Below are 57671 nucleotides of genomic sequence, written 5' to 3' on the forward strand. Positions count from 1 at the left end.
CGGGCAGAAAAGAAAGGCGATCATTGGGTCATGAATGGAACGAAACATTTCATTACGAATGGACCGATTGCAGATGTATTTACCGTATTTGCCCTGACAGACAAGGAAAAAGGAGCAAAAGGGGGAATCACAGCATTCCTTCTGGAGAAAGATTTCCCAGGGCTGATTATTGGCAAAAAAGATAAAAAGATGGGATTGAGAGGCTCTTACACTTCACAGCTGATTTTTGAGGATTGCATTATCCCTGACGAAAATGTCATCGGACAAGTGGGCATGGGGTATATGTCTGCATTGAAAATTTTGGGAGAAGGCCGCGTGGGACTTGCTGCAAGGGCAGTTGGCTCCTGTGATAAGCTGATTGAACTCTCTGCTCAATATGCCAAAGAAAGAATTCAGTTTGGCAAGCCGATTGCTGATAATCAAGCGATTCAGTGGATGCTTGCCGATATGGCAACAGAAACAGAAGCAGCACGAACGTTAACAATGATGGCGGCCGAAAAAATCGATGAGGGCAAAAAGGTAATTAAAGAAGCTTCAATGGCCAAGCTTTTTGCTTCTGACGTCTTTAACCGTGTGGCAGATAAAGCTGTTCAAATTCATGGAGGGATGGGATATGTTTCAGATTATCCTGTGGAACGTTTCTACCGTGATGCACGGATCACAAAAATTTATGAAGGGACCAATGAAATTCAACGGTTAATCATCGCGAGAAATGTTCTGCAGGAAGCCTAAGGGTGGGTATTAGCCATGCAAGAATAAAGGAGGTGAATACGTTTTGCATCATGTATCCAATCGGCCGTGGAGTAAGTATTACGATCTAAACCAGTCTAATTGCATACCTGACGTCTCCGTTTACTCCATTCTTGAAACCGCTGCCAAAAAGTACGGAGACCGGACAGCCATTTTATTTGAACATCAGAGAATCAGTTTTTTAGAACTAAAAAACCAAACAGATCGTCTTGCTGCTGCCTGGTGTGAACTTGGACTGCAAAAAGGCCAGCGTATCGGTCTGATGCTTTCCAATCATCCTGATTATATTATTTCGTACTATGCCGCCCAGGCACTTGGCTTGATTGTTGTTCAGATCAACCCTTTTTATACATCCAGGGAACTTTTACAAATTGTTTTCGATGCGGAGATTTCATACATAGTGGCAGACCCAAATGCTTTTTCTGTTATTCAGGAAATAAAGGAACAGTATACCTTTCATTTCATCTTCAGTTCTCAAATCACGGATAAGGATATGAACCCTTTGGTGATTAAGCTCGAAGACTTAAAAAAGTATTCCGATACTCTTTCTGGAAACACTCCTATGGATTCCAGAGAAGAGGTGGCTGTTCTTCAGTATACAGGAGGAACGACCGGAAAAATGAAAGGCGTTATGCTCACCCATCATAATCTTCTGGCTAATGTCATCCAAAGCTACACGATGTACGGAGAAAAAATGATTCCCGGGCAGGAAACCGTGCTTGCCGCTACCCCTTTGTATCATGTATACGGCATGACCAGCGCCATGAATCTGGGCATCTACATCGGTGCTACCTTGTTGTTGTTCAAAAAGTTTGATGCAGACTATATTTTGCCCTTCATCAAGGAATACCGGCCGACTTTTTTTCCTGGAGTCCCCAAAATGTACAATGCATTCGTGAATCAACCAAGCGTTGAGAACTATGGGCTGAATTGCTTGAAATTATGTTCTTGCGGGTCTGCACCGCTGCCGGTAGAAGTTATTAAACGGTTTGAAACGTTAACAGGTGCCACGATCGGAGAAGGGTTTGGACTTTCAGAGGCATCTCCTTCCACCCATCGCAATCCCTCCTCTGGAGTAAGAAAGTTGGGAAGTATCGGGATCCCAATGCCTGGTACCGATTGCTTGATAGTAGATGAGAGAAGACAGGAATTGCCGCCTCATTCGGTTGGGGAGCTTGCGATTAAAGGGCCGCAGATCATGAAAGGATATTGGAAAAACAATAAGGAAACGAAGGACTCATTACAAAACGGCTGGCTTTTTACCGGCGATTTGGCAACCATGGATGAGGATGGATACTTTTACATTGTTGGCCGAAAAAAGGAAATGGTGATCGTCGGAGGGTTTAATATTTACCCGCAGGAAGTAGAAGGAGTCCTATATGAACACCCGGATGTACAGGAAGCTGCTGTTGTCGGAATTCCCCATAAGGAAGAAGGTGAGGTCGTAAAGGCATACCTTGTTCCAAAGAATGGATGTGTCATCGACTTAGCGGAAATCAGGGGACATTGTTATCACAAATTAGCTCGTTATAAAGTTCCAAAAGAATTTGAAATCAGAGATTCGCTTCCGAGAAATACGGTAGGCAAACTATTAAAGAGAATGCTGGTTCAAGAGGAAAAGGAGAAAGGAGCAATAAAACATGCAAAGTCATGAAATTCAGGAAATCGCGGTGATTGGTTCAGGTACGATGGGTTCCCAGATTGCCATGGTCTGTGCGCTTGGCGGATACAATGTCATTTTACATGATATTGAAAAAGAACGTTTGCACATGGCAGAGGCTGCTTTAATGAAACAGATGAAACGGAGAATTGAAAAGGGACGTTTATCAGAGCACCAAGTCACCGATGCATTCGCAAAGATAAAATACTCATCTGACCTTAAGGATCTTTCACAAACGGATTTTGTGATTGAAGCCATCGTAGAAAAACTGGAACCGAAACGTGACCTTTTTAGAAGACTCGATGAAATAACGCCGGAACACTCCATTCTCGCCACGAACAGCTCGACAATTACGAGCTCCAAACTGGCGGATGCCACAAGAAGGCCAGAAAAGGTTTGTAATGTTCACTTCTTTAATCCGGCGCTTGTCATGGAACTGGTTGAAGTGGTAAAAGGCCCGCACACAGCGCAAGAAACAGCTGAGGCAGCCATGGAAGTAGTGAGGAACATTAAGAAAACACCCGTCCTTCTTCAAAAAGAAATCTCGGGTTTTATTGCCAATCGCATTCTCGGAAAACTTATGGACGAGGCAGTATATTTACTTGAAAACGGCTATGCCACCCATGAAGAAATAGATTTGGTTTGTAAAAAGGCGCTCAATCACCCGATTGGCCCCTTTGCGCTAATGGACCTTACTGGCATTGATGTGAACTATTTTGTCCGGCAGCAGCGTTTCCAGGAAACCGGCGACGAAAGGGACCGGCCGGCCAAAATTGTTCAGGAAAAAGTGGAGCGGGGAGAATTGGGACGCAAGTCTGGAAAAGGATTCTACACCTACAGCGAGCCTGCTGTTAAAGCATAGACTCTATGATTGCAGAAGGAGGAGAGCTGTATGGATTTCCAGCTCAGTGAAGACATTCAATTTCTAAAGAGAAATGTTCGTGATTTTGTGCAGACTGAAGTAGAATCCGTGGCTGCACAAATTGAACAAGAAGATAGAATACCGGAAAAAATTATTAACATGTCCAAAGAAATGGGGCTATTTGGTTTAAGCATTCCCGAGGAATATGAGGGACTCGGAATTGGCATGGTTGGAAAATGTGCGCTTTATGAAGAGATAGGGGCCACGCACAACGGCTATACCACCTTAATCGGCGCCCATACGGGAATAGGTACGGTCGGAATTGTTGAAATGGGAAATGAACAGCAAAAACGAAAGTATCTCCCGGCTATGGCCAGAGGTGAGAAGATCGGTGCTTTTGCATTAACAGAACCAAGTGCGGGTTCGAATGCTACTAATCTTAAAACCACAGCGGTTAAACAAGGAGATAAATACATTTTAAACGGAACTAAGCATTATATTACGAATGCAACAGAGGCAGATGTATTTACAGTAATGGCTGTGACCGATCCAGGCAAGGGAGCAAAGGGAATTACTTCTTTTATCGTAGAAAAGAGCTTTAAGGGATTCCAGGTAGGAGCAACCGAACCAAAAATGGGATTGCGAGGTTCTCATTCTGCAGAAATTATAATGGAAGATTGCGAGGTTCCCATTGAAAACGTCTTAGGTGCGGAAGGACAAGGATATGTTAATGCACTGAAAATTTTAGCCAATGGCCGTGCAGGTTTAGCGGCTCGTAACTTGGGTTCGTGCCAGAAGCTGTTGGATTTGTCTGTGAAATATGCGCAGGAACGAATCCAATTTGATGTTCCGATCATTGAACATCAGGCAGTGGCTCATATGATTGCCGAGATGGCGGTTGACGTGGAAAGCTTACGGTCTTTTACCTACAGGGTGGCCTGGATGGTCGAACAAGGAATGAAGGTTATTAAAGAAGCGGCCATGCTGAAGCTGTTTGGCTCGGAAGCGTATAACCGGGTCGCGGACAAAGCGGTACAGGTACATGGTGGAATCGGTTATATTTCTGATTATCCCATCGAACGTTTTTTCCGGGACGCAAGGATTACTCGTATTTATGAAGGAACCTCCGAAATTCAAAAAAATATTATAGCCGGTCAGCTTAAGAAAGAATATTGCTAAAGGGAGGGAGGATGTAATGAAACGACCAGTGATTGTTTCAGCCGTACGGTCAGCTATTGCCAAACAAGGAGGGGCGCTGGCTAAAATAGATCCCTATATATATGGAGCGGAAGTTATGAAAGCAGCTGTTAAGAAAGCCGCTCTTATGCCGGAAGAAATTGATGATGTGATTATGGGGAACTGCCTTTTTGGCGGAGGCAATATTTCCAGACTCGCATCTCTTCAAGCCGATTTTCCAATACGTATTCCGGGAATGACCATTGACCGTCAATGCGGATCAGGAATTAACAGCATCGGACTGGCAGCCAGTCTGATTGCTGCAGGGCAAGGAGAGGTTTATGTAGCCGGAGGTATGGAGAGCATGTCCCGCTCCCCGTATTTGATGCGCCCGCCTTCTCGTCCCTATGACCGTCAACCCCCAACGTTTATGAAACGAAGGCTTTCACCAGACAAAATCGGTGATCCTCCAATGGGAGAAACGGCTGAGAATCTTGCTGAGAGGTATGAAATCTCAAGAGAAGAACAGGATGAATTTGCTCTTCAAAGCCAGCAGAGGATGGCAGCTGCAATGGAAAAAAAGTTATTTAAGGAGCAGATTGTACCAATTGAAGTCACTGACCAAAAAGGTAATGTCGCCCTCTTTGAGCAAGATGAACATCCGAGAGCAGACTCAAGCAAGGAGAAGCTTTCCCGCCTTTCACCTGCATTCAGAGAAGGAGGCAGTGTAACCGCCGGGAATTCTTCGGGTGTAAATGACGGTGCCTCTGCAGTTGTGGTTATGTCCGAGGACCGTGCCAAAGAAAAAGGAATGGACATTTTAGCCGGCATCATAGGCTGGGAAGTGGCTGGAGTTGACCCGAACTATATGGGAATTGGACCTGTCCCTGCCATACAGCAGCTGCTGAAAAAAACAGGACATACCCTGAAGGATATCGATCTTGTTGAATTCAACGAAGCATTTGCATCACAAGTTCTCGCCTGCAACCGGGAACTGGGAATGGATCTCGGAAAGGTAAATGTAAATGGCGGTGCGATTGCTCATGGGCATCCGATTGCTGCGACAGGCGCGATGCTCATTACAAAATTGGTTCACGAAATGAAACGCCGTGATGTTCAGCTTGGTTTGGCGGCCGCCTGTATTGGCGGAGGACAAGGAATTGCACTATTGCTCGAGCGATAGAAACAAAGGAGGCATGATTATATGTCAGAATTCAGAAACATTGAAGTGATACAAAAGGATCAGCTGGGCTATATCATTATTAACCGGCCGGAGCTCAGGAATGCGCTCGACAAGGAAACGCTGAATGAGATGACAAAAGTACTGGAGGAACTGAGGCAGGATCCATCCGTAGGTTGCGTGATTTTTACAGGGAAAGGAGAAAAATCGTTTGCTGCTGGAGCCGATATCGCACAGCTGAAAGAAAAGACCATGCTCGATGCACTTGATTCAGGAGGAATGCAGTCTGTTTATAATCAGATTGAAGCTTATGAGAAGCCAACCATTGCCATGATCAATGGCTATGCACTTGGCGGTGGTTTTGAATTGGCAATGGCGTGCGATATTCGGATTGCCTCTTCCAACGGAAAAATCGGTCTACCTGAACTCAACCTTTCGATTATACCAGGTGCCGGGGGAACTCAAAGACTTGCCCGGCTGGTGGGTAAAGGGAAGGCGCTTGAAATGATTTTGCTCGGAAAAATCATTGATGCAGAAGAAGCCAAACAAATCGGATTGGTTTCTGAAGTGACAAGTACTGAGAATTTGGAACGAAAAGCAGAGGAAATGGGAATGCAAATCCTCTCTAAAGGTCCTTTAGCCGTTAAGCTGGCGAAGATTGTGGTTCACAGCGGGACAGAGGTTGACATGAAAACGGGATTGTTAATTGAAAAACTGGCACAGGCTATCTTGTTTTCTTCAGAAGATAAAGGCGAAGGAACCAATGCATTCCTGGAAAAACGGCAACCGCAATTTTCAGGAAGATAGGAAAGGAGGTCGGCGTGTGCCCGTCACTATAGAAGAAATACACCAAAAGTTTCAGCAGAATCCCTTTTTTTCACACATTGGTTTCGAGATCGTTCAATTTGATGAACACAAGATTAGAATTAAATTGGACGTACGGGAATACCTGCATAACATTAACGGAACATTGCATGGAGGAGTTTATGCCACCATGCTCGACAATATTATGGGTATGGTGACTCGTTCTGCGGCAAAAGCAAAGGTAGTAACCCTTCATCTCAGCATTCAATTTCTTGCGAGCATATCCTCAGGAGAGATATTTGCTGAAGCAACAATACAGGAACAGGGGTACAAGCTTGCCTTTACCGAGGGTGAAATTAAAGATGAAAACGGAAAAGTTTTGGCAAAAGGGATGGGTACCTTTAAATTAATACGCAATGGATAAGGAGCACTGCGATGAAAAGGTTAAACGGAAGATCTGCGTTTATAACTGGCGGCAGCCGTGGAATTGGCAAAGCGATTGCAAAAGCTTTTGCTTCAGAGGGAGCGAAAGTGTGTGTGGCAGATCTTCAGCAACAGGCGCTGCTGGAGCTAGAACAAGAATTCACCCAGGAAGGCTGGGACCTGTTTACCTTTCAGATGGATGTTACCGACAAACACCAGGTGGAACAAGGTTTTTACAAAGCCGTGGAGGAAATGGGAAGCCTTGATATTTTGGTTAACAACGCCGGGATCACAAGAGATAATCTTTTATTTAAGATGGAAGATGACGATTGGGATAAGGTAATGGATGTTCACTTAAAAGGAACGTTTTATTGCAGCCGGGCGGCACAAGCCTATATGGTTAAACAGCGATTTGGAAGGATTATCAACATCTCCTCTGTATCTGCATTGGGAAACAGGGGCCAAGCTAATTATTCCACCGCAAAAGCCGGCTTGCAAGGACTAACCAAAACGCTGGCGATTGAACTGGGTCCTTATGGTATTACGGTCAATGCCATTGGACCGGGTTTTATTGAGACTGCTATGACCCAAGCGACCGCTGATCGTTTAGGGATGTCGTTTGAAGAACTTATTGCGTATAAGACAAAAGAAATTCCCGTTGGGAGAACAGGAAAGCCTGAAGATATCGCCCAAGCCGCTCTTTTCTTTGCCGACAATGCTTCTTCATTTGTCAACGGCCAAGTTTTATATGTAACCGGCGGACCAGCAGTATAGTTTTTGTAAGCGTTTTCAAAAAAGATAGAGAGCAATGTGGATGCGTGGTGTGGAAAAACTGCTGACCAAGCAGTTGAAATCATCGTGAAAGAGCTGAAAAGTACCAACTGAAAGGTCGATTTCAGACATCTTAGTTCATCACTCAAATATGAAAAACATATTGGAAAAGAGGGATTGATATGCGATGGTTTATACTTTTTATGTTATTTTTGGGAGCCATTATAAACTTTGCCGATAAGTCAATTATCGGATTGGCAGCGATTCAAATTAAAGATGAATTTCAACTGTCTTATGCACAATGGGGACTCGTCGGGAGCAGTTATTACTGGCTTTACCCGGTAACTGGAATCTTTGGCGCCGCGTGGGCTGATCGTATTGGAGCAAAAAAAGTTATGGGGTTTCTGATGCTCACCTGGGCCGTCCTTCAAGTGGGGGTTCTGGCGATAACGGCTCTTCCTCTTTTAATTCTTTACCGGCTGCTCCTCGGCGCATTTGAAGGACCATACAGCCCTATAGCCTACAATCATGCTGATAAATGGTTTCCTCCGAAGCTGAGAGGGTTCGCCAACTCCGTTGTTGTAGCAGGCGGAACGGTTGGGGCCATGATTGTTGCTCCTTTACTGGTGGCGCTGATCACTTTGCTGGGATGGAAAATGGCGTTTGCAACATTGGGTGCAGCAAGTGTTGTTTGGTTCTGTTTGTTCCAGTTCTTTACGAAGGAACGTCCGGAAGGGGAGGTTGTGCTTAAAAAGAAAACTGCAAGCAAAGCAGAACGATTGAAAATAAAAGATTTTCTGGTGCTCTTAACCAAACCTTCTGCGTTATTTACGACCCTGGCTTATTTTTCTGCTTATATCCTGGTTGTTTGGTTCTCGGTCTGGCTGCCGATTTATCTGGTAGAGTCGGTGAAAATGTCGTCCGCCCAAATGGGATATAGTGTGGCAGTTATCGGAATCGTTTCTGTATTGATATATGTGGGAATTTCCATGTTATCGGACTTTATGTTTAAAAAAAGCCAAAATTGGCGGGTGTCTCGAATTTATATTATTGCTGCATCCATGGTCCTGGGAGCCGTTCTTTTACTCTCATTAACCATTTTCCAACAGCCTATGTGGGTCGTTGTTGCCATGTGTCTGGCAAAAGGCCTCACCTATACAATTTTGCCGATCGGACCAACCATCATGATCAATGAATGGCCTGAACGGGGAGCATTAATGACGAGCATTTTAACATCCTTTGGCAACCTGGCAGGGATAGTGGCCCCTGTGATCACTGGCTGGATCATTGGACTTGCCGGAGCTAATAAGATTGCCGGTTACAATTTATCCATTGTTTTTATGGGGGGAATCGTCCTGGTCTTTGGCATTCTGTTTGCACTTTTTGTGAAACCTTCATCAGAAAAGAACATGAAACCGCAGGTTAACGATGTGGACAACCGCAAACGTCCTGATGTGAAATATTCTTAATTAACATTGAAAGGGCATGCCAACTGGCATGTTTTTTCAATAAAGAAAGGGTGTGCTTCAAGATGAGGAAGATATGGGAAGATCATTACCCTGAGGGTGTAGACTACAGCATGAAAATTCCGTCACTGTCCTTGTACGAAATCCTGGAACAGACCGCAGAGTGTTACCCGCACCGGCTTGCTGTCATTGATGGAATTCAAGAGGTAACATATGTGGAATTAAAAGAGAGTGTGGATTTCCTGGCGGGATCGCTGCATGCAAGCGGTTTCACGAAAGGAGAGAGGGCGGCTCTTATGCTGCCAAACTGCCTCGAATATATCATTGCCTTTTATGCGATCCAACGGCTCGGAGGGATTGTTGTTCAGGTGAATCCTTTATATAAAGATGCAGAGCTGGAATATATAGTAAGAGATTCAAACACGTCATGGTTTATAGGACAAAGTTTTCAGAGAGAGAAATTAAAAAGAATGGGTTTGGTTGAATCGCTCTCCATTATCAATACGGATTCTGCACATGAAGATGGACTTTATTACCGAATAGGGGAAAAGAAAAAACATGTGCCTCAGTTATCCATTGATACAGCAGATGATGTCTCTGTTCTCCAGTACACAGGAGGAACAACTGGAAGATCAAAAGGAGTTATGCTAACGCATGATAATGTATTTGCGAATGTGTATCAGGATTTGCAGTTTACTTCAAATGTACTCGATCTTAAACGTTCCAGTGAAGTCATGCTGGGTTTAATTCCCCTGTACCATGTTTATGGAATGGGAAGGATGAACGGGGCGATCTATTTTGCTTCAACTTATATTGCGGTTCCTGAATTTCAAATAGAAACCATCATTTCTATTCTCAGAAGATACCGGCCAACCATTTTTCCCGCTGTGCCCACCATGTATATCGCATTATTAAATGATCCCCGTTTGAAAAAGGAGGATGTGAGCAGTTTTAAGTACTGCAGTTCAGGTTCAGCTTCCCTGCCGGTAGAAGTCATCCAGCAATTTGAACAAAAGTTAGGGATACATATTTATGAAGGCTATGGAATGACCGAAACATCGCCAACTACTCATCGAAACCCCGGCACATGGAAACGAAAGCCGGGGAGTGTAGGCATTCCTTATCCATTGACAGATGCCAAAATTGTGGATGCCGAAACAGGTACAAAAGAGATGCCATTAGGAGAGGCAGGAGAACTAATCGTAAAAGGTCCGCAGGTTATGAAAGGCTATTGGAAGCGTCAGGAGGAAACCGCAAAAGCGCTTCGCAAGGGTTGGCTTTATACTGGTGACCTCGCAATAATGGATGAAGAAGGCTATTTTTATATCGTAGGAAGGAAAAAAGATTTAATCATAGCAAGCGGGTTTAATATTTACCCGGTAGAGGTGGAGGACGTATTGTATCAGCATCCTTCGGTGGCAGAAGTGTGCGTTTTTGGTATTCCTGATCCTTATCGGGGCGAATCAGTGAAAGCCGTTATTGTTTTAAAAAAAGAGGAGAGTGCGACAGAGCAAGAAATGCGCGAGTGGTGCAGTGAGCGGCTGACTCCTTATAAGGTGCCGCGTTCTTTTGGCTTTCGGAAGCAGCTTCCTAAAACCTCTGTAGGCAAAGTACTGCGAAGAGTGTTGGTGGAACAGGAAAGATTGAAGATGAATGCAAACGTGTAGTCTGGATGAATCTCTAATAGATAGCAAACGAAACAATAAATGATCAAGAAAGGCGGGAAAAGGCATGTATGATTTTTGCGTCATAGGCGGCGGGATTGTGGGATTATCCACAGCAATGACCTTGTTAAATCAGCATCCGAAAAGTAAGGTTCTAATTGTTGAAAAAGAAAAAGAATGGGCCAGCCACCAGACAGGTCATAATAGTGGGGTTATTCATTCGGGCATCTATTATAAACCAGGAAGCTATAAAGCCCGTTTTGCCCGAGAAGGCAGTAAAGCGATGGTAGAATTTTGCCAGAAGCATGATATCCAGCATGAAATTTGCGGAAAAGTAATCGTCGCAACTTCTCCAGAAGAATTGCCGCTCCTGGAGAATTTGTATGATCGCGGTTTGCAAAATGGCATCAATGTTCAAAAAATCAATGATTCATCTCAGTTAAAAGTATTTGAACCTCATGTAGAGGGTTTGGCCGCCATACGGGTTTTAGAAGCTGGAATTGTTAATTATAAGCAGGTGGCAGAAACCTTTGCCAAAATTATTGCGAATCATGGAGGGGATCTCCGTCTTCAAACGAAAGTGATGAACATCAATCATGGAGCAAATGGCATTGAAATTGAGACATCGAAAGGAACGTTTCACACCCGCTTTCTTATTAATTGTGCAGGCCTGCAAAGTGATCGGATGGCGCGGCTTGAACAGGTGAAAACCGGGATAAAAATCGTTCCGTTCCGCGGGGAGTACTATGAACTGAAACCAGAGAAAAGATCCCTTGTGAAAAACCTGATTTATCCGGTTCCCAACCCCAACTTTCCTTTTCTTGGGGTTCATTTTACAAGAATGATAGATGGAAGCGTAGAAGCTGGACCCAATGCTGTTTTGAGCTTAAAAAGAGAAGGCTATACCAAATCAGATATTGATTTGAAGGATCTTGCAGAAGTTCTAACCTATCCAGGTTTTTGGAAAATAGCATCAAAGTATTGGAAGAATGGATTAGAAGAAATGATCCGGTCTTTCAGTAAGAAAGCATTTGTAAAAGGGCTGCAGAAATTGGTTCCTGAAATAACAGAAAAAGATATAGAGCCGGCTCCAGCAGGAGTAAGAGCACAAGCCCTAAAAGCTGATGGGACACTTGTGGATGATTTCCATATTATTTATGGGCAAAACACTGTACATGTCTGTAATGCTCCCTCACCGGCAGCTACCGCTTCCTTGCAAATAGGAAAAGCCATTGTCAATGGGCTTCAGTTGGAACAAAATCGGAAAGCCAATTAACACTTGGAGAATGTAGAAATCACTACGATTAGAAGTCAGTATATCGCAAAAAATAGTACCTTTTAAAACGAAAGCCCCAGCCTTCACATATGAAGGCTGGGGCTTTTATTATTGACGAAGTGCGTTTTCAGCGTTGATCAGACCAAATCCTGAATAGCTGTCATTGCCTGGTTTAAAGACGTCATCTGCTGATTTTTGGATGATATGTTTTACCTGAGAAGGTGAGAGTGCATCTTTGCCATGCTGGGCAATGATAACTCCTGCTAAAGCTGCCGTTTTTGGTGATGCCATAGACGTTCCCTGCATCCAGGCATAGCCACCAGGTACAGTAGAAAGGCAACGCTTTGTTCCAATTCTTAATGCAGGATCTCTTGTTTCAAGCCAATCAAGTCCATAATCACCGCCGGGTGCCATGACATCAATCTTTCCAACTCCATAATTGGAGTAGTAAGCCAGGTTTTTCGCTTCCCCGTTTGAAGATACCCGAATCATGGTTTGGCTGCTTGGACTGCGGTGTGTCGATCCGTTATTATCACCAGAAAGTTGGCCTGGCTTGGAAATATCGGAAGCATTATTGCCTGCGGAGCCGACAACGGTAACTCCCTTTTTAATGGCGTATTGAATTGCGCGGTTAAACAAACGAACATCAGCAACAATATCCTTTGTAGCATAATCAGGATCCTGGAACCAGTCATATCCTCCAAGGCTCATGTTGACTACATCAACGTTATCATCAGCTGCCGTTGTAAGAGCATTGGCGATATCGGAAGTATAGGCAGACGCGCCGGGAGCAAATACCCGGTAAGCCGCCACTTTTAAATCCGGGCCAATTCCCAGCACTCTGCCTTTAGCTGCAATGGATCCGGCCACATGGGTTCCATGTCCTTCTTCATCTTTAGGGCTTGGATGACCGGCAACAAAGGATTTTCCATAGGCATAATTCTGCTTTATATCTGGATGATCATAGTCGATGCCAGTATCGATGATCCCGACAACTATATCTTTGCCATCAACTGATTTGCCTGTACCTCCAGGCAATTTCCATGAAGCGCCATCATGGGTTACCTGTTTAATATCCCATTGATATGTATGATACAAATCATTCGCTGCTCCCGCTTCAAAATCCGGAAGAAGATTCGATTCGACTGTTTCGGGGGTTACTTCATGCTCCTTGGCTGCATCTTGTATAAGCGACGACTTTTTCACCTGGGAAGCGAAATTAGGATTTGTGGTTTTGACTTCAACTGCTCCAAGTTTACCTAGAGATTTCACCACATTACCGCCAGCATTCTTAATAGTTTGTTCGTATCCTGAGGGCAGGTTGTCTGAATCTTTGAACAGAACAACAAATTTTTCCTCAGCGGAAGAAGCATGGACCTGTGGAGAAACAGTACCAAAGAAAGCGGCCGTACTTAATAGAAGTGTTGCTGCAAGTTTTTTCTTTTTCATTCAAATCCTCCTAATTAAAAAGTTTTAACAGTAAGGTGATTTCGACAGATTGGTTTACTTTTCCTCTTTTGTAAGAAAAAATAAATTAAATATTGTGATTTTTTGTCGAGTTATTAGTTATTTACCACTTTGTTTAACAAAAATAGAAAAACACTTACACATTGTCCAATGAATTTTTATACGTGAAAAGTTATAATTAAAATTAGTTTTAAAATTTAAAATTTTTAAACTAATAACCCAAAGAGGGAGGCGTTGGTATTTGAAATCTGTAAAGATACTTCTTTTTGTTCCTTTTATTGGTCTGTTGGGATTTATTCCAGCAGCAAATCGGATTGAGCCTTATATTTTTGGATTGCCATTTTTACTGTTCTATATCATTTTTTGGATGGTTTTGTCTTCCGTTTTATTAACTGTGATTTATAAATTGGATCCTGAGAATAGGAGGAGGGACAGCCAATGAACAGTGCATTGCTGATTATTCTTTTGTTCCTGCTGTTCTCTTTGTATTTAGGCATAAGGGCTAAGAGAGGCAAAGACATGAATATGGAACAATTTGCAGTTGGCGGCCGGGGATTTGGAACACTGTTTATATTTTTGTTAATCGCTGGAGAAGTTTATACCACATTTACATTTCTTGGCGGCAGCGGCTGGGCTTATTCCAAGGGTGCTGCAGCCTATTATGTTCCAGCATACATATTCTTGGCTTATGTTCTTTCCTACTGGCTCGCTCCAAAGGTTTGGCGTTACGCGAAAGATCATAACATCATTTCACAGCCCGACTTTTTCGCCTCCAAGTACAACAGCCGTGGTCTTGGAATAATTGTGGCCATTGTTGGCAGCATGGCTCTCGTACCGTATATTGTCATCCAGTTCAAAGGGTTGGGTATTATCGTAGGAGAAGCCTCCTATGGTGCCATACCACCATTGACAGCAAGTATCATTGGAGCCGCGGTGGTGACCATTTATGTTATGGTTTCCGGTATTCATGGGTCGGCATGGACGGCATTAATTAAAGATTTTATGATTCTTGCGATCGTTATTTTTCTTGGAATCTACATTCCTTTTCATTACTTTGGCGGTATTCAGCCGATGTTTGAAAATGTCCAGGCCGTAAAACCAGAGATGTTGACCTTGTCCGCAGAAGGACTTAGTCCGGCATGGTTTATATCTACTGTACTTTTGAATGCATTGGGATTTTATTTGCTGCCTAATTCATTTGTCGTCGTGTTATCTGCAAATGGTGAGAAATCCATTCGTAAAAATGCAATCACCTTGCCGTTGTATACTCTTCTGCTTTTGTTTGTATTTTTCATTGGATTTGCAGCTGTGCTCAAGATACCAGGCCTGCAAGGCGCAGATGGCGACTTGTCTCTATTGCGGCTTGCTATCCAAACCTTTGATCCTTGGATGATTGGCTTGATAGGAGCTGCCGGTTTGTTGACTGCGCTGGTCCCGGCATCAGTCATGCTTATGGCAGCCTCGGTCGGGCTCACAAAGAGTTTTTATAAGGTGCTCGTCCCGCATGCTACAGAAAAACAACAATTAAACGTTTCAAAACTTTTTATTCTTTTGATTTCCAGTGCTGCCCTGGTATTAACTGTAACAGGAGGAGAGGCACTGGCAATGTTGAACATCATGTCATACAGTCTGGTTACTCAATTGGCCCCTTCGCTATTCTTTAGTTTGTTTAATAAGAATACAGTTAACAAATACGGGGCCGGTGCGGGAATTATCGTCAGTGTTCTATTGGTTCTTTACGTAACAATCAAAGAAATCAAGATCAGTACTTTCCTTCCTGACGTTCCTCATGTGATCAATGATATTAGTCTTGGATTCATCGCATTAATCATTAATGTCATCGTCATGCTGGTCGTAAGCTTCATTACGAGAGCAATGGCGGTAAACTCTACATCGCTGGAAAATGTAGAAAACAGTAGTTTTCTAAAAAGAGAGGGTTGAGGATATGAAAGCAGATGTTGTATTTGTGAACGGGGAAGTGCTTAAAGTGGACGAGCACCACTCAATACAGGAAGCAGTGGCGGTCAAAGAAAATTTCATTGCAGCTGTCGGATCCAACGACGATATTAAATCGTATATTGGAGAAAAAACAGAAGTTATTGATCTGCAGGGAAAATCTTTGGTTCCAGGTTTTATTGATTCGCACGTGCACCTCACCATTTATGGGACAAACCTGTTGGGTGTTAGTTGTATTGAATCCCACATCGATTCCCTTGAGGATATATTTTATGATCTGCGAATGAAAGTGAAAGAAACACCAAAGGGAAAGTGGGTAAGAGCGTGGGGATTCGATCAGCATGAAATAGATGAAAAAAGGTTTCCCACAAGGGAGGAATTGGATGAGATTTCGAGGGAGCATCCCATTCTTGTGATTCGAACCTGTAATCATATGTGTGTAGCCAATAGCAAAGCTTTGGAGCTGGCTGATATCAATAACCACACTCCTGATCCTGAAGGGGGAATTATTGAAAGGGATGCCGACGGTCAACTTACAGGAAAATTAATTGAGAACGCTCATATGCAGATGTTTAAAGTTGCGGGTTATAGCAGTGAAGAACTGAGTAAATCCATGAAATTGGCTTCCGATGCATTTATTAAAGAGGGAATAACAAGCATTCACGATGCCGGAGCATATGGCAAAGGCTCTGAAACCCTTCGAATCATGCAACAAGCGGTCGGGAATAAAGATATCCGGGTCAGGGTCTATGCCATCATGGGTTCGTTAACAAATTCACATGATTTTGTTCAACAAATGGTACAAGAAGGAAAAGTTACTGGTTTAGGCAATGATAATTTTAAATTGGGACCGGTGAAGCTGTTTACAGATGGAAGCAGTACTGGCCCCACCATTGCTACACGCGAGCCGTATACAAGTGACGCCAATAACAGCGGAATTATTTATTACAGCCAGGAAGACCTTGACCATTATTTGGGAAATGCACATAAAGAAGGTTTTCAAATTACGGCCCATGCCCAGGGAGACCGTGCTATTGAGATGCTGCTCGATTGTATTGAAAAAGCTGTAAAAGAACACCCTCGAAGCAATCATCGTCATCGAATTGAGCATGCCGGGATTGCCTCGCCAGATCTGCAGCAAAGGATGAAAGAGCTTGAAATCATTCCGATTCCAAACCCTGTTTTCATATATGTAAATGGAGATGTATACAAGCAATACTATGGAGATCGTGTAAATGTCATGTATCCTGCTCGTGACTATCAGGAACTTGGAATTGTTGCAGCCTTTGGTTCTGATGCGCCAGTGACTTTTGTTAATCCATTACTCGGTATTCATGCTGCAGTTAACCGGAAATCAAAATCGGGTCAGAATGTGGGAGAACAACAAAGAGTGGATGTGTTGGAAGCTCTTCGGTGCTATACCGTCAATGGAGCGTTTGCTAGTTTTGATGAAAAAAGGAAAGGAAGCATCGAAGCTGGGAAACTGGCTGATCTAGTGGTGTTGAGTGACAGCCTGTTAACGATTGATCCTGCCAAAATTAAAGATTTAGGTGTTGAGATGACAATGATCGACGGAAAGGTTTTATTTAAAAATGAGCAGCTGGTATATACGGGCGGAGGTAGCCGATGAAAGAATTCCCCTATATCCGGGTGCACGGTTCTCCCCATGAACGGGGCAAAAGGATTGGTGAGAAAGCCAGCAATTATATCATCCATAACATTGAAACTTATAAAAAGATTTTTCTTGAAATGGGTAACGTCAGCTGGTCGGAGGCGCGAAAATTTGCGGAGCAATATATTCAAAGCATTGCAGAATACGATCAGGAAATTCTTGATGAAATTATTGGGATCAGCAAAGGTTCAGGACAACATCTGCTGGATATCATGGCGTTAAATACCCGCAGTGAAATTTTACTGAATTCTGATGGTTGTACAAGCATGGCGGTAGTGCCTAAGGGTGCTAAAAAGAGGGAAACATTGTTAGCACAAAACTGGGACTGGAATCCTGAAATAAATCCGGGCGTTATTCTGCTTGAAATTGACCAGGCTCCACGCCCAAACATTCTAATGGCAACCGAAGCAGGGATTGTAGGAAAAATCGGGCTAAATGGTGAAGGAGTAGGAGTATGTTTGAACCTCCTTGGCGCAAAGCACCATACTCGAGGTGTTCCAATTCATGTTATTCTCCGAGGAATATTAAACAGCCGCTCCGTTTCTCAAGCCATCGGTCAGATAGCAAGAGCAGAGAGAGGAACTGCAGCAAATTTCTTAATCGCAGACGGTGAAGGAAGCGCCTTTAATGTTGAATCCACAGGTGCAGATTTTGACGTTCTTTTTCCTGAAGAAGGTATTCTGTGTCATACCAATCATTTTACGAGCAACCGGATGAATGTTGTGGATACTGGGAGAGTAAAGTTTCCGGATACATATTTGAGGTTATGCCGGAGCAGAGAACTTTTGAATGATCGTACAGAAAAAGTAAATACAGAGGACATTAAACATATTTTAGCTGACCATCATGGCTATCCGGATTCCATTTGCCGTCATGGCAATACCGTTCCCACTGATCTGGGAAGAATAGCTGCCAGCAATACCGTTTTTTCAATCGTCATGAACTTATCCAGCAAGTCACTTGAAATTACATATGGAGAACCCTGTTCTGCAGAGTATGTTTCCTATTCATTGGATGAGCGTTGCGGAAATAAAGAAAAAACAATTTCCTAGTTGAGCAATTAAAAAGGAAACCGATGCATGTTTACCGGTTTCCTTTTCCTATGTCTTCGGAACTGCTTTGTAATAAAAATAGAAAGATACAAATGCGGCTACAGACCCCATGCCCAGAAGGATGAAGGCGGTAAACACATTAAAGCTAATATATAAAATCGCACTACAGCAAAGAGCAATGCATATGGTTTGTACCGGACGGCCGATGCCCAGCAAAAACGAATTTTTCAACAATGCCCAAAAAGCTAAATGAACATGTACGGTGTTGCTTAGAAAATGCAGCGTGATGACAAAAATGTAGGCGCCGATCGCAGCAAACAAATAGATAAAGGGCGAGTTTAATTTCATAAAATAGAAATAATCGATGATTAATATGGACCACAGTACGGTAAACAAAACTCCTCCGGTCATGCTTTTAACATAATTCTCTTTATAGGATCTAACATACAACATCAGAAGGGAGTTATCCGAGTTGCCCATAATCCATTTCCTCACCACGCCGAATAGAGCAGAGGTGGCTGGGAAAAAGCAAAAAGGTGCGAGCAGGGCAATAAGTATCAGATTGGCCAGAAGGTGGTCGGGCGACTTTGCCAGAAAAACGTTAAACGCTAGAAAAACAATAGGTAAGTTAAAGACCAGCCATAACACATTTGCGATAAAGAAACGGACCACCCATTCACAAATTCGGTAGAAAACAGCGATTAAGCCAGAGCCTTGCATTTTTATCCCCCTTTTCGTTATTCAACGTTATTGAAAATCATCAAAGTTTTTTGGGAATTTTCAAAAAACTGTTGCCAAACGTCTTTCTTGCGTATATTCTAAAGCTATTAAAACGTTTTTATGAAGGCGGTAGATTACTATAAATAAAGTTACCATAAAAGACGTAGCCAGGGAAGCGGGCGTTTCAATTTCTACGGTATCGAACGCCTTGAACAATGTTGATGTGCTTCTTCCAGAAACAAAAGATCATGTGCTGCGTGTAGCAAAGAAAATGAATTACATACCCAATTTAAACGGAAAAAATTTAAAATCAAGAGCTACAAAGGTGCTCGGCCTTTTCATCACGAGCATGCAAGGCCCATATTACGGAACATTAACCGATTCGATTTACAAAGAGTGTGAGAAATATGGTTATGAATTAAATGTATTTATTACGAAAAACGAGCAAAATGCCTTGAGCAACATTCTGGGCAGGCGGGTGGACGGAGCCATTATCTCCAATGAGTGGATTACAGAAAACCATATTGACACGTTTGAACAAACGGACACGCCCATCGTTTTTTTAGACCGGGAAAAAGCGAGCAAAACCATCTCAAGCGTTGTATTCGACTCTTACCGTGGCGGGCAAACCGTGGCTAAATACCTGATTAATCAAGGGCATAAACGGATTGCCTATATCCACGGGTACCCCAACCTTTATGATGATGTTGAGAGATTCAGAGGATTAAGCGATACACTGAAATCTGCAGGAATCGACTTTTCAGAAGAACATCGTTTGATGGGTTATTTTGAAGAGGCAGCGAGCTACAGTGCGGTGATCGCCTTTTTAAAAAGCGGAAAATCATTGCCGGATGCTTTTTTTGCTGCCAATGATTTAAGTGCGATCGGCTGTATCAAAGCGTTAAAAGCAGAAGGGTTGATCGTGCCAGATGATGTGAGTGTAATTGGATTTGACAATATAGATTTGAGTGAAGTTTTCTCACCTTCGCTGACGACGGTAAACAACCCAATCGCCAGGCAGGGGAAGCTGGCTGTTCAACGCTTGCTTTCAATCATACAGCAAGAAAGGGAGGGAAGAGTGGAAAAGCTGGAAGGGAACCTGATTATAAGAGATTCTTGCAACATCAATAAAAACGTTTTAATCTAAGGCGGGTTTTCCCGCTTGCCTGTAATAAAAACGTTTAACCAGAAATGTAAACGCTTTAATTTTAAAACTACATATCCAGAGAGGAGTAGAACATGACTAAAAAAACGTTTTGGCACAAACTAAAATCCCAAATCCCGCTGCAGCTCATGGTTATCCCCGGAATTATTTTTATGATCATATTTTGCTATATTCCAATCTATGGTTTGGTGATTGCCTTTAAGAGCCTTACCGTCACCGATACGATTGCAAGTGCTCCGTGGGTGGGGCTGGAAAATTTCAAGATAGCCTTCAGCGACAAATTCTTTTGGGAATCCGTAGTAAACACACTCGCCATCAGCTTTTTGAAATTAGGGATCGGTTTTATCGCTCCCATTATATTATCGATTATGATTTTTGAGTTAAAGGATGGCTGGTTCAAAAAGACCGTTCAAACCATTTCCTACTTACCGCACTTTCTTTCCTGGATCGTGGTAGGAGGGATGTTGATCAGCTGGCTCTCCACTTCGGGACTGATCAATACGTTTTTGGTTGGCATTGGAGTTATAGACAGTCCTAAAAACTATTTGGTGGATCCAAACAGCTACTGGTTCATCGCGGTTCTGTCTGATGTCTGGAAAAGTGTGGGCTGGGGAACGATCATTTATCTGGCTACGATGGCCGGTATTGATCCTACCTACTATGAAGCGGCGAAGATTGATGGCGCCACAAAAATGCAGCAGATTTTCCACATCACTCTTCCTTTGATGAAATTTGTCATCACCTTAATGTTCATCCTGGCAGTGGGAGGAATTTTAGGTTCCAATTTAGATCAGACGCTCGTCCTGATTAACCCGTTAAATGCTTCCCATGCAGAAGTAATCAACTCCTATGTATACAAAATAGGACTCGCTCAGGGTGACTTTTCTTACGCAACAGCAGTTGGCTTGGCCATTTCTGTGATTTCATTGCTGTTGGTTGTGATTACAAACAAGCTTTCTAAAAAGGTTAATAACCGATCCATTTTCTAGGAGGGCAGATATGAAAATAGCGGACAGTAAGCCAGTCTCGATGGGACTACCTATGCCAAAAGTGAAAAAAATGAAGGAAAACCGTGTTTTTAATGCGATTAATTTACTGTGCATCAGTGTTTTTACCATCCTTATTATTTTCCCAATCTGGGACATTATTGTGGCCTCGTTCAGCAGTCCACAGGCACAGGCCAGTGCGGGCATCAGGCTTTGGCCAAAAGAGTTTTCAATTGAAAGCTATAAACTGGTGTTTAATGATGCTTCCATATGGAACGCCTTCATGATTTCGGTTTTGAAAACAGTCGTTGGTGTCATCACGCATGTGTTTTTTACAGCCATGGTGGCCTATGGAATGAGTAAACGAAACCTGCTCGGAAGAAACTTCTACACAGCGCTTGGAGTAGGAACCATGTTTTTCAGCGGTGGGATGATTCCTACCTACCTGCTGATGAAGGATTTGGGATTGCTTGACAGCTTTTGGGTATACATTATTCCTTCATTATTCAGCTATTTTGACATGATTATCATCATGAACTTTTTCCGTGAGATTCCCTCTTCCCTGGAAGAGTCGGCAACCATTGACGGAGCAGGGGTATGGACCATTTTTATGAAAATTATTATGCCGTTATCCATGCCGGTTCTTGCTACCATCGCCCTTTTTAACGGGGTATTCCAATGGAATGATTATATGACTGCCAAGCTGTACATCTCCAACGAAGCCCTGCATCCGATTCAGATGAAGCTCTATACCATCATTGTTCAGCAGCAGGCTCAAACCATGCAATCAACGGCATCTGTGGTCATCCCAACGACTTCATTGTCCATTCAGCTGGCGACGATTGTTATTGCAACGGTTCCGATTGTTTTGGTTTATCCATTCCTTCAGAAGTATTTCATCTCCGGTATGATGATCGGAGCAGTGAAGGAGTAGCCTTTGTTCATCCATGAATAACAAAATAAATTTTAATAAAAACGATTTTATTAGGAGGAAGAACATGAAGAAGTGGAGTTCAGTAAGGTTAGGCTTAGTGTTTTTGTTTATGCTGACGCTTTTGTTAACCGGTTGTACAGGAGGAGGCTCAAGCAGTACACAGGGCAAAGCAATGGGAGAGAAGGCAAGGTACAAAGTAGATAAAGATACTCCGGCCTGGAAACTGGATAAAAAGAAAAATACGAAACTTACCTGGTATGTGAATGCTGATTGGTTCAATAAAGATTTTGGCCACGATACCATCACAAAGCAGCTGAAAAAAGATCTTAATGTTGATATCAAATTTGTTACTGGTGATGATACGAAACTGAATACGTATTTTGCGAGCGGTGACATGCCGGATATCGTAACCATTTTCGGAGGCAATACACCAACTGCCCAGAAAGCCAATACATGGGCGCTTCCATTGAATGAACTGGCTGAAAAATACGATCCATACTTTAATAAAGTAGCAAAAGAACAAACGTTAAACTGGTACCAGCTAAAGGATGGCAATACGTATGGATATCCAAGCTATTCAAACACTGAAGAGCACTATAAAAGCGGCCTGATTCCCGGTGCGGACGCATTCATTGTTCGTGATGACATTTATAAAGCCATCGGCAAGCCAAGCATGGAAACTCCTGAACAGTTCCTTGATGCCATGGCAAAGATCAAGCAGAAATTTCCCGATGTCACTCCTTTTGGTTTTAAAGGATTTTCAGCTGAAGGAGATCCTGGTTCTTTAGGATCAATGTTCCAAAATCACATTGGTGTTCCTATCGATAAGGACGGAAAATGGTATGACCGAAATTTGGACAAAGATTACCTTACATGGATTAAAGCCTTTAATAAAGCGTATAAAAAAGGGTACATCTCTAATGATAACTTCTCAGATAACAATACGAAGTTCGAAGAAAAAGTAGCACGCGGACAGTACGCAACCGTCATGGCGAGCGGGATTCCGCAGCTGTCAGGTTCGCTCCAAAAAAACATTGCCACACATCCGGCACAAAAATACATTGCGGTGAATGGACCGAAAAGCACTGTTGGTCATGAACCAACACTAAATCAAACCGGAATTTCCGGATGGTCTGTCACCTACATTACGAAAAAGGTAAAAGACCCACAAAAGGCCATTCAACTGTTCACCTATCTGTTAAGTGATGAAGGACAATTTCTCACCAATTTCGGTGTGAAAGGCGAAACGTATGAGCTGAATGCGGATGGCAAGGCTGAGCTAAAGCCAGAAGTCGTCAAGCTAAGAAACGAAAATCCTGAAGAATATAAGAAGAAATACCGTTTGGGGGAGTTCTGGTTCTTCGGCCATGACACATTTGCCATCGAACATGGAAAAAATGATCCAAATGAAGCGATCGGTCAAATCCAGGAATGGGCCAAAGGAAAATTAAAGCCGCAATTCATTCTTGAAAATACCGATCCTGATTCAGGAACGGCGGAAGCAAGAAGCTTAACAAACATTAACTCATACTGGGCCAAAACGCTTGCCAGTTTGTTGCGAGCAAAAAATGAGCAGGATTTTGATAAAACCCTATCAAAATATGAAACGTTCCAGAAGGACAACAATTTTGACAAAATTGAAGAAGTGCGAAATAAAAAAATAAAAGAAAACAAGGAAAAGCTTCAGCAATAACAAATGATTTCATTTCAGAATAGGTGTGTGGTTCAATGGTAAACGCGTTTGTAAATGAACATCGTTCCGTGGGAACATTACGTTCAACATTTGAGCTTCAGCAAATTAAGGGAACGGCAGTACCTTTTCAAAACGGGATTCCCTATCCCTCATTTGAACCGCAAAGCCGCAGTGTCTTTTCACTCGGCGGTGAGTGGAAGAAACACCGTTTTATAGCGGATCATGAAGAAACAATGATGAACAGGGATGAAGAATGGATCCGTAAAATGAATGATTTGGGAGTTACTGCATTTGAGTTTGATGACCAATCGTGGAAAGTCCATGAGCTGCCCCTTCCCGAAAATCGCATGACCGGGAAGGCGGAAATTAATGGAGCGGAAACCTATGAAGATGGTGTATGGTACAGAAGGGAATTTCAGCTGAGTCGTCAGTGGGTTGACCAGGTTGTGAGCCTAAAGTGTTTGGGACTTTCGTATATTGGCGACTTCTGGATTAACGGAAAATATGTTGGTCACCATGAAGGTGGCTATACCCCCTTTTCGTTTGAGGTGACCCCATATCTGACAGAAGGGAAAAATGTCATTGCCGTCCGGGTGGATAATCCACCCTGGACAACCCGTATTGATACAGTTCCCGCAGTCGATAATGATTTTTTTAATTATACCGGCATCCTTCAGGACATCTATTTGGAAGCTGTTGAAAGTGTACAAGTGGCACGAGCTGATATTGTAACAAAAAGTTTGAACGGTGAGCTTGAAATCAGAACCGTTCTTGAAAACCGCTCCGATCGTACCCTCAAGGTTACAGTCAAAGGCGCAATTTATAACACTGATCCGGTTTCAAAGGAATGGCTCAGCGCCCCCGATGCCAAAAGCATCTGCAAAGATAGAGTAGGAGCAGGGGGGCTTCAAGATAAGGAAGTTGAGCTTTCCCCTCAAGAAACAAAGGTACTGGTTTATCAGGCAACCGTTTCAGAACCCGCTTTATGGAGTATTGATGAGCCACACTTATACGTTCTTAAGCTGACGCTTGTGAATGAAGAAGTGGAATTGGACACCTTTCATTCGCAGTTCGGTATCCGTACCATTTCTACACAGGGCGCACAAATCTTGCTCAATGAGGAACCTGTTTTCCTGGGTGGCGTTGCACGGCATGAAGATTGGCCGGGATATGGAAGGGCTGCATCCTGGGAGCGGATCAAAAGCGATTTTCTTAAAATAAAAGACTTGTCTGTTAATATGGTCCGGACAGCTCATTATCCCAATCATGTATATACGTATATCATGCTGGACCGGCTTGGACTGACCGCAATGAGCGAAATTCCGCTTTGGCAGTTTGAAACCCATCATTACGAAGCTCAGGAAGATCGGGGAATCTCTTACCAAATGTGGAGGGAAATGATCTTTTCTCAATATAACCGGCCGTCGGTCATTATGTGGAGCACACAAAATGAATCAAAAGATGTGACGCTGAGGAAACGGTACAATGAAAATCTGGTCAAAGAGGTACGCATGTTTTATCATGACGGCCGCTTAATTACCCAAAGTTCAGCAGCCGATCAGCCAGGTGCTCATGATGAATCGATGGAATGCCTTGATGTCGCAGGGTGGACGATGTATTTTGGTATTTTTCACGGAAGCACACCATATGAGGGCACAAGGGATTTTCTGGAAAATGCCCATCGGAATTGGCCGGATAAGCCGATATTGAACACGGAATATGGTATATGGAGCAATGCAGATAAAAGTTTTATCAAAAAGCAGGTGGAGATCTACCGTGATGTCCAGCATGCATTACTGGAAAAGGCGACCGTTTCTCCAAGCGGCCAAGTCAATGAAAACGGCTATGTGGCAGGCATGGATTATTGGACTGCATTTGACTGGTATGTGAACCATAACCAGTTTTATCAGACGATGGGAATGCTTCACATGGACAGAACAACGGAAAAGCCGCTCTATCACCATTTTGTCAGGGACCACAAACGGTTGCTGAAAAAAACAAAGGGTCTTGGAAGACAAACAAATTCACTGGCAGATAACCCATTGAAGTTTTCCGTAAAAGACAAGAAGGAATCAATAGATTTGATACTGCAGCAGCCCGTGGATTTATCGCCTTGGAACTACTTGTGCATAGAGGTGAGAGATGCTGAATGTGCGGATGGATTTAAGGTTCAGTTGACAGACGATAAGGGTCGAATGTCAGACTATCAAACGTATGGAATCCATGTGAAGGAAAATTTCAGGGTGTACGTTCCCCTCTGGGAACTAGACCGGGAGATTCTTTCCAGCGTCGCTTCCGTCCGGGTTTTGAAAGACGGTCCGCGCACACTAGAAGTTTTGGCACTAAAAGCAGTGACCAGCGGGACTCATTAAGAAAGACAGAGACAATTCGTCTCTGTCTTTTTGTTATCCTTTTACTGAACCGGATGCCAAACCATGGATAAAGTGTTTCTGCAGCAGGAGGAAGAGGATAACCATGGGAGCGACGGCCATGATGGCCGCTGCAGCCACGAGATTCAGGTTGTTGGTGTTTTGTCCAAAGAAACTGGATAGTGCGACTGTAATGGTTTTTACTTCTTCTGCCTGAAGGAAGAAAATTGCAAACTGATAATCGTTCCAAATGTATACACAAGAAATGATGAGAATGGAAGCAGTGACCGGTTTCAGCAGGGGAAACACGACTCTGAAAAAGATCGAAAGTGTACTCGCTCCGTCCATTTTCGCTGCTTCTTCCAATTCCCTCGGTATGGTGGACCGGATAAATCCCGCATATAAGAAGATAGACAATGGCAGATACGCGGCAACGTTATTCAGCACAGCAATTGTGCGTGTGTTCATCATACCTATGTCAACGACCAATTGGTAAAGCGGGACCAATGCAGTTAATGGAGGGATGACCATAACTGCGATAAAAAAGACATACACCAGTTTGTTTGCCTTTGTGGTCCGCCGTGCAAGCGGATAGGCTGCGAGCGAGCCGAAAATGATGAGAAGAACCGCCGAAAAGAACGTAATGATAACGGTGTTCCATAGTGACTGCCCCAAATTAGCAGTGACCCAGGCTTCACTGAAGTTTTCAAAAGAGAACTGTTTGGGGAATGCCCATTTCGAACTAAAATCACCTTTTGCCTTGAAGGCGGTGGTAAGCAGGATATAAAAAGGGACCAGGTGATAAAGGGTGATAATTAAGGCAACGGCTGTCAAAAACAGCTTAGTTTTCCGGTATGGCTTGGCCATCAGGCTTCAACCTCCTTGCGTTTAAAGAAGAGCAGTGCAGACAGGCTGATGATGAGGATGATAACGGCCATAAGCACACCTTCCGTCGCAGCATACCCGGCATCCTGCCGGTTAAAGTACAAATCATACATAAAGGTGGACATGGACTGAGAGGCATTTCCCGGACCTCCGCCTGTCAGCGAAACAATCACATCAAATAGCTTCAACCCGCCGATTACGTTAATAACAATGTTTATCGTAATGGAGGGCATTAACAACGGAAGTGTTATATTTTTAAACTGGTTAAAAGGAGAAGCGCCGTCAAGCTGTGCCGCTTCGTAATAATCCTTGGAAATGCTCTGCAGACCCGCGAGATAGATAATCATTGCTACACCGACAAATTGATAAGTGTTTACAAAAACGATCAGCCATGTGTTCACTTCAGGATTTGCCAATGCATTGATTTTTTCCATTCCCATTGCGGTAAGAATATCGTTTAACGCGCCTCCCTGATAGGCAAAGAAAAAGTACCAGATGTATCCCATAATCAAGGGACTGATAATAACCGGCAAATAAATGATGGTCCGTGTCAGACCCCGCAATTTAATGCTTTGATTAAGCAATAATGCATACAATAAGCCCATAATGTTTTGAAACAGGGTACTGCCCAAGCCGTATAGCAGCGTATTTTTAACTACAAGCCAGGTATCGGGATCCTTTAAAAGACGGCTGTACTGCTGAAAGCCAACATAATCATAGGCCTGTGAAAAGCCGTTCCAATTGGTTAACGAGATTTTCAGCCCGTTTAAAAAGGGATAAAGAATGAAAAAAACGACAAGAGCAAGGGCAGGAAGATACATCCACCAAAGAGAGGATTGTGAAGAACGCTTTGGCCGTTTGTTAACCTCTGCAAGTGACGCTTTCTCCTTTTTCATACCAACCACGGTATTCATGAAATTCAGCTCCTTTTGAATTCACGGATGAGGAAAGGGTACTTACTTTTTCGGTTTGTACAATCGTTTATACTCTTCACCGATTTTCTTCGATACTTGCTCGGGGGTCATTGATTTCGATAAGAGCTCTTGACCGGATGCTCCCAGCACATCCCACATGCCGCTCGGAAGGTAGACTCGGTCAAAATAAGGTTCAACTTTAACATCTTTATATTTTTCATAGTCCTTGGCAAAGTAGTTATCTGCTTTCGTATTCGTGAGTCCTGCAGGAAGGGAGGTTGCTTCAGCGATCTTTTTCACCATTTCGGGCTGAGAAAGGAAATCAATAAACTTTTTTGCTTCCTTTTTATGTTTGGAGTCCTTCCAAACGGCCAAGGTATGACGTTCTCCGCCAATCCAGCTCGGTTCATCTCCTTTGTAAATGACCGGCATCGGAATAACACCAAGCTGTACGTCAGGGTTCAGTTCCTTAACAGCTGGTCCAAGCAAGCCGCCGCCAATAATAAACCCGATTTTATTTTGTGCCATCAAATCGGTCATCTGCTGGTTTTGTGCGGTAAGGGCGTCTTTGTTTAACAAGCCTTTTTTCTGCATTTCTTGTAACTTTTCTGGCAGAAAATTAAATTTGGACCAGTCCTTGAAAGTGCCGTTCTGCAGTTCTTTTCGATAATCATGTTTGCTGTCGGTAACAAGAAGCGGGGTGGCAAACTGGTCAAAATACTGTCCAAATGAACTTTTATCGGACCCGGCAAACCAAAGCGGAGTGACTTCCCCTTTGCTCTTCTTCTTAATCGTTTCCATGGCGCTCATCCATTCATCAAACGTGGAAGGCGGAGCAATTCCATATTTCTTCAGAAGGGTCGCGTTGTATGTAATCCCGTCTTTCGCCTGATTCAATGGATAGGCATAGACCTTCCCCGATGTGTCCTTAAGAATGTTATCCATAGCAGGATCCAGGTCTTTGACCCAACTCATGTCCTGAAGATCTTCAACATATTCGCCATAGCGATCTTTTGACCAGCCGTGGGTATCAAATAAATCCGGCATATCATTAGCCGCCATTTTGACCCTCAACATTCCTTCGTATTTATCGGCCGGAAAGTTTTCTTTAATATCGATGCTCGGGTTTTTCTTTTCGAACTCCTTGATCGCATCAGAAAGCGCTGCTTTGTCGGATTCATTGGTAACCGTAGAGAAAAGTGTTAATTGGACGTTTCCACCCTCACCGGAACTCGACTGTTTATTACATGCACTTAAAGCGAACACAAGAGCAGAGGATAACAGCAATGTTTTACCTAACTTTTTCAATTGGATTTCCCCCTCAGAAAATTTGGTTAATCAACCAGACAAACAAAAGCTATGTTTGCACAAAATCAGGGGCTACTATATAATTTATAGTTGCTCCTTGGAAACGGGAGTGCGGGCGGTTCGCAAGAAATAGCGGGTGATGGCAGTCACTCCTTCCGATTTGCTAGATCGGTCATTTCTTTGCGGATTCGCCTTTTTTATTGCTTCATTTCGCCTTATCGAACCACCTCCTTAAAAGGATTCTTTGATAATGAAGAACCGCAGCTTTGGCGGATGACCAGCGAAGTAGGAAGCGTCACTTGTACTGGCAGTTTCCTTCCGCTCATCCGGTCCATAAGAAGCTTAACTCCGGTTTGCCCCATTTCCCTTGTATATACTCGAATGGTGGAAAGGGGAGGATTCGAAAACCGTGCGGCTTCTATGTCATCAAATGCGACAAGCGCTACGTCCGAAGGAACAGATAATCCCGCCTCCTGAAGAGCACGCAATGCCCCAATGGCCATTGGATCACTTGCGACAAAAAAAGCATTCGGATGTTTCTTTTTTTGAATCGCTTTTTTCATAAGCTCGTATCCTGATGACATGGTGTACTCCCCGATGTATATCGCATCATTACCTTCGAAATCGCCACGACTGATCATGCTTTCAAATGTGGTCAGCCGCTTGTCCTCCGAAATTACTTTCTTTTGCTGCAGGTGCTCCCGTTCAACTCCTCCGATATAACCAATTTTCCGATGACCCAGTTTCATAAGATGCTCAAGCGCTTTTTTGGTTGCCTTTTCAAAATCCACGGTTACCGAATCATAGAGTTCTTCATCAGGAACATAGTTTAAATAGACAATGTTATTAATCTTTTGAGACAGCCGTTTCAAAACGTCTTCTCCCAGGCGGCCGATTACCAGAAGGCCGTCCAGACTGGGAAACTCCAGAGGGACAGTCAGCATATCATTTAAGCGGTAGCTTCCAACCCTGCTGATTCCCTGCCGGTATAATTCTTCTTCTATGCCCTGGCGGATGGAAATAAAGTAGGGGTCGTTCAGTTCTTCTTCTACCGTTTGACATGCAATGATTCCAATACTGGGAGCTGATTTTTTGGCTTGTGTATGGGTCTGCTTTTTCCTCCGCTCATGAATGGTCTGGTATCCCAATTCTTTTGCCGTTTGCAGGATACGCTGCCGTGTTTCCTCTAAAACGGTGATTGAATCGTCATTATTCAGCACCCTGGAAACGGTAGCGGTGGATACTTTGGATTTTTGAGCAATTTCTTTTATAGTTGCCATAGAGTATCCTCTCAAAACGAAATGAAATTTTACTAAAAGTTTACTGGTGTTTGAATTCTATCATCTATTGAAAGTGCTTACAATAGTAAATTTAGATTATTCTGATACTTACAACGGAATTACTTATATAGTAAATTCGAATGATGTATAGGTTAAAAATTAACTGATAGTTAGAATAACGTAACCATGCATGGAAAAAGCAGCTTATGAAAAGCTGCTCCCCGGTAAAATAATTTATACAATTGATGTCGATTTTCTGATATGGATTTCAGGATCCAGTCGTTTTGTAGAATGTGCGGTGTCTTTCGTTTCTATCAGAGATAAAAGGGATTCGACCATCGTTTCAGCCAGCGAGTCTATCGGCACTCCTACACTCGTTAGTGCTGTTTCCAGGCTGGCCATTTGCGGGATATTATCATACGAAACAAGAGAAAGGTCTTCAGGTATGCGGAGATGCCGTTCTTTCACTGCACGCAGTATACCTATGCTGATGTCATAACTTCCGCTGATAAGGGCGGTGGGTAAGGATTCCTGCCCAAGCACTTTTTGTGCGGCGAGATATCCGTCATACCACCCTAATCCTTTCGTATCTGTCTGGTTAACAGGAAGATGGGCATTGTTCATTGCTTCCTGGAAACCGGTCCACTTTTGATACTGCCGTTTATCGGCATGCGAATCCTCTCCAATATAATGGATGTTCTTATGGCCTAACGAGACAAGGTGTTCAACCGCTTTAGATATAGCGGCTTTATGGTTCACATCAACGATTGGATAGGGATGGCCGTTCCGTGCCACTCCATAGGTTATGATCGGTACAGAAGAAGAGAAGAGAGGAGGAAGCTGATTTTCAATTCCACCTTCAAATAACAGAATGCCATCCACTTGAAAACTTTCAAACATTTTAACCGCATGGTCGGCAGCGTTTACCGAAAGAATCATGAAGTAATTTTTTTCGGTAACGATATTATTGATTTTGGCCACGAGTTCTGTAAGAGCGACACGATCAAGGGAAGGCCAGACAAGACCGATGGTTCGGCTCTTTTTTGATACCAGGTTTTTTGCTGAGAGGTTGGGTGTATACCCTAATGCTTTTGCGGTTTCTACTACTTTTCGTTTGGTTTCGGGTTTAACCAGAGAGCTGTCATTCAGTGCTTTTGAAACGGTCGAATAGCTTACTCCGGAAGCTCGTGCAATATCCTTTATGGTTACACTCATTACAGTCCTCCTTAAAATCCAATGTTGATAATTTTCAGAATACCGCTTATACTGGTCAATAACAACGTTGTTAATACGATTATACAGTTGTATGGGGAAAGAAGTAAATGCTTCTGTCTAAAAATAACAACGTTGTTATTTTGTTTTTGCAAACGCTGTCAGAATAAACTTCTGCAGCAAAGAAATCAGATTCATACGTAAAGGGGGATTTCAGTCAAATGAGGAACAAAGGAGGTTCACCGTTGAAAACCTGGCTTTCGATTACTTTTGTATGCGCTTTAATATTGACGTTGTTTTCCGGATGCAGCACGACAGCGAAAAGTGAAGACAAGACGATCACCATGCGGTTGGCACACAATCAAGCCGAAACACATCCAGTACATAAATCACTCGTCGAATTCGCTAGACTGGTAGAAAAGAAAACCAACGGATCGGTGAAAATCAAGCTTTATCCGAACGGCCAGCTCGGATCAGAAAGGGAAGTGATTGAATTAACACAGACCGGTGCTGTAGACTTTGCAAAGGTAAGCGCCAGTGCATTGGAAAGCTTCTCACCGGTGTATTCGCTTTTCAGTCTGCCGTATTTATTTGATAACAGAGATCACTTTTATAAGGTGATGAAAGGTCCTGTTGCACAGGATATTTATAAAACCACAACAAATGTGGGATTCAGAGGACTTACCTTTTATGATGCAGGTACTAGAAACTTCTATACCAAGAATAAGGCCATTATGAAGCCTGCGGATTTAAAAGGATTGAAAATCAGGGTACAGCCCAGTGCCACATCCATTAAGATGATTGAACTGATGGGCGGTTCGCCTACACCTATGTCCTTTGGTGAAGTGTATACCGCATTGCAGCAAGGGGTTATCGATGGTTCGGAAAATAATGAAACCGCTTTAACAGACAACAACCATGGCCAGGTCGCCAAGCAATACTCATACAGTGAGCATGCGATCGTGCCGGATATCCTGATCATGAATAATAAAAAGTGGAACGAACTGAGCCAAAAGCAAAAACAAGCCATTACCGAAGCGGCCAAAGAATCCACAGCCTTTCACAAAGTCGTATGGGAAAAGGCAATTGACAAAGCAACAAAGGAAGCCAAAACGAAGATGAATGTGACGTTTAATAAGGTGGACAAAGAACCATTCAAAAAAGCAGTGGAACCATTGCATAAAGAATTTGCGAAAAAGAAAGCAACAGCCCGCTATTACAAAGAAATCAGAACAGAAGGAACAGGGAACTAGAAGGGAGGAACGGAAGATGAGTATGGTAAAAAAGAAACTGGATCAAGTACTGGCGTTTATTACATGTTCCATTATGGGGTTCATGGTCATTGTAGCCATTTGGCAAGTATTTACAAGGTATGTCTTAAATTCACCAAGCACGGTATCAGAAGAACTGCTCCGGTATTCTCTGATATGGGTATCAATGCTTGGTGCTGCCTATGCATTCGGAAATAAGAAGCATATCGCCATTGAATTTATCGTAGAAAAGCTCTCTCCCAAAAAAGCACTGAGAATAAGTGTGCTTATTGAAAGCCTGGTCGTATTATTTGCGATTATCGTCATGGTTGTTGGCGGAATCATGACGGTAAACATTACGATGGCTCAAACCTCCGCTTCTCTTGGAATTCCAATGGGATTCATTTATTTGTCGCTTCCTGTAAGCGGTATCCTGGTGATCGGATATAGCGTGATCAATATCTATGAAGCTATCGTAAAACGAAAAGTAGAGTTGTATTCAGAAAAAATGGACGGGGAATCTGTAACCCAGCTGCACGGGTAGAAAGGAGTATCTCAATGACGTTAACAGCAGGAATTCTCTTATTAAGTATTTTCTTCATTTTATTGTTTATCGGGGTGCCGATTGCCATCAGCATTGCCGGTGCCTCCATAGCGACCATGCTGATCCTGTTTCCATTTGATGTGGCTGTGTTTACATCCGCTCAAAAAATGGTAACCGGTCTTGATAGTTTTGCGCTTCTGGCCATTCCGTTTTTCATCCTGTCCGGCATTATTATGAACAACGGCGGCATTGCCCTTCGATTGATTAATGTCGCCAAGTTGTTATCAGGACGGCTGCCTGGATCACTGGCTCACACCAATGTAATGGGTAATATGCTGTTTGGCTCTATTTCAGGATCTTCGGTTGCTGCAGCTGCAGCGATCGGCGGGGTAATGTCACCGATCCAGAAAAAGGAAGGCTATGATCAAAGTTTCTCTGCTGCTGTAAACATTGCATCGGCTCCCACGGGATTATTAATTCCCCCAAGCGGGCTTTTGATCATTTATTCGCTTGTCAGTGGAGGCACATCTGTCGCCGCCCTGTTTATGGCCGGATATATTCCAGGCATTCTTTGGGGCATTGCCACAATGTTTGTCGCGTATGTGATTGCCAAAAAGAAAAACTATTCGGTGTCACAGCGGATCACCGTAAAAGAAGGTCTTAAAGTTATATGGGAGGCCATTCCCAGTTTGATGCTGATTGTCGTTGTTCTCGGCGGAATTATCGCAGGAATTTTCACGGCAACAGAAGGAGCGGCGATTGCGGTTGCCTACTCACTGCTCCTGTCGATGGTATACCGGACGTTCAAGTGGAAGCAGCTTCCGAAAATGCTGCTGGAGACAGTGGAGATGACAGCGGTCATTATGCTTCTCATAGGCACATCCACGATATTATCACTGGTCATGTCGTTTACAGGCATTCCGGAAGCGATCAGCCAGGGATTGTTAGGTTTAACAGATAATCCAATTATCATTTTGCTCATTATGAACGTTATTTTATTGATTATCGGAACCTTTATGGATATTACACCAGCTGTTCTTATTTTCACACCGATCTTTTTGCCGATCGTATCCTCATTTGGAATGGACCCGGTTCATTTCGGAATCATGATGGCATTTAACCTTTGCATCGGAAACATTACACCACCGGTAGGGAGCGCTTTATTTGTCGGTGCCAGTGTGGCCAAGGTCAAAATTGAACAGGTGGTCAAACCCTTGCTTCCTTTTTATGCCGTTATCATTCTCGTATTAATGATCGTTACCTTTATTCCACAAGTCAGCTTGGCATTGCCAAAATTATTCGGATTGTAAGCATCAAAGAAAGCGGGTTGAAATCATGAGTATTCTAACAAAACAAGCCTTTACATTTATAAAAGAAGAAAGCAATATTCTACATTTCCGATCGGAACAGGAAAATATAGAAGTGAAAATCATGGTACTGGAAGAAGACATCATCCGGGTGTTGTTTGTAACCGGTGATCAGTTGAAAGTAAAAAATACATGGAGCGTGGCACCCGGGATGGAGGATGTGCCATTTGACGGCATTGACCGGTTGAACCTTAGCGGGTTTTCAAAGCCGGCGTTTTCCATCAAACCTTCTGAAGATCAATACACAGTAGAAACGAAAGCATTAAAAGTAGTGATTGGACTGGAACCATTCAAGCTGTCATGGTTTTACAGAGACGCTGAAGAATGGATTCCTCTGGCCAATGACCGGAAGACGCAAGCCTATCATTTCGAACTGGGATTACAGGGACCGGCCCACTATTTAAACCGTGAGCACGAGGAACAATATTTTGGATTAGGTGAAAAAAGCGGCCATGTGGACAAGCATGGTAAACGCTACCGCATGCAGACCATCGATGCGATGGGTTATGATGCTGAATTTACAGACCCGCTGTACAAACATGTTCCATTTTATATTACCCGGAATCAGAAAACCGGATTATCTTTCGGGATTTTCTACGATAATCTGGCCAATTCGATTTTTGAAATGGGTTCTGAGCTGGATAATTATCATGGATATTACCGGTATTATGAAGCAGAAAAGGGAGATCTGGATTACTACATCATCGCCGGGCCGCAAGTAAAAGATGTGACTCGAAAATTTGCATGGATGACAGGAAAAACGATTCTTCCTCCTAAATGGAGTTTAGGCTATTCCGGTTCAACGATGAGTTACACGGATGCTCCCGATGCCCAGGAGCAGCTCAACCGGTTTTTGCAGCTTTGCAGAGAGCATGACATCTTATGCGATTCGTTTCAGCTGTCTTCCGGCTATACCTCCATAGAGGATAAACGCTATGTTTTTCACTGGAACGACTCTAAATTTCCGGATCCTCAAAAAATGGCACAGGATTTTCACGAACAGGGTGTCAGGCTATGCGCCAACATTAAGCCTTGTTTACTGAACGATCACCCGATGTTTGATGAATTAGAGAAAAAAGAGATGTTCATTAAAGATAAAACAACGGGGAAACCCGAAATTGCGCAATTTTGGGACGAAACTGGCGCTTACCTGGATTTTACGAAGCAGGAAACCTATGAGTGGTGGAAACAGCAAGTCAAAGAGAAACTGATGAAATACGGAATTGATTCAACATGGAATGACAACAATGAATTTGAAATTTGGAGTCAGTCAGCAAGCTGCGATGGTTTTGGTGAATCCCTTGATTTTGATGTCATTCGCGCACTTCAGCCGCTTCTTATGATGAAAGCTTCCTATGAAGCGCAGAAGGAATTTAATCCTGACACGCGTCCATACCTGATTTCAAGATCCGGCTGTGTCGGCATGCACCGCTATGTTCAAACATGGACGGGGGATAACCGCACCAGCTGGAAAACGATCAAGTTTAACAACAAAATGGGGATTGGATTAAGCTTATCCGGCATATATAATTTCGGCCATGACGTGGGCGGCTTTTCAGGGCCGGCACCGGAACCTGAACTTTTTGTCCGGTGGGTTCAAAATGGGATCATGCATCCCCGGTTTACGATTCATTCCTGGAATGATGATGAAACGGTAAACGAACCGTGGATGTATCCGGAAGTCCTTCCTGAAATCCGTAAGCTTATTAAATTCAGAACCAAAATCATTCCTTATTTGTACACAGCGCTTTACCATGCCCACGCTTCTCAAGTGCCAATGATCACCCCGACATTCTGGGATTTTGAGCATGACGAAAAGACGTTTGATGACAACGATGATTTTATGCTTGGAGAGAGCCTTCTTGTTGCCTCCGTGGTTGAAAAGGAGCAGCGTGAACGCCCGGTTTACCTGCCAAAGCATCAAGAAGGATGGTATGACCTTCATACGGGAGAATGGTACGAGGGAGGTCAGTGTGTTACTATTCCTGCGCCTCTCAGCTACGTACCGCTGCTCGCAAAAGGAGGTAGCATTATTCCGATCAATCAAGCCAATGTAACCTTTGAAACAAAAGAAAAGGATGAAAGAGCCTTTTTGCTTTTCCCTCAAAAAGGGAGTGGATTCAGCTCGTATCGATGCTATGAGGATGATGGCATCAGTAATCAATATAAAGATGTTTATGCGTTTTTAACGGTAGAAACAAAGGTGACGGAAGAGCAAATCTCTGTCACTGTTGATAAGGAAGGAACCTATGAATTGCCTTATAATGAAGTTTCATTTATTCTTCCAGATCAAGAGCACCGCAAGCTTACAGTAAATGGTGTCCCTTATGAAAACGGTGAAGTATTCAAACTGAAAAACTAAAAAAACAGAAGGCTGTGTTGTTTCATCAGCCTTCTGTTTTTCTTTATAATTTACCTGTAAGAAATTGGGCCTCACCAAGACCGAAGCTCCAGTCAGCGTCTCTGTTTTCGGTTATAGAAACCATAAGATCCTGAGGTGAGATTCCGCATTCCTTTTGCAGCCTCTCTGCCAGCAAGGAATATAATTTTTCCTTTTGTTCTTTCGTCCTTGCTTTACTGACCATACTGATCACCACAAGATTTTCTGTTCTATTGAAACCCAGCCCTGTATCTTCTATGACCATTTCATGAGGAGCGTGCTGATGGACAATTTGATACCGGTCCTTCTCCGGAACACCAAATGCTTCCACCATCGCAAAGTGGGCAGCATCAAGCAGCTTCTTTAATTCTTTTTTATCACGGCCTTCGATTACATCAAAACGAAGTAATGGCATGTAGGTAAGCCTCCCTCTGTCATTTGGTTTTATCCTTGTCATTGATCTCACATAATGAGTGTTTTGCCGTTTTCAGCAATAGCTTTAGTTTTCTCTATTAGCAGAAGGATAAAACATGAAGTACAAAGAGTTTTTTCTAAAATAAAATGAAGGGTTGATAGAAATGAATATTGATATACGTGCTCAAATCTTGATCATCATTTGAAGATTTGGTTAAGGAGGTATAAAACAAGGGATTCACATCCGTCCAACTGGCTTTGGGCAAATCTTTTATTAAACTATGAGGCTCCTTTTCACTGGATAAGGGATCAGAAACCAACCTGAAATAAATGTTCTGCTGGAAGGTGCAAGAGAGCCTTCTATCACAGAAAGTATGGATTATTTAAAAGGTAAATATGACTATGTATCGGTAAGATCCTGACAGGTAATACGATAAGATGTAAGTCGTTTTTACCATCTTTTGTTTTAGTGCATAAAAGCGTTGACTTATTAATGTGTTATGGTAAGATTAATCTATAATCGTTGGGAACAAGATTTTGACACACCCCCTAATGAAATACCCTCATTGAGCAGCCAGGTCCCTATGGGATTTGGCTCTTTTTTTGTTTAGATATAAAACTTAATCTATGAAAATTTTAAAAAGAAAACCAATTGGCATAAATATACAAAATAGGAATATTAGTCTATTTTTTCTTCTCTTTTACTCTACTATACTAAAATGGCACCACTAATTTTACAGGAGGGATTTTATTGAAGAAAAAAGTCGTAATTCCTATGATTTTATCTGCTACACTCCTTACCGCACCATTTGTTACTTCTCCATCAGCAGCCGCCCAGACCAAAACCAAGGATACGTTGTCGACTCAAGTACAGGCAGGCAAAGCGGAATCCATTTTCTCCACAGGGCTTAAGTCACAAAAATTCAAAGCAAAGAACAAAACGAATGCGATTTCTTATCTGCAAAGCAATAAAAAGAAGCTCGGCATAACAAATGCCCAAGGTTCATTTAAACAAAAGAAAGTCGAAACCGATAAGCTGGGAATGACACATGTACGCCTTCAGCAAACAAAGAACGGGGTACCTGTTGAGGGAGCCGAAGTTACCGTTCACTATTCAAAAGCGGGCGAAGTTCAAGGCGTAACCGGCTACTATAATGACCAATTGGAATCCGCCCCGCTTGATACCGCACCTTCCATTTCCAAAGAAGCGGCCTTAAAAACTGCAAAAAGCGCAGTAAAGGCACCGGATGTCCTTGAGTATGATCCTACTGGCGAGCTGGTTGTTTACCCTCATAACGGAAAACATTACACAGCTTATAAAGTGAATGTAAACTTCCTCGGAAAGCAGCCGGGCAACTGGTTTGTATTTGTGGATGCCAACACTGGAAAAGTAATTGACCAGTATAACAGTATTATGGACGCGGGTGAACTCACTCCAAGCACAGGCAATGGGATTGGAGTAAAGGGTATTTTGCGCAAACAATTACATATCTCTCATACAAGCGGAGAGAATGGACAGCAATTTTTCCTGAAAGACATCTCACACCCTGGCCTAAAAGCCATTACAACCTATGATTTTAAAAATCAGTGGGATTCAAGAACTGTTCCGCTGCCGGGTACGCTGTATTCCGGTAATGATGCCTCATTCAGGGATAAGTATGACGCCGCCGCAGTGGATGCGCATTATAACTCTGAACAGGTTTATCATTTCTACAAGGATGAACTTGGCCGCAATTCCATTGACGGAAAAGGCGGAGAGATTATTTCTACTGTCCATTACGGCCAAAACTACAACAACGCGTTTTGGAACGGCAGACAGATGACGTATGGTGACGGGGACAACATTTTCTTCATTCCATTATCTGCGGCACTGGACGTTGCTGCCCATGAAATGACACATGGTGTAACAACGAATACAGCGGGTCTGATTTACCGCAATCAATCCGGAGCATTGAACGAAGCGTTCTCTGATATTTTCGGAACATTAATTGACAAGGATGATTGGGAAGTGGGCGAAGATGCCATGGCTCCAGCCGCTTATTTTGACGGCCGTCCTTCGCTTCGAAGCTTGAGCAAGCCGGACAAGTATCCGGTTAATGCTGCCTATGTGCCATACGGAAACGGGAAAGGCATGTATCCAAAGCACATGGATGAATACTACAACTTGCCGCTTAACCTGGATAATGGCGGAGTGCACATCAATTCCTCCATTATCAACCATGCCGCCTATCTAACCGGTATTGAAATTGGCAAACCAAAGCTTGCGCAAATTTATTACCGAGCGTTGACTACTTATTTGACACCGAACTCCACATTTATTGATTCACGTCATGCTCTAATCCAGTCTGCAGTGGATCTTTATGGAGAAGGAAGTGCCGAAGAAGCAGCTGTTATTTCAGCTCATGACCGGGTAGGTATTACAGAGTAATGAATGAATAGCCGTCTTTTTCATCAAGAATGACGGCTATTTCTCATAAACTATCTTCATTAACTGATATGGAGGTATGAACAATGAAAAAGTGGAGTGTCATCAGTTTGGCCGGACTTGTTGCCTTGGGGGGTGCACTTGGAGCATCTCATGTATGGGCAGGTGAAAAAACGAAGGTTCAAAAACCAAATGTGCAGGAAGAGACAAAAACGGTTCCTAAGACGACGAAAGCAGCCCAGGATGAATCGGCACAGCTTCGCAACCACTTGGAATCGTTGAATGCCCAGATGAAACAATTGAACGCTGAAAAGGAAAACGAGAACACTTCAGCGAAAAGGGCAAAACTCAACAAGGAATATGTAAAAGTGTTTGAGAAACAAAAAGCATTAAGTAAAAAGATGAATGTTGATTCCAAAGCACTTGATCATGTGATATCTGCATTAAAAGAGAAAGAAAACCGAGAGTAAACTTGCTCTCTTTTTCTTTCATCTATATGTTCTTTATATAGAACTTTAAAAATGTATGAAATAAGGTAATAAAGTAAGAATATGGAATTATTACAGCGGTATTATTCTTAATTCAGACAAATTTCGGAGTTTTTTTATCAGAACTTACAAATTATGATAGAGTTATATCGTTCTTAAAAAAGAACTTTATGGGAAATGGTTGTTCTTTGTGTCAGGAAATGACCTGTGCAAGTTCAATATAAAATGGTTAACGATGAAAAGGAGATGAAAGTGCATGAGTTTAAAAAAGAAATTGGGGTTAGGGGTCGCTTCAGCAGCTCTTGGGTTATCATTGATTGGTGGAGGTACATACGCCTACTTTAGTGATTCAGCAGAGGCGAGCAGCACGTTTGCGGCAGGAACGCTTGATTTATCCGTTGATCCTACAACAGTAGTTGATATTAGTAATCTTAAGCCAGGCGACACGATGTTCCGTTACTTTGAGCTGAAGAATGATGGCACCCTTCCAATTAAACGTGTTTTCCTGGGCACTGACTATACAGTAACTGACGCTAAAGGCGATAACGGAAACGATGATTTTGGTAAGCATATCCGTGTGAACTTCTTATATAATGTTGATAAAAGTGACGAAGTATTCTTGTCAACAACGTTGAGTGAGCTTAAAACCATGGACCCGAAGGTTATAAAAAACAAGTTTGAAGCCTACGTGAGTGATGCTTGGGGCACAAAAGGACTTGTTCCTGGCACGAAGGACGTGCTGGGTGTTGAATTTGAGTTTGTGGATAACGGAAAGGACCAAAATGTTTTCCAAGGAGATTCTCTCAACCTGAAATGGACCTTTAACGCTGAGCAGACCAGAGGAGAACAAAAGTAATTCGGAAATAGGAAAGGCAGGCTCACTTCATAGTGAGCCTGCCTTTTTTCAGCTTCAAGTACTTGCAGTTCCCGCGGTTTTTGATTGAAGTCTTTTATGATGGTACACATAGGATCCTGCTGCGAGAATCAGCCCCACAACCGTGATCCACCAGGAGCTGAAAGGATCACCTACTGCGATGGTGGAGTAGGTAGCCCCTGCCAAATCAAATACAAACCCCGCGTACACCCACTCCTTCAAACGTGTAAAGCCAGGCAATAGAAGAACGATGACTCCGAGTATTTTGGCCACACCAAGAAAAGGAAGCAAGTATTCCGGATATCCGAGATGGTTGAACAAATCAACTGCTGCATCAGCTTTGGCGATATCCGGAACGGAGCCGACAAGCATAAGCACCGCCAATAAACCTGTAAAAATCCAATAGATGCTTTGAACCTTTTTCATTTCTTCATCCCCCTATGCATTATTCATGTTGCGGATGGTTATCCACATTGAAATATACTCGGGTGAAGAGAAAAATATCATTATTTTATGATACTTTAATGCAGGTTTGTTTCAGCTTGGGTTCATTTTTCCATGTAAGTCGTTATACGAAGGGCGCCTTGACAAGAGAGCTCGTATGCTTTATATCTTTTTATAACACTATTTTTTGTAATAAAACGGAGGTTCTTGTGAGAGTATTGCATTTAACATTAGAAGAAGCATTAGTAATAAGCAAAGCGCTGGGTAATCAGCAAAGGATGGAAATGCTGAGTGTACTGACGGAAGGTCCCAAAAATGTGAACGACCTGGCAGAACGGCTGGAAATACCTTTTTCTACAGCTGCCGTTAACATTAAAAAGCTGGAGGAAGCGGGTTTGATTGCAACCGAGATCGTTCCCGGACGGGGGAGCCAGAAGGTGAGCTCCAAACGATTTGATCGCATCGTCATTGATCTGGCCAGTAAAAAGGAAGCACCTGAGAAGTTTATTACACTTGAAATGCCAATTGGAAATTATGTTCAATGCGAAGTCGAACCGACCTGCGGACTGGCGAGCGAAAGCGGCATCATCAGTATTATCGATGACCAGCGCTCCTTCTTTGAACCTGAACGGAAAGATGCACAAATCATTTGGTTCAGGGTAGGATATTTGGAATATCACTTTCCAAACCGCGTGCCATACGGTTCTAAAGTGGAAGAAATCAGCCTGAGTGTCGAAATGTGTTCGGAAGCTCCTTATCACAAGCTGGACTGGCCTTCTGATATTACCTGCTGGATCAATGGGACGGAGATCGGTACTTGGACGAGTCCTTCTGATTTTGGCGGGGAGCGCGGATTTCTGACACCGTCCTGGTGGGAGAACCACAATACACAGTATGGAATGCTGAAACAATGGAAGGTTAATGAGAGCGGCAGTTTTGTGGACAGCTTAAAGATCTCGGATCATACAGTCAAGTCGCTTCAATTAGAAGAAAGACCTTATGTTTCTGTAACCTTCGGAGTAAAAAGGGATGCGGAGAAAGTAGGCGGTCTTAATATTTTTGGATCTAAATTTGGCAATTATGAACAGGATTTGCTTATGAAAATTAAATACACTTAAAAAAGAACCGGATTCTGCTCAGCAGGAACCGGCTTTTTTATTGATAAAAAAGTTGAAATAAAATAGGTTTATATGTAATAATGTACGCATGCATGAAAGCGCTTTTAATAAAGGAGGGGAACGAATGAAAAAGTTATCGGTTGCAGGGCTGGTTTTAATGCTCATCTGCGGCATGCTTGCCGGGTGTTCATGGCAGCAGACAAGCGCCACAGGCGAAGATAAAAATAATGTAAAGCTTTGGGTTCCATTTTCGGGTCCGGACGGTCCGAAATTTGAAGAGATTGTCAGGTCATATAACAAATCGCAAAAGAAATACAATGTGGATTTGCAGATTATTCCTTCATCAGAGTATTACAAAATGGTGAATTTGACACTGAGCTCTAAAAATAATTTACCAGATTTAATGATCATGCACGCGGACCGCATTGTGGATTATGCGACAAAGGACCAGCTTTTAAAGACAAGCATTCTGACCAAGAGCAAAAAAATCAGCGCAAAAGATTACCATCCAAAAGCACTTCAGGCATCCAAGGTGAACGGCAGCACGTATGGCATACCCCTGGATATTCACCCATTGATGTTCTATTGGAACAAAGACCTATTTAAAAAGGCGGGGTTAGATCCTAATAAACCGCCTAAAAATGCACAGGAATTTCGGGAGTATGCAAAAAAACTAACAGTTCCTGAAAAAAGTCAATATGGCTTTGCTGTTCCTACAGTGGGAACACAGCCGTTCCTGTTTCAAACCATACTTGCTCAAAAGGGCGGAAAGCTTTATAGTGACGGCCATTTCAACTATACGTCCAAAGAAGCTTTAAACACACTGAATTTCGAGCGCGATTTAATCTATAAAGATAAAGTATCGCCAAGTGGATTGGCTATTGACGGTGACTTGAAACTCTTCCTTCAAGGAAAGAACGCCATGCATTTCAATGGGCCATGGATGCTCGCCCAATTTGAAGATTCCGGTATGAACTACGGGGTGGCGCCAGTTCCACAGATCGGCGAAAAGCAGCAAAAGGTATGGGCAAATTCCCATAACTTTGTTATTCCTAAGAAAAAGGAAGGCGAAAAGCTGGGAGCCATAACCGACTTTCTGAATTATGTAGGAAACCACGGGATGGCATGGGCCGAATCCGGACAGGCACCCGCTTCCAAAGCGGTGTATACGAGCAAAGCATTCCAGAAATTAAATCAGCAGCCAAAAGTGGCTGAATCCTTTGATTTTGCGGAATATCCGCCTCAGGTGGAAAACTGGGGACAAGTTTCTGAATTTTTAAACCAGGAAATCAATCTGGTGCTTCTCGGTAAAAAAGATTCTAAAAAAGCGCTGAAAGATGCGCAGCGGAAAGCCGAGCAATATTTGGAGTAGGAAAGGGGTGTGTGTTTTGCAGGAGACCAAATTTTCCAAGTTTACCTCATTTTTATTTGTTCTGCCCTATTTAGTCGTGTTTGTGGCGTTTCTGTTGATCCCGCTGATTTTTGGCGCCTATATCAGTTTTCATGATTGGGATTTGCTCAGCAGTACTCATAAGTTTGTCGGGTTTGGCAATTACGCCAAGCTGTTTGACCCATCGACTTACTTTCATTCTGTTTTTATGAATGGATTATGGAATACGATCAAGTTTGTCATTTTCTCCGTTCCTATTCTTATTGTGGGCGGATTGCTTCTCGCGTTATTGGTGCAGCATTTACCCGATAAGTTAAAAGGAATTTTTAGATCCATCTTTTTTATTTCCTATGCCATTTCTGTATCTGTAATCGCTGTTTTATGGCTTTGGCTGCTGGATACCAACTCAGGCCTTTTCAATCATCTGCTGGCAAAGCTTGGCGCTGCGCCCGTTCAATGGCTTACTTCCATGCCATACGCCTGGATCTCGATCGTGGCCGCTACGGTCTGGTGGACTGTCGGCTTTAATATGATCATTTATATTAATGCCCTGAACGAGGTGCCGGATGAGCTGTATGAAGCGGGTTCGGTTGATGGGGCAACCCCATGGCAGAAGTTTTGGAGCATTACACTGCCGTCCATACGTCCGGTTATGGTCTTTACCATTGTCACATCAACCATTGCTTCCTTCAATATCTACGGGCAACCGTATCTGATGACAAGAGGCGGTCCCGGAACGTCTACCAAGGTGTTGTTGATGGAAATTGTAGACCAGGCCTTTGTTCAGCGGCAATTGGGGATCGCTTCCGCCATGGCCATTGTTATGGCAATAATCATGATTGTGATTTCAATCATTCAATTCCGGTTGACCCGAAACAACGAAGGGAATGAAGCCTGATGCGAAAACCAAAAAAGTCGCTCATCTTAATTGCGGTACTATTAGGTATTTTGTTTCTGATTCCGATGGTCTGGATGGTAGCCACATCATTTAAGACTGATACGGAAGCTTTGTCCAGTATGAGCTTGTTTCCGAAACATTTTACCTTTGATAACTATGTATATACACTTTTTGGACAGGGACTCGATGTACCGATTCTGAGATGGCTGTTTAATTCATTGTTTGTAGGAATTGGCGGATCGCTTCTGGTGGTCATGATTGATGCAATGGCCGCCTACGGACTTGCCAGGCTCAATGTGCCATTTAAGAAATTTTTGTTGCCGATGTTCATCAATACGTTGATGATTCCTTGGGTCATTACCTTTATCCCTTTATATCTGCAATTCGGTAATATGGGGTGGCTCAATACGTATGCTGCTTTGATCTTCCCGTACACTGCAAATGCTTTTGGTGTCTTTCTTTTGTACCAGTTTTTCAGAGGATTTCCCAAGGCACTGGAAGAAGCTGCAGTCATTGACGGGGCTAACAAATGGCAGGTCTTTATACGGATTGTGCTGCCTTCAGCCAAACCGATGCTTTGGACGCTCGGAATCTTTACGTTTATGACCATTTACAATGACTTTTTATGGCCGCTCGTTTCCACGAATTCCATCGAACTGCGGACCATCACCACGGGGATTGCGATCATGCAGCAGGGCAGCTTTGTTTCCTCTTACGGAAAGCTGATGGCATTGACAACGTTGGCTACTCTTCCAATGCTGGCGATCTTCCTGGTCGGACAGCGACAATTTATAAAAGGAATTACACAAACAGGAATCAAATAGAGGAGGCAAATTGATGACACAAAAACGCAGCGAGTACCCACGTCCCCAATTTCAGCGGGAAAATTGGTTGAATTTGAACGGGGAATGGAACTTTATTTTTGACGATGAAAACGAAGGAATGAAAAAAGGATGGTACAGGCAGGGATTACCTGAAGATGCTTTAAAAATCCAGGTTCCGTTTGCCTATCAATGCGAAGAGAGCGGGATTCACCAAACAGCTTTTCACGATGTGGTCTGGTACGAACGTGAGCTTCTGATTCCTGATGATTGGAAAGGAAAAGAACTGTACCTTCATTTTGGTGCGGTGGATTACCGGTCATGGGTTTATGTGAACGGTTCTCTCGTCGGTTTTCATGAAGGCGGCCATACCTCATTTTCGCATAACATCACACCGTACCTGAATGAAAGCAATAAAAATGAGCTTGTTGTTCGGGTGGAAGATCCCTCAGAGGATGAAACCATTCCGCGGGGCAAGCAATATTGGAAAGAACAATCAGAATCCATCTTTTATACAAGAACCACAGGGATATGGCAGACGGTATGGCTTGAACCGGTAGATCCTGTCCATTTCGCTTCCATACGGTGGACACCGGATATTGATATCGGATCCATCGGGATGGAGCTCGAGGTAAGCCGCCTCATTGAAAATTTGAAGGCAGAGGTGCGTATCTCCTTTGGAGGAAAAGTGATCATTCATGATTTACTATCATTGCAGGACACCTATACCAAACGAAGCATTGACCTCCGAAGCCGTTTTACAGAGAGAAGCAATATCCATGGAGCGGGATGGTATTGGTCGCCAGAGAGCCCCAACCTGTTTGATGTGGAACTCGTGTTGCGTGATGAAGCATCCACGCTTGATGTGATTACCAGCTATTTTGGAATGAGAAAAATCTCGATCGAAAACGGAAAAATTCTATTAAACAACAAACCTTATTACCAAAAGCTCGTCCTGGATCAGGGATACTTTCCAACCGGCCTGCTGACGGCTCCCAGTGACGAAGATTTAAAAAACGATATTCTGCTGGCCAAAGAGATGGGATTTAACGGAGCCAGAAAACATCAAAAGATAGAGGACCCACGGTATTTTTATCACGCGGATAAATTAGGGTTTCTTGTTTGGGGTGAAATGGCCAATGCCGCCGAATACAGTGAACAGGCTGCCGCCCGACTTACACTTGAGTGGATTGAAGCGGTTAAACGGGATTACAGCCATCCTTCCCTGGTTGTCTGGGTTCCACTCAACGAAAGCTGGGGAATCTCGAGGGTCGGACGTGATGCTCAGCAGCAGGCCCATTCACTTGCCATGTATCATTTGACGAAGTCTCTTGATGCGACCCGTCCGGTTCTGTCAAATGAGGGGTGGGAACATACCCAATCCGATATTTGCGGCATTCATAATTATCAGTCACCAGCGGAGATGGAAAAAGCCTATGCAACCACAGAAAGTGCCATTACAACCGAGCCTGCCAACCGTACCATCTACGCGCAGGGCTTCAGCTATCAAAATGAGCCGATTATGATAACCGAATACGGAGGCATTGCATATAAAGTGTCAGCAGAGGGATGGGGCTATTCTTCTGTTGAAAGTGGAGAAGAGCTGGTTGAGGAGTACAGGAAAGTAACCGAAGCCTTAATGACGTCTTCTGTTGTGCAGGGCTTTTGTTACACGCAGCTGACCGATGTTGAACAAGAAATCAACGGGCTCCTCACCTATGACCGCAAACCAAAATGTGAGCTTTCTAAAATCAAATCTGTGAATGATCAAGGGTGATAACGTATGAAGGACTTTGCTTTTGCGGTTGGAATTGAAGATACCTTTGTAACCCAGACCGAGCGGGGCGAACGCCCCTTGGATGAATATGCCTTGACCCAGCATTATGAAAAATGGAAAGGCGACCTGGATTTGGCAAGAAATTCGGGAGCAGCCATGATTCGTTACGGAATACCCTGGCATGCGGTAGAAGAAACAAAGGGTCAGTATACCTGGTCATGGGTAGACCAGGTGATGGATTACTTCCGGGAGCACCGTGATCTCGTCCCAATTATTGATTTGATGCATTACGGCACGCCACTCTGGCTGAAACAAGAGTTCCTAAATCCAGAGTTTCCGGAAGCTGTGGCCCGCTTTGCCCGTGCCTTTTTTCAGCGCTATAAAGACGTAACTCTTTATTTCACACCACTGAACGAGCCGTATGTGAACGCGGAATATTGCGGGCTGCTTGGAAAATGGCCGCCCTACCAGACAGGACTGAAAGGTTTCAATCAGCTGATGATTCAGCTTGGAAAAGGGATCATTCATACGGTGGAAGAAGTTAAATCCATCCATCCTGAAAGCATTGCTGTTCATGTTGATGCTACCAAAAAGTATTATCCTGCGTATGACCGTGACGATTCTCTGGAGCTTGAACGAAAAAAATGGAGCGAGCTTTCCATGTTTTCATGGGAGATGATTCAGGGGAAATTGAGCGAAAACAGAATCCTGCTGCCATGGATTCAGGAACACGGTGTTACGGATGAGCAGGTTTACTGGTTTTTAGAAAATAAGATTGACCTGGATGTTGCCGGCATTAACTTTTATCCGCAATTTAGTGTTCATCAGACTGAAATCGCCTCTTCAGGTGCTTATTTTCCTCATGTAATGGGAACAGCGGAGGATTTAATGGACATCATTGACCGGTTTATTAAACGGTATGATAAACCAGTGTTTATTACTGAGACCAGTTATCGGGGAACGGAACAGGAAAGAATAAGTTGGCTTAACGAAAGCCTGGATGTGTTAAAGAAGGGAAGAGAACACGGAAAGAACATTGTCGGTTATACGTGGTTTCCGTTTTATGACCTGGTGGACTGGGAATACAGGACTTCAGGAAAAACGGTTGAAGAAGAAATTCTGCCCTTTGGGTTATACACCCTTCGTTCTATAGGAGGGGACCTCAAACGGATCAAGAATTCTGTTGGTACAGCCTTTGAGCAGAATATCAAATCCTTTTAAATAATTAAAATCCCCTGGAAGACGTGAGGTCTTTACCAGGGGATTTTTTTATGGCGTTAAGGTGGTTACTCTTACATAGTTGATAGAATCGATAGGGATAATGGAAACCTGAGATATACTTTCGTATGCTGAAGCATCTTGCGCGATCTCGACAGCGTCCGTACGAATACGCTGTAAAACACCGTCTACAACCGTCGTGCTTGTTGCGACCATTATTGGTTTTCCAAGGTATAATGCAAGCTGTTCATTTAAAAATTCAGCAGCCATTATTGAGCACCCCCTGATTGACTGGTAACAAGGTCAATGTTACTGAATGAAATTAATAGGAAGCTGCCGTCTACTTCTTGAAGAATAATGTAATCTGCTTTCACATCGGTTAACAGACCGGAAACGGCACTGAAATTGGTGGTAACAATAACATTGGAATTGAGAAGAGAAAGAAGTAAATCTCTTAATCCAGTATTATCGTCATTTTGATTTACAGTATTCTTTAACATTTTTTTTATAAATAAATTTTGTGGCAATCTGATCATCCTTTCACATGAATTGTACAATTTCGTACTCTTCAAGGTATGTTAAGACTACTAAATGGTACTAGTTTCCTTCACTAGTTTTATAAAATATGCTTTTTCATCATTTTTAATAATTTACTAGATTTGCCACACCATTCCTAGTCTTCGTACATATAGTATGTCCGAGGTGATTAATATGCTTTTTCAAAGAAAACCAGGGTTAGTAAGTATTATCGTAACCTGCTATAATATTGAACCTTATATTGAAGACTGCCTTACCAGTCTATTGAATCAAACCTATAAAAATATCGAAGTGATTATTGTTAATGACGCATCTTTAGACCGCTCGGCGGATAAGGTCCGGGGTTGGATTAAAAAAAACAAACCTGCCTTTCCAGTGGAATTAATCAATCTTCCAAGGAATACCGGGTTTTCCGGTGCATTAACCACAGGCTACTTTTTATCTTCAGGAGAATACATTGCTGTACAGGATGGCGATGATCTCTCTCATCCGCAACGTATTGAGAAACAAGTGGAATTCTTGCAAGAAAATCAAGATACTGTACTGGTTGGTACCAATTACAAGACGTTTTTGGATGGGAACTTTGATCAGCAAAAAAGTGTATTTTGGCTGAAATATGGTGAAGACATTCCCAAGGTGTATTGGAATGGGGGCCATTGTGTATGCCACGGAACAATCATGTTCCGTGGGGAGACGTTTGACCAACTTGGAGGTCCAACCAGAAGAATTAAAGGGGCAGAGGACTATGAATTTATTGCCAAATGCCTGAACGCCAAACTTAAAATCAACAATATTCGAGATGTTCTCTATTATTATCGTGAGCATTCCAAACAGCGGTCACGCAAGTTTTTTGGCAAAGGAAGTAAGGAGTAATGATAAATGTACCTTTGCGAGTGCTTATGGTCCTGGACGGACTGGATGTGGGAGGGACAGAAACGCATGTGGCAAGCCTTGCAGAAGAAATGATAAGGCGGGGTAATTACGTCGTCATTCTAAGCAGGGGAGGTTCTTTGCTTAACCAGGTTAAGCAGCTAGGCTGTCCTGTTTATCACATTGATTTTCCATATAATTTGAATATTGAAGATGAACTTCAATATGAACATGTAGAAAAAATAAAAAAAATTATGCAGCTTGAAAACATTAACCTCGTTCATGGACATCAAACACCCTCTGCTTTTCTATCCTTTCTTGCAGCCAAAGAGCAAAACATACCTACGGTTTTTACCGTGCATGGCACCTATTATTCACGTCCTGAACTGTTAAAGGTTCTGCCCTTATCCTCACGCATTGTCTGTGTCAGTCTTCCCATTCAGCAATTCATCGCCAGGTTAACCGGTCAAAACGGAACAGTGATTGCCAATGGCATTGACTTAAACGAGTATTCATCCATAGATTCATCAAAATTAAAAAAAGAACTTGGGATCCCTGATCATGCCCAGGTACTTGTCTATAGCAGCCGGTTGGCGTGGGGAAAAGCTACGGTCTGTATGACTTTTCTCAGGGCCTGCAAGGATTTGAAATTAACGACTCAACCGGAATTGCAGGTAGTAGTAGTTGGAGGGGGGCCGCGCATTGGTGAAATTAAGGAAATAGCTTCTAGTATTCATCAAACAACGAAGGAGCCTTTCATTCACATTTTGGGTGAGAAATATGACATGCAGCGGTATTATTCACTGGCAGACTGTGTTGTGGGAACAGGGAGGATCGCGCTTGAATCCATGGCATGCGGAAAACCGGTGATTGCTGCAGGGAGTCACGGCTATTTCGGGATCGTTGATGCAGAAAACTTTGAGGAAGCCTGGCATTGTTATTTTGGTGATCATGGTTCAAGACAGCCATGCAGCAGATACATTTTTGCTCAGGATATTCGAGTACTTTTTTCATCGGAGGACAAGCTCAAAAAAGCGGGGGAAGAATCCAGGGAATGGATGCAGCGCGATTTTAATATCCAATTCCGTGCAGACAATCTGCTGGATCTTTATCAGTCAGTATTAAAGGGGGATTCTTTGTGAAAAAAGTATTATATATCGGCTGGATTGGCTTTGGCAATCTGGGTGATGAATTATTGTATCACTTGTTTCAGGATTTAAGTAAGAAGTATTTAAATGAAAAACAATTTAAAATCATCCCGTCTTTGCCAGGCGTTGATATCAAAAAGGTTGAGGACTATGATATTGTCGTGTTGGGGGGAGGATCGTTGCTGCTTCCAGGCTATATTGCTGTATTGAAGAGCGCCTTGGACCTGGAGAAAGATGTATTTATTTGGGGAAGCGGGCTGGATTGGATTGGGGAAGATCAATTAAAATTGATGCTGGAAGGAAAAACTCCGTCCTTTCAGCAAAATTTTAAAGACAGTGATGTTGAGTTAATGGTAAAAACAATGTCCCGAATCCCAATGGTAGGCATAAGGGGGCCACTTACCCAAAAAGTAATGGAAATGATTGGAGCCGATCCCTCTAATATTGAAATCATTGGAGATCCTGGCCTATTGCTGAAACCGCCATCTGTTACATTGAAAAAAGAAAGGATCGTAGCAATCAACTGGGGAACCACATATAATAGATTATATGGCCAGAATGAACAAGCGGTTGAAGATGCACTTGTTCAAATTGCAAGGAAACTCATTCAATCTGGATACAAAATTTGGTTGTATGTGGTATGGGGAAGTGACAGGGGAGCTTCCAAGCGTTTATTTGAAAGAATTAATGACCCGGATCATGTAACTTACGATCCAACCGTATATACCGAGGACCAATTAATGACAAAATTATCGAGATGCACATTTTCCATTAACTTCAAGCTGCATGCCAATATGATGTCACTAACTGCGAAAGTACCTTGTATTGCATTGGGATACCGATTTAAAGTATTTGACCTTTTTCAATCACTGGGACTTGAGGAATATGTAGTTTCCACCGGTTCAGAACTTCTTTTGCTTGATCTATACGAAAGAGTTCACCTTATTGAAAAAAATTCAATTAAAATAGTTCAGCAATACCAAAAATGCAGGCAATTATACAGCCAACCGTTAATAAAACCCTTTAAAACTCATTTTAAATAAATGTGATAGACAAAAAATGATCATTGCGAAGCAGCGGTCATTTTTTGTTTGTTTGCAAGTTATGTAATCGGCTACGGAAAAAAATGATGATTGATAAGAACAGACAAAGATTATTGTTTTTCAATTGTACCAGAAACACCAATAAGCAAATTTTTCCGTTTTGTCTCATTATCCTTAGAAAACTTATCAATTGATACAGTAATTTAGTTCTTCTACATAGCTTCCTAGAATATATATTATGTCTACTAGAATTTTTTTAAAGTTTGAGGGGATCATTCCCCATCTTTAGGCCTAAGTATTTCTTTTGCAAAAACTTCATCAGTTTTTATCCATCTTTTCAAGGTTGGTATTAGTATACCGACTTGATTACATGCGGTTTTAATACAATTAGTTTCTCTGTATATCTTAATAAACAGATCTTTTCTTAATTGCACAGCTTTTTTTGTAGTTTTCAAATGTTTATTATTCAACAATTCACTATTTAAATCTTTATCTTTAAACGCATTAAACTTCCTGGCCAAGAATAGCGTTTTATCTTGATAAATCCATTCATAAAACTGTTTTATCGTTTTCCTCCCACTGATGTAAATACGGTAGTGATTATTCGTTGTTTGCAAATATGGATTTAAATCACGTTCAGACAACACTTTTGACAGCTTTGTCATAAATAGTAAAGACCCGCCTACAAAGCTAACCATATTGCCCCTAGTATATATATTCCCATCTCCATCAAAGTAGCCTCTAATAAAATGGCTAACATACTCATTAGGTACATACGGAAATTGTACGTTTAATGATTTATTTGATCCTATACCATGGATTAGCATAAGATCTTCCTTTAACACTTTGCTATTAATATTCAAAATGTGAACTGCAGTTTTATTATTCTTAATTATTGGATGTGTAGATTGCATTTCTATTTTTATTTTATCTAAAATACACCTATCCTTTTGTGAAAAACTTATAGATTGGATATCCTTTGGAATGGTTCCATCAGCGACAAAAAAGCCCAATATATAAGCCATACTAGCTGACCAATTCTTAAAATAATCTTCATTGACTGAATATGTCCTTAGCCAACTACTATGAGACGGTCTTTCTACTTGATGTTTTTTTAGAATTTGATTAATATACCTGGTTGAAACATTAGCCTTTAATGAAATTTCTTTAGTATTGCATCCGTTCCGATACATTTTTAATATTTCAGGAACACTCATAGTACATTTACTTTTTTTCATGCCAATCATCTCCTTTACCTATCTAATTCAATTATAAGAACAAACGTCCCTTTCGCAATTTTAAAAAGAGATTATTTTTCATTGGCAAGAATGAAATCAAGCAACAAAAGAATAAAATACATTTGTGAGAGCAATTAACTGATTGACATGGATCCTTGACACCTCAAGGTGGGTTCTCCACTATATCGTTGGAAATAGTTCCGGGATATTAACTACTATTGCTTCCACAATTCTACTGTCTTAATCTCTTAATCACTTTATAATCTGAATTTCGAACCGTGTATCTTATTGTAGGATGATTGGGATACTGAGCATTTCCATCGAACAACGTAATTTCTGTGGTTTCATCTTTTTTAACAAATTGATTATAGCTTCCCCCAGCTCCGCCGATATTCGTCCAGTGTAAAGTTATCTTATTGCCTGAAGTTCCTTCCTTAACCAAACTCCACAAATCTCTTCGGTAATTTTCCCATAGAATTTCTTTAGAAATTTCATTATTCGTATTCTTATAAGTGTTTTCATAAAAATTAATAGCTTCATCCATACTTCCCCAGGCATTCTTTTGGACTGCAAATTCGATAATCTGTCCTTCTGGCACTGTGCCATCAGCTAAGTATTTGTTATAGGCCTCTCCTTCAGCAGTTATACCTTTAAAATTACTGCCGTTTCTTTTTAATAACAAAGCATGTTGCTGCTTGCCTTGGCTATTTTTTATCGTTACAACAGTATACCCATGGGAATCTTTATTTGTAGCGATTGCATAAGAAAAGTGGTACACGTAATTAACGGTTAATTGTCTGTTATTAAAGTACCAATTGCTGCTTACCCCATCCTGTTTTCCTGTTGCCAGCCAAACACCAGTGATAGTCTCACCCGCTTCTGGTACTTCTGAAGGTGTTGCTTTTTTAGATGTTGATTTCTTTACAGCTGGTTTTGTTTTCTGTTCGGAACTGTGTGATGTGGTTTTTGTGTTTTGCTCCGAACTTTGTGCAGAAGTTTTCGGTGATTCACCGGCCGTTATTCCACATCCAGAAAGCACTGCACAACAAAGAGCTACCCAAACAACTAATATTTTTTTCATTAATTACCAACCTTCTATAAAGTCATTTGATATTACAAACTAACATATTACTTACCTCACAAATTGGTTAACTTCTATTGATATGATTTGAAAAATAATTAACTTTATCTTTAGAATGTTCCTCAAGTCTTTTTAAAATTTTTGTTCTTTTCGTCACAGGGTATTGTTATATCAAAAACTAAATCAAATCTTTCTCTGCAATCCTTCTCCCATAAAAAGAAGCCTAATTTAGGCTCCTCCTTTAATCTTTTTTCTTAGTTCATTAAATAAGTAGCAAATCCCTATCCCAATAAAGAGGAAGGGCACTATACTGACTTCAAAAGGTATATCGAAATCATACAATAGAAAGATAAAATAATAGAGAACTCCAAATGATATGTAGATTGCTGCTGTGATATGTGCCAAAGTTTAATTCCACTGCCCTTTCATTTATTAGCTCCTCTTGCTTCTAAACATGCTTTTATTTACGAACGATAAAACAAGACCTATAGTGCTGCCAGAAATGATTGAAAATATGATAACAGCGAGTACTTCACCTATCTTTACTGGAGCCATCAACTGACTGACCATAAATACCATGATTACAACGATCGGGATTAAAAACCAAAGATAGTTTCTCTTCACTTTGCACCTCCTCACCAGTATTCCTAAACCGATTATAGCAATAAATGTAATTTATTAGGAGCATTTATTATATTGAACACTCATTAAGATTGGATTCATTTTTATAAAATTTAAAAAGGAACAAACGTTCGCATCACGGTAATATTGGCATTTTTCCGAGCAAATCTTCTTCCAAGAGAAAAAAACAACGAGTAATTGCCTAAAATATTCCATTTCAGTGCTCTTTTATTATATAATCATGAATGAGAAGGATGTATAGTTGTTTACTTTTTTATGATTTATGAAAAAAAGATAAAGGGCGTTAGGATGAAAAAGAATTATCTTTGGTTTTTAGTGCCAATACTGCTTATCTTGGTGTTTTTCGCGGCTCGATTACTGTGCTTTAATGCAGGATTTATTTTACAAGGATTATTCACTTGGGGTTTTTCCTTAATTCCTCTTGTTTTATCTATCATTGTACTTAAATTTTTGTATGATATTAATCAATCACTAAAAGAAATGGCTAGAAAATCCTAAAACGAATAAGAAAGCAGTGACCTCCCTACTCCGGGGACACTGCTTTTTCATTTTATGGTGTTATTTCCTTATTGCCGAATACCTCGTCACTCGATGAAGTGTTGATCATCTCACGGTCCTTAGCCAGCTTCTTTAAAACATCTTCTTTGGATATGTTGTTATGCGGAGTTAATAGACTGACTACAACTCCAGCAAACAAGGCAACAGCCAGGGACGGAAGAATCGGGTTACCCCAAAAGGCAAGTGATTTCGGGCTTTGCAATAGAAGAAAAGAGGTAATCGAGCCGCAAAGCAAGCTTGCCAGTCCTCCCTGCCAAGTCACCCGCGGCCAAAACTTTCCGAGGATGGAAGCGACGAGAAGTCCTGACATGACGGTAGAAACAAAATTGGATATGTACCCGATGATGCTGTTAGAACCGAGGGTAAAGAGGAAAGCAATTACAAGAGTAATTACAAGGGCAATTCTTGAGTACACGATCATCTTTTCCTTTTCGGGGTTCTTTCCGGTGAAAACCTGATAAACATCTCCTAAAAGAATCGTAACCGCAGCAATGAAATCCGAGCTGCCTGATGACATGGTGGCACTTAAACCTGCCGTGAGCACAATGGCACCGATCCATACGGGAAATACTTCTGTCGCAAGATATGGAAAGGCATAGCCCGCTTCAATATCAGGATTCATAATGTGAGCGGCCATTCCAATGATGGATGGAAAAAACGAGAACAGAACAAACAGGATGCCAGAAACGAGAAACCCCTTTTTCACGGTAGAAGTGCTGTCACTGGAATAAATTCGGTGACGGTAAGAAGGTGTGGCCAGTACCCCGACAGCGATCACTACTGCCAGCGAAACGGCCGGGATGACTCCCATTTGTTCCACACCAAGGAACGATACCATTTCTGCAGGAGCTTCACGTGAAATGTGGCTGTACCCGCCAATTTTCGTGAGTGTTAGTACGGTGAGGAGAATAAATCCAAGGAAGAGAATGACGCCCTGAATCGTATCAGTATAAACAACGGCCAGATATCCGCCGATAAAAGTGTAAACAGCAAATCCAAGAGCGGTAATGATTTTGGCCAGCAAGGGATCCATGCCGGTGATCCAGGACAGATACAAACTTCCTCCCATGATGTGTGCGCCAAGCCAGCCTATAGAGGCGATGTAAAGGATAATTGAGGTCAATCCTTTTATCAGTTTGTTTCCTCCGAAATAAAAGCTCAATTCTTCTGAATAGGTCATAAAGTTGTATTTTCGAACGTCGGCAAACAAGAGCAAAAGAACAAACATTCCAATGGAACCGCCGATGCCATAAAGTGCTCCCGCCCAGCCGTTCGTATAGGCAAACCCAACCGCACCCATACTTGATCCGGTTCCAACCAATGTGGCAATAGTTGTTCCGATGAGCAGAGGCAGGCTTAAGCCCCTGCCTCCCATCAAAAAGTCTTCCCCGCTTTTGACCTTTCTTGAGACCCATAGGCCAACAACTATCATAAGGATCGTAAACGCGATAAAAACACCTAAATAAATTCCCTGGTTATTTTCCATTGTCCTGCTCCCCTT

The 57671-nt window shown here is 42.4% G+C and carries 51 protein-coding genes (1 of these 51 cut by a window edge); 36 read left to right on the plus strand and 15 right to left on the minus strand.

Annotated features, from left to right (window positions below):
• The 11 genes from QYB97_RS00795 to lhgO form a co-directional block, all read left to right on the plus strand.
• A protein-coding gene (locus QYB97_RS00795) for an acyl-CoA dehydrogenase family protein (protein WP_301164056.1) crosses the window boundary here: on the plus strand, positions 1 to 732 show its 3' portion. The gene continues 417 nt to the left of window position 1, outside the view; 732 of the gene's 1149 nt are visible here — the last part of the coding sequence; its start codon lies beyond the left edge, outside the window; it ends in the stop codon at positions 730 to 732.
• 43 nt (positions 733 to 775) lie between these two features.
• Complete coding sequence (locus tag QYB97_RS00800; RefSeq protein ID WP_301164057.1) at positions 776 to 2404, plus strand: long-chain-fatty-acid--CoA ligase; 1629 nt, start codon at positions 776 to 778, stop codon at positions 2402 to 2404.
• Positions 2391 to 3272, plus strand: coding sequence for a 3-hydroxyacyl-CoA dehydrogenase family protein (locus QYB97_RS00805; RefSeq protein WP_301164058.1), 882 nt, complete (start codon positions 2391 to 2393; stop codon positions 3270 to 3272). The genes QYB97_RS00800 and QYB97_RS00805 overlap by 14 nt, the downstream gene beginning before the upstream one ends.
• A 30-nt stretch (positions 3273 to 3302) precedes the next feature.
• Positions 3303 to 4451, plus strand: a complete 1149-nt coding sequence (locus tag QYB97_RS00810; protein WP_301164059.1) for an acyl-CoA dehydrogenase family protein — start codon at positions 3303 to 3305, stop codon at positions 4449 to 4451.
• Between the two features lie 16 nt (positions 4452 to 4467).
• Positions 4468 to 5631 (plus strand): thiolase family protein, encoded by a 1164-nt coding sequence (locus QYB97_RS00815; protein ID WP_301164060.1) that lies wholly within the window; start codon positions 4468 to 4470, stop codon positions 5629 to 5631.
• A 21-nt stretch (positions 5632 to 5652) separates the two neighbouring features.
• Positions 5653 to 6435, plus strand: a complete 783-nt coding sequence (locus tag QYB97_RS00820) for an enoyl-CoA hydratase/isomerase family protein (RefSeq protein ID WP_301164061.1) — start codon at positions 5653 to 5655, stop codon at positions 6433 to 6435.
• 16 nt (positions 6436 to 6451) lie between these two features.
• Positions 6452 to 6856: a PaaI family thioesterase gene (locus tag QYB97_RS00825; protein ID WP_301164062.1), complete on the plus strand. Its 405-nt coding sequence runs from the start codon at positions 6452 to 6454 to the stop codon at positions 6854 to 6856.
• A gap of 11 nt (positions 6857 to 6867) precedes the next feature.
• On the plus strand, positions 6868 to 7629 hold the full coding sequence (gene fabG, locus QYB97_RS00830; protein WP_301164063.1) for a 3-oxoacyl-ACP reductase FabG: 762 nt from the start codon (positions 6868 to 6870) through the stop codon (positions 7627 to 7629).
• 179 nt (positions 7630 to 7808) lie between these two features.
• Positions 7809 to 9095, plus strand: a complete 1287-nt coding sequence (locus tag QYB97_RS00835) for an MFS transporter (protein ID WP_301164064.1) — start codon at positions 7809 to 7811, stop codon at positions 9093 to 9095.
• A gap of 62 nt (positions 9096 to 9157) precedes the next feature.
• A complete protein-coding gene (locus QYB97_RS00840) occupies positions 9158 to 10759 on the plus strand; it encodes a long-chain-fatty-acid--CoA ligase (protein ID WP_301164065.1) in 1602 nt (533 codons plus the stop codon).
• 64 nt (positions 10760 to 10823) lie between these two features.
• Complete coding sequence (lhgO, locus tag QYB97_RS00845) at positions 10824 to 12032, plus strand: L-2-hydroxyglutarate oxidase (RefSeq protein WP_301164066.1); 1209 nt, start codon at positions 10824 to 10826, stop codon at positions 12030 to 12032.
• Positions 12033 to 12140: 108 nt separating this feature from the next.
• Here the strand turns inward: lhgO and QYB97_RS00850 are convergent, their stop codons facing one another.
• Positions 12141 to 13481 (minus strand): S8 family serine peptidase, encoded by a 1341-nt coding sequence (locus QYB97_RS00850; protein WP_301164067.1) that lies wholly within the window; start codon positions 13479 to 13481, stop codon positions 12141 to 12143.
• Positions 13482 to 13740: 259 nt separating this feature from the next.
• Here QYB97_RS00850 and QYB97_RS00855 point away from each other — a divergent pair, with 259 nt between their 5' ends.
• Genes QYB97_RS00855 through QYB97_RS00870 form a run of 4 tightly spaced genes read left to right on the plus strand, consistent with a single transcriptional unit; the run spans position 13741 to position 18179 of the window.
• The gene (locus QYB97_RS00855) at positions 13741 to 13941 is read left to right on the plus strand and encodes a DUF3311 domain-containing protein (RefSeq protein ID WP_301164068.1); all 201 of its coding nucleotides are present in this window, start codon (positions 13741 to 13743) and stop codon (positions 13939 to 13941) included.
• A complete protein-coding gene (locus QYB97_RS00860; RefSeq protein ID WP_301164069.1) occupies positions 13938 to 15440 on the plus strand; it encodes a sodium:solute symporter family protein in 1503 nt (500 codons plus the stop codon). Before QYB97_RS00855 ends, QYB97_RS00860 begins: the two co-directional genes overlap by 4 nt.
• A gap of 4 nt (positions 15441 to 15444) precedes the next feature.
• Complete coding sequence (locus QYB97_RS00865) at positions 15445 to 17085, plus strand: amidohydrolase (RefSeq protein ID WP_301164070.1); 1641 nt, start codon at positions 15445 to 15447, stop codon at positions 17083 to 17085.
• A complete protein-coding gene (locus QYB97_RS00870; protein ID WP_301164071.1) occupies positions 17082 to 18179 on the plus strand; it encodes a C45 family autoproteolytic acyltransferase/hydrolase in 1098 nt (365 codons plus the stop codon). The genes QYB97_RS00865 and QYB97_RS00870 overlap by 4 nt, the downstream gene beginning before the upstream one ends.
• Before the next feature lie 48 nt (positions 18180 to 18227).
• Here QYB97_RS00870 and QYB97_RS00875 read toward each other — a convergent pair whose 3' ends face one another.
• The gene (locus QYB97_RS00875; RefSeq protein ID WP_301164072.1) at positions 18228 to 18899 is read right to left on the minus strand and encodes a YesL family protein; all 672 of its coding nucleotides are present in this window, start codon (positions 18897 to 18899) and stop codon (positions 18228 to 18230) included.
• 154 nt (positions 18900 to 19053) lie between these two features.
• Here QYB97_RS00875 and QYB97_RS00880 point away from each other — a divergent pair, with 154 nt between their 5' ends.
• From QYB97_RS00880 to QYB97_RS00900, 5 genes are all read left to right on the plus strand, one after another.
• The gene (locus QYB97_RS00880; RefSeq protein ID WP_301164888.1) at positions 19054 to 20046 is read left to right on the plus strand and encodes a LacI family DNA-binding transcriptional regulator; all 993 of its coding nucleotides are present in this window, start codon (positions 19054 to 19056) and stop codon (positions 20044 to 20046) included.
• 92 nt (positions 20047 to 20138) lie between these two features.
• Positions 20139 to 21053, plus strand: a complete 915-nt coding sequence (locus QYB97_RS00885; protein WP_301164073.1) for an ABC transporter permease — start codon at positions 20139 to 20141, stop codon at positions 21051 to 21053.
• Between the two features lie 70 nt (positions 21054 to 21123).
• Complete coding sequence (locus tag QYB97_RS00890; protein WP_425589761.1) at positions 21124 to 21984, plus strand: carbohydrate ABC transporter permease; 861 nt, start codon at positions 21124 to 21126, stop codon at positions 21982 to 21984.
• 64 nt (positions 21985 to 22048) lie between these two features.
• Positions 22049 to 23677, plus strand: a complete 1629-nt coding sequence (locus QYB97_RS00895) for a type 2 periplasmic-binding domain-containing protein (protein ID WP_301164074.1) — start codon at positions 22049 to 22051, stop codon at positions 23675 to 23677.
• 35 nt (positions 23678 to 23712) lie between these two features.
• Positions 23713 to 26049 (plus strand): glycoside hydrolase family 2 protein, encoded by a 2337-nt coding sequence (locus tag QYB97_RS00900; protein WP_301164075.1) that lies wholly within the window; start codon positions 23713 to 23715, stop codon positions 26047 to 26049.
• A gap of 33 nt (positions 26050 to 26082) precedes the next feature.
• Here the strand turns inward: QYB97_RS00900 and QYB97_RS00905 are convergent, their stop codons facing one another.
• From QYB97_RS00905 to QYB97_RS00925, 5 genes are all read right to left on the minus strand, one after another.
• Entirely contained in the window at positions 26083 to 26913 is an 831-nt protein-coding gene (locus tag QYB97_RS00905; RefSeq protein ID WP_301164076.1) for a carbohydrate ABC transporter permease, read from the minus strand.
• Entirely contained in the window at positions 26913 to 27845 is a 933-nt protein-coding gene (locus tag QYB97_RS00910) for a carbohydrate ABC transporter permease (protein WP_301164077.1), read from the minus strand. Before QYB97_RS00910 ends, QYB97_RS00905 begins: the two co-directional genes overlap by 1 nt.
• A 42-nt stretch (positions 27846 to 27887) precedes the next feature.
• On the minus strand, positions 27888 to 29153 hold the full coding sequence (locus QYB97_RS00915; protein WP_301164078.1) for an ABC transporter substrate-binding protein: 1266 nt from the start codon (positions 29151 to 29153) through the stop codon (positions 27888 to 27890).
• Positions 29154 to 29368: 215 nt separating this feature from the next.
• The gene (locus tag QYB97_RS00920) at positions 29369 to 30433 is read right to left on the minus strand and encodes a LacI family DNA-binding transcriptional regulator (protein ID WP_301164079.1); all 1065 of its coding nucleotides are present in this window, start codon (positions 30431 to 30433) and stop codon (positions 29369 to 29371) included.
• 234 nt (positions 30434 to 30667) lie between these two features.
• On the minus strand, positions 30668 to 31648 hold the full coding sequence (locus QYB97_RS00925; RefSeq protein ID WP_301164080.1) for a LacI family DNA-binding transcriptional regulator: 981 nt from the start codon (positions 31646 to 31648) through the stop codon (positions 30668 to 30670).
• Between the two features lie 242 nt (positions 31649 to 31890).
• On the opposite strand from QYB97_RS00925, the gene QYB97_RS00930 reads away from it, so the two are divergent.
• The 4 genes from QYB97_RS00930 to QYB97_RS00945 are packed head-to-tail and all read left to right on the plus strand — an operon-like array spanning position 31891 to position 37168.
• The gene (locus QYB97_RS00930) at positions 31891 to 32898 is read left to right on the plus strand and encodes a TRAP transporter substrate-binding protein (RefSeq protein ID WP_301164081.1); all 1008 of its coding nucleotides are present in this window, start codon (positions 31891 to 31893) and stop codon (positions 32896 to 32898) included.
• Between the two features lie 16 nt (positions 32899 to 32914).
• Complete coding sequence (locus QYB97_RS00935; RefSeq protein WP_301164082.1) at positions 32915 to 33439, plus strand: TRAP transporter small permease; 525 nt, start codon at positions 32915 to 32917, stop codon at positions 33437 to 33439.
• Between the two features lie 14 nt (positions 33440 to 33453).
• The gene (locus tag QYB97_RS00940; protein WP_301164083.1) at positions 33454 to 34749 is read left to right on the plus strand and encodes a TRAP transporter large permease; all 1296 of its coding nucleotides are present in this window, start codon (positions 33454 to 33456) and stop codon (positions 34747 to 34749) included.
• Positions 34750 to 34774: 25 nt separating this feature from the next.
• Positions 34775 to 37168 carry a glycoside hydrolase family 31 protein gene (locus tag QYB97_RS00945; protein WP_301164084.1) on the plus strand — a complete coding sequence of 798 codons (2394 nt, stop codon included), beginning with the start codon at positions 34775 to 34777 and terminating at the stop codon, positions 37166 to 37168.
• Between the two features lie 43 nt (positions 37169 to 37211).
• On the opposite strand, the gene QYB97_RS00950 is transcribed toward QYB97_RS00945, so the two are convergent.
• Positions 37212 to 37601, minus strand: a complete 390-nt coding sequence (locus tag QYB97_RS00950) for a tautomerase family protein (RefSeq protein ID WP_301164085.1) — start codon at positions 37599 to 37601, stop codon at positions 37212 to 37214.
• Between the two features lie 750 nt (positions 37602 to 38351).
• Here QYB97_RS00950 and QYB97_RS00955 point away from each other — a divergent pair.
• The 3 genes from QYB97_RS00955 (at position 38352) to QYB97_RS00965 (ending at position 41369) form a co-directional block, all read left to right on the plus strand.
• Positions 38352 to 40028 carry a M4 family metallopeptidase gene (locus QYB97_RS00955; RefSeq protein WP_301164086.1) on the plus strand — a complete coding sequence of 559 codons (1677 nt, stop codon included), beginning with the start codon at positions 38352 to 38354 and terminating at the stop codon, positions 40026 to 40028.
• Positions 40029 to 40111: 83 nt separating this feature from the next.
• Positions 40112 to 40495, plus strand: coding sequence for a hypothetical protein (locus QYB97_RS00960; RefSeq protein ID WP_301164087.1), 384 nt, complete (start codon positions 40112 to 40114; stop codon positions 40493 to 40495).
• A gap of 274 nt (positions 40496 to 40769) precedes the next feature.
• A complete protein-coding gene (locus QYB97_RS00965) occupies positions 40770 to 41369 on the plus strand; it encodes a CalY family protein (protein WP_301164088.1) in 600 nt (199 codons plus the stop codon).
• Positions 41370 to 41423: 54 nt separating this feature from the next.
• Here the strand turns inward: QYB97_RS00965 and QYB97_RS00970 are convergent, their stop codons facing one another.
• Positions 41424 to 41813, minus strand: coding sequence for a DoxX family protein (locus QYB97_RS00970; RefSeq protein WP_301164089.1), 390 nt, complete (start codon positions 41811 to 41813; stop codon positions 41424 to 41426).
• Positions 41814 to 42040: 227 nt separating this feature from the next.
• On the opposite strand from QYB97_RS00970, the gene QYB97_RS00975 reads away from it, so the two are divergent.
• From QYB97_RS00975 to QYB97_RS01000, 6 genes are all read left to right on the plus strand, one after another.
• Complete coding sequence (locus QYB97_RS00975) at positions 42041 to 42949, plus strand: ArsR/SmtB family transcription factor (protein ID WP_301164090.1); 909 nt, start codon at positions 42041 to 42043, stop codon at positions 42947 to 42949.
• Positions 42950 to 43073: 124 nt separating this feature from the next.
• A complete protein-coding gene (locus QYB97_RS00980; RefSeq protein WP_301164091.1) occupies positions 43074 to 44321 on the plus strand; it encodes an ABC transporter substrate-binding protein in 1248 nt (415 codons plus the stop codon).
• Between the two features lie 7 nt (positions 44322 to 44328).
• Positions 44329 to 45237 carry a carbohydrate ABC transporter permease gene (locus QYB97_RS00985; protein WP_301164092.1) on the plus strand — a complete coding sequence of 303 codons (909 nt, stop codon included), beginning with the start codon at positions 44329 to 44331 and terminating at the stop codon, positions 45235 to 45237.
• Positions 45237 to 46061, plus strand: coding sequence for a carbohydrate ABC transporter permease (locus QYB97_RS00990; RefSeq protein ID WP_301164093.1), 825 nt, complete (start codon positions 45237 to 45239; stop codon positions 46059 to 46061). Before QYB97_RS00985 ends, QYB97_RS00990 begins: the two co-directional genes overlap by 1 nt.
• Positions 46062 to 46074: 13 nt before the next feature.
• Positions 46075 to 47835, plus strand: coding sequence for a glycoside hydrolase family 2 protein (locus QYB97_RS00995; protein WP_301164094.1), 1761 nt, complete (start codon positions 46075 to 46077; stop codon positions 47833 to 47835).
• A 6-nt stretch (positions 47836 to 47841) separates the two neighbouring features.
• Positions 47842 to 49056: a family 1 glycosylhydrolase gene (locus QYB97_RS01000; RefSeq protein WP_301164095.1), complete on the plus strand. Its 1215-nt coding sequence runs from the start codon at positions 47842 to 47844 to the stop codon at positions 49054 to 49056.
• A gap of 48 nt (positions 49057 to 49104) precedes the next feature.
• On the opposite strand, the gene QYB97_RS01005 is transcribed toward QYB97_RS01000, so the two are convergent.
• Together QYB97_RS01005 and QYB97_RS01010 are read right to left on the minus strand one after the other, a co-directional pair.
• A complete protein-coding gene (locus tag QYB97_RS01005) occupies positions 49105 to 49323 on the minus strand; it encodes a hypothetical protein (protein WP_301164096.1) in 219 nt (72 codons plus the stop codon).
• Positions 49323 to 49580: a DUF2642 domain-containing protein gene (locus QYB97_RS01010; protein WP_301164097.1), complete on the minus strand. Its 258-nt coding sequence runs from the start codon at positions 49578 to 49580 to the stop codon at positions 49323 to 49325. Before QYB97_RS01010 ends, QYB97_RS01005 begins: the two co-directional genes overlap by 1 nt.
• A 184-nt stretch (positions 49581 to 49764) precedes the next feature.
• On the opposite strand from QYB97_RS01010, the gene QYB97_RS01015 reads away from it, so the two are divergent.
• The 3 genes from QYB97_RS01015 to QYB97_RS01025 are packed head-to-tail and all read left to right on the plus strand — an operon-like array spanning position 49765 to position 52651.
• Positions 49765 to 50463, plus strand: coding sequence for a glycosyltransferase family 2 protein (locus QYB97_RS01015; protein ID WP_301164098.1), 699 nt, complete (start codon positions 49765 to 49767; stop codon positions 50461 to 50463).
• On the plus strand, positions 50463 to 51602 hold the full coding sequence (locus tag QYB97_RS01020) for a glycosyltransferase (protein WP_301164099.1): 1140 nt from the start codon (positions 50463 to 50465) through the stop codon (positions 51600 to 51602). The genes QYB97_RS01015 and QYB97_RS01020 overlap by 1 nt, the downstream gene beginning before the upstream one ends.
• Positions 51599 to 52651: a polysaccharide pyruvyl transferase family protein gene (locus QYB97_RS01025; RefSeq protein ID WP_301164100.1), complete on the plus strand. Its 1053-nt coding sequence runs from the start codon at positions 51599 to 51601 to the stop codon at positions 52649 to 52651. The genes QYB97_RS01020 and QYB97_RS01025 overlap by 4 nt, the downstream gene beginning before the upstream one ends.
• Positions 52652 to 52923: 272 nt before the next feature.
• Here the strand turns inward: QYB97_RS01025 and QYB97_RS01030 are convergent, their stop codons facing one another.
• The 4 genes from QYB97_RS01030 to QYB97_RS01045 all read right to left on the minus strand — a co-directional run bounded on the left by QYB97_RS01030 (position 52924) and on the right by QYB97_RS01045 (position 57656).
• Positions 52924 to 53889, minus strand: a complete 966-nt coding sequence (locus QYB97_RS01030; RefSeq protein ID WP_301164101.1) for an LAGLIDADG family homing endonuclease — start codon at positions 53887 to 53889, stop codon at positions 52924 to 52926.
• Positions 53890 to 54121: 232 nt separating this feature from the next.
• Positions 54122 to 54970 carry a hypothetical protein gene (locus QYB97_RS01035; RefSeq protein ID WP_301164102.1) on the minus strand — a complete coding sequence of 283 codons (849 nt, stop codon included), beginning with the start codon at positions 54968 to 54970 and terminating at the stop codon, positions 54122 to 54124.
• A 432-nt stretch (positions 54971 to 55402) separates the two neighbouring features.
• Positions 55403 to 55594 (minus strand): hypothetical protein, encoded by a 192-nt coding sequence (locus QYB97_RS01040; protein WP_301164103.1) that lies wholly within the window; start codon positions 55592 to 55594, stop codon positions 55403 to 55405.
• Positions 55595 to 56162: 568 nt separating this feature from the next.
• Positions 56163 to 57656 carry a sodium:solute symporter family protein gene (locus tag QYB97_RS01045; RefSeq protein ID WP_301164104.1) on the minus strand — a complete coding sequence of 498 codons (1494 nt, stop codon included), beginning with the start codon at positions 57654 to 57656 and terminating at the stop codon, positions 56163 to 56165.
• Positions 57657 to 57671: the final 15 nt, after the last annotated feature.

This window comes from Fictibacillus fluitans, assembly GCF_030418125.1.
Taxonomy (GTDB): Bacteria; Bacillota; Bacilli; order Bacillales; family Fictibacillaceae; genus Fictibacillus_C; species Fictibacillus_C fluitans.

Coding starts and splice junctions, on each gene's coding strand:
- QYB97_RS00870 (WP_301164071.1), top strand. CDS start 17,082: ATGAAAGAATTCCCCTATATCCGGGTGCACGGTTCTCCCCATGAACGG.
- QYB97_RS00995 (WP_301164094.1), top strand. CDS start 46,075: ATGACACAAAAACGCAGCGAGTACCCACGTCCCCAATTTCAGCGGGAA.
- lhgO (WP_301164066.1), top strand. CDS start 10,824: ATGTATGATTTTTGCGTCATAGGCGGCGGGATTGTGGGATTATCCACA.
- QYB97_RS01005 (WP_301164096.1), bottom strand. CDS start 49,323: ATGGCTGCTGAATTTTTAAATGAACAGCTTGCATTATACCTTGGAAAA.
- QYB97_RS00810 (WP_301164059.1), top strand. CDS start 3,303: ATGGATTTCCAGCTCAGTGAAGACATTCAATTTCTAAAGAGAAATGTT.
- QYB97_RS01020 (WP_301164099.1), top strand. CDS start 50,463: ATGATAAATGTACCTTTGCGAGTGCTTATGGTCCTGGACGGACTGGAT.
- QYB97_RS00815 (WP_301164060.1), top strand. CDS start 4,468: ATGAAACGACCAGTGATTGTTTCAGCCGTACGGTCAGCTATTGCCAAA.
- QYB97_RS00965 (WP_301164088.1), top strand. CDS start 40,770: ATGAGTTTAAAAAAGAAATTGGGGTTAGGGGTCGCTTCAGCAGCTCTT.
- QYB97_RS00885 (WP_301164073.1), top strand. CDS start 20,139: ATGACTAAAAAAACGTTTTGGCACAAACTAAAATCCCAAATCCCGCTG.
- QYB97_RS00805 (WP_301164058.1), top strand. CDS start 2,391: ATGCAAAGTCATGAAATTCAGGAAATCGCGGTGATTGGTTCAGGTACG.
- QYB97_RS00895 (WP_301164074.1), top strand. CDS start 22,049: ATGAAGAAGTGGAGTTCAGTAAGGTTAGGCTTAGTGTTTTTGTTTATG.
- QYB97_RS01035 (WP_301164102.1), bottom strand. CDS start 54,970: ATGAAAAAAATATTAGTTGTTTGGGTAGCTCTTTGTTGTGCAGTGCTT.
- QYB97_RS00935 (WP_301164082.1), top strand. CDS start 32,915: ATGAGTATGGTAAAAAAGAAACTGGATCAAGTACTGGCGTTTATTACA.
- QYB97_RS00835 (WP_301164064.1), top strand. CDS start 7,809: ATGCGATGGTTTATACTTTTTATGTTATTTTTGGGAGCCATTATAAAC.
- QYB97_RS00875 (WP_301164072.1), bottom strand. CDS start 18,899: ATGCAAGGCTCTGGCTTAATCGCTGTTTTCTACCGAATTTGTGAATGG.
- QYB97_RS00990 (WP_301164093.1), top strand. CDS start 45,237: ATGCGAAAACCAAAAAAGTCGCTCATCTTAATTGCGGTACTATTAGGT.
- QYB97_RS00945 (WP_301164084.1), top strand. CDS start 34,775: ATGAGTATTCTAACAAAACAAGCCTTTACATTTATAAAAGAAGAAAGC.
- QYB97_RS00970 (WP_301164089.1), bottom strand. CDS start 41,813: ATGAAAAAGGTTCAAAGCATCTATTGGATTTTTACAGGTTTATTGGCG.
- QYB97_RS00925 (WP_301164080.1), bottom strand. CDS start 31,648: ATGAGTGTAACCATAAAGGATATTGCACGAGCTTCCGGAGTAAGCTAT.
- QYB97_RS01015 (WP_301164098.1), top strand. CDS start 49,765: ATGCTTTTTCAAAGAAAACCAGGGTTAGTAAGTATTATCGTAACCTGC.
- QYB97_RS00920 (WP_301164079.1), bottom strand. CDS start 30,433: ATGGCAACTATAAAAGAAATTGCTCAAAAATCCAAAGTATCCACCGCT.
- QYB97_RS00910 (WP_301164077.1), bottom strand. CDS start 27,845: ATGAATACCGTGGTTGGTATGAAAAAGGAGAAAGCGTCACTTGCAGAG.
- QYB97_RS00865 (WP_301164070.1), top strand. CDS start 15,445: ATGAAAGCAGATGTTGTATTTGTGAACGGGGAAGTGCTTAAAGTGGAC.
- QYB97_RS01045 (WP_301164104.1), bottom strand. CDS start 57,656: ATGGAAAATAACCAGGGAATTTATTTAGGTGTTTTTATCGCGTTTACG.
- QYB97_RS00980 (WP_301164091.1), top strand. CDS start 43,074: ATGAAAAAGTTATCGGTTGCAGGGCTGGTTTTAATGCTCATCTGCGGC.
- fabG (WP_301164063.1), top strand. CDS start 6,868: ATGAAAAGGTTAAACGGAAGATCTGCGTTTATAACTGGCGGCAGCCGT.
- QYB97_RS00950 (WP_301164085.1), bottom strand. CDS start 37,601: ATGCCATTACTTCGTTTTGATGTAATCGAAGGCCGTGATAAAAAAGAA.
- QYB97_RS00820 (WP_301164061.1), top strand. CDS start 5,653: ATGTCAGAATTCAGAAACATTGAAGTGATACAAAAGGATCAGCTGGGC.
- QYB97_RS00890 (WP_425589761.1), top strand. CDS start 21,124: ATGAAGGAAAACCGTGTTTTTAATGCGATTAATTTACTGTGCATCAGT.
- QYB97_RS00940 (WP_301164083.1), top strand. CDS start 33,454: ATGACGTTAACAGCAGGAATTCTCTTATTAAGTATTTTCTTCATTTTA.
- QYB97_RS00860 (WP_301164069.1), top strand. CDS start 13,938: ATGAACAGTGCATTGCTGATTATTCTTTTGTTCCTGCTGTTCTCTTTG.
- QYB97_RS00840 (WP_301164065.1), top strand. CDS start 9,158: ATGAGGAAGATATGGGAAGATCATTACCCTGAGGGTGTAGACTACAGC.
- QYB97_RS00850 (WP_301164067.1), bottom strand. CDS start 13,481: ATGAAAAAGAAAAAACTTGCAGCAACACTTCTATTAAGTACGGCCGCT.
- QYB97_RS00960 (WP_301164087.1), top strand. CDS start 40,112: ATGAAAAAGTGGAGTGTCATCAGTTTGGCCGGACTTGTTGCCTTGGGG.
- QYB97_RS00905 (WP_301164076.1), bottom strand. CDS start 26,913: ATGGCCAAGCCATACCGGAAAACTAAGCTGTTTTTGACAGCCGTTGCC.
- QYB97_RS01030 (WP_301164101.1), bottom strand. CDS start 53,889: ATGAAAAAAAGTAAATGTACTATGAGTGTTCCTGAAATATTAAAAATG.
- QYB97_RS01000 (WP_301164095.1), top strand. CDS start 47,842: ATGAAGGACTTTGCTTTTGCGGTTGGAATTGAAGATACCTTTGTAACC.
- QYB97_RS00900 (WP_301164075.1), top strand. CDS start 23,713: ATGGTAAACGCGTTTGTAAATGAACATCGTTCCGTGGGAACATTACGT.